At 63.1% G+C, this 44,577-nt stretch carries 33 protein-coding genes and 2 pseudogenes (1 of these 35 only partly in view); 13 read left to right on the top strand and 22 right to left on the bottom strand.

Annotation, left to right across the window (positions count from 1 at the left end; genetic code table 11):
• The 5 genes and pseudogenes from BLV45_RS07145 to BLV45_RS07125 form a co-directional block, all read right to left on the bottom strand.
• Positions 1-158 (bottom strand): annotated as a pseudogene (locus tag BLV45_RS07145) (electron transfer flavoprotein subunit beta/FixA family protein); the annotation flags it as partial.
• On the bottom strand, positions 158-1,030 hold the full coding sequence (locus tag BLV45_RS07140; protein ID WP_176954085.1) for an MBL fold metallo-hydrolase: 873 nt from the start codon (positions 1,028-1,030) through the stop codon (positions 158-160). The gene BLV45_RS07140 and the pseudogene BLV45_RS07145, both read right to left, overlap by 1 nt.
• 53 nt (positions 1,031-1,083) lie before the next feature.
• Positions 1,084-1,857 (bottom strand): SDR family NAD(P)-dependent oxidoreductase, encoded by a 774-nt coding sequence (locus BLV45_RS07135; protein WP_090530864.1) that lies wholly within the window; start codon positions 1,855-1,857, stop codon positions 1,084-1,086.
• An 80-nt stretch (positions 1,858-1,937) separates the two neighbouring features.
• Entirely contained in the window at positions 1,938-2,909 is a 972-nt protein-coding gene (locus tag BLV45_RS07130; RefSeq protein WP_090530860.1) for a shikimate dehydrogenase family protein, read from the bottom strand.
• On the bottom strand, positions 2,906-3,553 hold the full coding sequence (locus tag BLV45_RS07125; protein ID WP_090531248.1) for a glucose-6-phosphate isomerase: 648 nt from the start codon (positions 3,551-3,553) through the stop codon (positions 2,906-2,908). The genes BLV45_RS07130 and BLV45_RS07125 overlap by 4 nt, the downstream gene beginning before the upstream one ends.
• A 243-nt stretch (positions 3,554-3,796) precedes the next feature.
• On the opposite strand from BLV45_RS07125, the gene BLV45_RS07120 reads away from it, so the two are divergent.
• The 5 genes from BLV45_RS07120 (at position 3,797) to BLV45_RS07100 (ending at position 9,854) form a co-directional block, all read left to right on the top strand.
• Positions 3,797-5,233 carry an FAD-binding oxidoreductase gene (locus BLV45_RS07120; protein ID WP_090530857.1) on the top strand — a complete coding sequence of 479 codons (1,437 nt, stop codon included), beginning with the start codon at positions 3,797-3,799 and terminating at the stop codon, positions 5,231-5,233.
• 101 nt (positions 5,234-5,334) lie between these two features.
• Positions 5,335-6,312: a sugar ABC transporter substrate-binding protein gene (locus tag BLV45_RS07115; RefSeq protein ID WP_090530854.1), complete on the top strand. Its 978-nt coding sequence runs from the start codon at positions 5,335-5,337 to the stop codon at positions 6,310-6,312.
• Between the two features lie 64 nt (positions 6,313-6,376).
• Complete coding sequence (locus BLV45_RS07110) at positions 6,377-7,894, top strand: sugar ABC transporter ATP-binding protein (RefSeq protein WP_090530851.1); 1,518 nt, start codon at positions 6,377-6,379, stop codon at positions 7,892-7,894.
• 19 nt (positions 7,895-7,913) lie between these two features.
• Complete coding sequence (locus tag BLV45_RS07105; protein WP_090530849.1) at positions 7,914-8,912, top strand: ABC transporter permease; 999 nt, start codon at positions 7,914-7,916, stop codon at positions 8,910-8,912.
• Between the two features lie 21 nt (positions 8,913-8,933).
• On the top strand, positions 8,934-9,854 hold the full coding sequence (locus tag BLV45_RS07100; RefSeq protein WP_176954084.1) for an SIS domain-containing protein: 921 nt from the start codon (positions 8,934-8,936) through the stop codon (positions 9,852-9,854).
• 463 nt (positions 9,855-10,317) lie between these two features.
• Here BLV45_RS07100 and BLV45_RS07095 read toward each other — a convergent pair whose 3' ends face one another.
• The 13 genes from BLV45_RS07095 to BLV45_RS07035 all read right to left on the bottom strand — a co-directional run bounded on the left by BLV45_RS07095 (position 10,318) and on the right by BLV45_RS07035 (position 27,490).
• Positions 10,318-12,726 carry an efflux RND transporter permease subunit gene (locus BLV45_RS07095; RefSeq protein WP_090530842.1) on the bottom strand — a complete coding sequence of 803 codons (2,409 nt, stop codon included), beginning with the start codon at positions 12,724-12,726 and terminating at the stop codon, positions 10,318-10,320.
• Positions 12,727-12,759: 33 nt separating this feature from the next.
• Entirely contained in the window at positions 12,760-13,899 is a 1,140-nt protein-coding gene (locus BLV45_RS07090; RefSeq protein WP_090530840.1) for a WD40/YVTN/BNR-like repeat-containing protein, read from the bottom strand.
• Between the two features lie 99 nt (positions 13,900-13,998).
• The gene (locus BLV45_RS07085) at positions 13,999-15,369 is read right to left on the bottom strand and encodes a DUF1329 domain-containing protein (protein ID WP_090530837.1); all 1,371 of its coding nucleotides are present in this window, start codon (positions 15,367-15,369) and stop codon (positions 13,999-14,001) included.
• A 30-nt stretch (positions 15,370-15,399) separates the two neighbouring features.
• Entirely contained in the window at positions 15,400-17,067 is a 1,668-nt protein-coding gene (locus BLV45_RS07080; RefSeq protein ID WP_176954083.1) for a DUF1302 domain-containing protein, read from the bottom strand.
• A gap of 789 nt (positions 17,068-17,856) precedes the next feature.
• A complete protein-coding gene (locus BLV45_RS07075) occupies positions 17,857-19,425 on the bottom strand; it encodes a class I adenylate-forming enzyme family protein (RefSeq protein ID WP_090530831.1) in 1,569 nt (522 codons plus the stop codon).
• 219 nt (positions 19,426-19,644) lie between these two features.
• A complete protein-coding gene (locus tag BLV45_RS07070) occupies positions 19,645-20,553 on the bottom strand; it encodes an SDR family NAD(P)-dependent oxidoreductase (protein WP_090530828.1) in 909 nt (302 codons plus the stop codon).
• Positions 20,554-20,812: 259 nt separating this feature from the next.
• Complete coding sequence (locus BLV45_RS07065) at positions 20,813-21,670, bottom strand: enoyl-CoA hydratase/isomerase family protein (protein WP_245753133.1); 858 nt, start codon at positions 21,668-21,670, stop codon at positions 20,813-20,815.
• Positions 21,639-21,830, bottom strand: a complete 192-nt coding sequence (locus tag BLV45_RS07060; protein WP_090530822.1) for a hypothetical protein — start codon at positions 21,828-21,830, stop codon at positions 21,639-21,641. Before BLV45_RS07060 ends, BLV45_RS07065 begins: the two co-directional genes overlap by 32 nt.
• Positions 21,831-21,875: 45 nt before the next feature.
• Positions 21,876-23,072, bottom strand: coding sequence for an acyl-CoA dehydrogenase family protein (locus BLV45_RS07055; protein ID WP_090530819.1), 1,197 nt, complete (start codon positions 23,070-23,072; stop codon positions 21,876-21,878).
• 12 nt (positions 23,073-23,084) lie between these two features.
• Positions 23,085-24,266 carry a lipid-transfer protein gene (locus tag BLV45_RS07050; RefSeq protein ID WP_090530817.1) on the bottom strand — a complete coding sequence of 394 codons (1,182 nt, stop codon included), beginning with the start codon at positions 24,264-24,266 and terminating at the stop codon, positions 23,085-23,087.
• A 55-nt stretch (positions 24,267-24,321) separates the two neighbouring features.
• A complete protein-coding gene (locus BLV45_RS07045) occupies positions 24,322-25,116 on the bottom strand; it encodes an enoyl-CoA hydratase/isomerase family protein (RefSeq protein WP_090530814.1) in 795 nt (264 codons plus the stop codon).
• 291 nt (positions 25,117-25,407) lie between these two features.
• Positions 25,408-26,652: a thiolase family protein gene (locus tag BLV45_RS07040; protein WP_090530811.1), complete on the bottom strand. Its 1,245-nt coding sequence runs from the start codon at positions 26,650-26,652 to the stop codon at positions 25,408-25,410.
• Between the two features lie 61 nt (positions 26,653-26,713).
• On the bottom strand, positions 26,714-27,490 hold the full coding sequence (locus BLV45_RS07035) for an enoyl-CoA hydratase/isomerase family protein (RefSeq protein WP_090530808.1): 777 nt from the start codon (positions 27,488-27,490) through the stop codon (positions 26,714-26,716).
• Between the two features lie 288 nt (positions 27,491-27,778).
• On the opposite strand from BLV45_RS07035, the gene BLV45_RS07030 reads away from it, so the two are divergent.
• Positions 27,779-30,505, top strand: a complete 2,727-nt coding sequence (locus BLV45_RS07030; protein WP_090530805.1) for a LuxR C-terminal-related transcriptional regulator — start codon at positions 27,779-27,781, stop codon at positions 30,503-30,505.
• Positions 30,506-30,599: 94 nt separating this feature from the next.
• Here BLV45_RS07030 and BLV45_RS07025 read toward each other — a convergent pair whose 3' ends face one another.
• The 3 genes from BLV45_RS07025 to BLV45_RS07015 all read right to left on the bottom strand — a co-directional run bounded on the left by BLV45_RS07025 (position 30,600) and on the right by BLV45_RS07015 (position 33,444).
• Positions 30,600-31,736 carry an acyl-CoA dehydrogenase family protein gene (locus tag BLV45_RS07025; RefSeq protein ID WP_218133531.1) on the bottom strand — a complete coding sequence of 379 codons (1,137 nt, stop codon included), beginning with the start codon at positions 31,734-31,736 and terminating at the stop codon, positions 30,600-30,602.
• Between the two features lie 39 nt (positions 31,737-31,775).
• Positions 31,776-32,231 carry a MaoC family dehydratase gene (locus tag BLV45_RS07020; protein ID WP_090530800.1) on the bottom strand — a complete coding sequence of 152 codons (456 nt, stop codon included), beginning with the start codon at positions 32,229-32,231 and terminating at the stop codon, positions 31,776-31,778.
• Between the two features lie 64 nt (positions 32,232-32,295).
• Positions 32,296-33,444: an acyl-CoA dehydrogenase family protein gene (locus tag BLV45_RS07015; protein WP_090530797.1), complete on the bottom strand. Its 1,149-nt coding sequence runs from the start codon at positions 33,442-33,444 to the stop codon at positions 32,296-32,298.
• Positions 33,445-33,725: 281 nt separating this feature from the next.
• Between BLV45_RS07015 and BLV45_RS07010 the strand changes: the two genes are divergently transcribed.
• On the top strand, positions 33,726-35,447 hold the full coding sequence (locus BLV45_RS07010) for a class I adenylate-forming enzyme family protein (RefSeq protein ID WP_245753132.1): 1,722 nt from the start codon (positions 33,726-33,728) through the stop codon (positions 35,445-35,447).
• Positions 35,448-35,516: 69 nt separating this feature from the next.
• Here BLV45_RS07010 and BLV45_RS07005 read toward each other — a convergent pair whose 3' ends face one another.
• Entirely contained in the window at positions 35,517-36,632 is a 1,116-nt protein-coding gene (locus BLV45_RS07005) for a porin (RefSeq protein ID WP_090530791.1), read from the bottom strand.
• 1,066 nt (positions 36,633-37,698) lie between these two features.
• Between BLV45_RS07005 and BLV45_RS06990 the strand changes: the two genes are divergently transcribed.
• The 6 genes and pseudogenes from BLV45_RS06990 to BLV45_RS06965 form a co-directional block, all read left to right on the top strand.
• A complete protein-coding gene (locus BLV45_RS06990) occupies positions 37,699-38,757 on the top strand; it encodes an MBL fold metallo-hydrolase (protein ID WP_090530784.1) in 1,059 nt (352 codons plus the stop codon).
• A 200-nt stretch (positions 38,758-38,957) separates the two neighbouring features.
• Complete coding sequence (locus BLV45_RS06985) at positions 38,958-40,022, top strand: DUF1254 domain-containing protein (protein WP_090530781.1); 1,065 nt, start codon at positions 38,958-38,960, stop codon at positions 40,020-40,022.
• A gap of 66 nt (positions 40,023-40,088) precedes the next feature.
• Positions 40,089-41,531: a DUF1254 domain-containing protein gene (locus tag BLV45_RS06980; RefSeq protein WP_176954082.1), complete on the top strand. Its 1,443-nt coding sequence runs from the start codon at positions 40,089-40,091 to the stop codon at positions 41,529-41,531.
• Positions 41,532-41,544: 13 nt separating this feature from the next.
• Positions 41,545-43,404, top strand: a pseudogene (locus BLV45_RS06975) (acyl-CoA dehydrogenase); the annotation flags it as partial.
• 41 nt (positions 43,405-43,445) lie between these two features.
• Positions 43,446-44,228, top strand: a complete 783-nt coding sequence (locus BLV45_RS06970) for an SDR family oxidoreductase (protein WP_090530775.1) — start codon at positions 43,446-43,448, stop codon at positions 44,226-44,228.
• 310 nt (positions 44,229-44,538) lie between these two features.
• A protein-coding gene (locus tag BLV45_RS06965; protein ID WP_090530772.1) for a DUF1254 domain-containing protein crosses the window boundary here: on the top strand, positions 44,539-44,577 show its 5' end (the start). Its footprint extends 1,356 nt past the window's final position; the window shows 39 of its 1,395 coding nt (coding positions 1-39); it begins with the start codon at positions 44,539-44,541; its stop codon lies beyond the right edge, outside the window.

The following is a 44,577-nucleotide window of genomic DNA, read 5'->3' as shown; positions in this document are numbered from 1 at the left end:
CCCGCCTCGCGCAGACGCACCGCTTCCTCCACCGCGATCTCGTCGAACGGATTCATCGACATCTTCACGTTCGCGATGTCCACACCCGTGCCGTCCGACTTCACACGGACCTTCACGTTGTAATCGACCACTCGTTTGACTGCGACCAATACTTTCATCATGTCCTGTCTGTTTTGACCAGCCGCCACGCCCGCTGCGTCTGTGCCCGAAAGAGTTCGCATGCGCCGCGCTGTTCGGCAACAACGCGCGCGTCAATCTCCCGAGGCGAAATCGTGTTGAAATCAAACAGCCCGTAGTGATGCGCGATCATCGCCGGAACACGCGCTTCCTTTGCCAGCGCAATGGCCTCATCCAGCGTGAAATTGCCAGGCACGCCATTGCCGCTGCGCGCTTCATCGCGACCATTCACCGGCAATAGTGCAACGTCAGGTTCGTGTAACGCGACACGTCTTGCGAGATCCGCGTACGGCACGCAATCGCCTGAGTGATAGAGACGCACACCGTGGACTTCGATCACATAGCCGAGCCACGGATGCCGCCCTGCGTCGTCCACGTCCAGCGTTTCATGCGCCGATGCGACGGGTGAGACGTGGCAGCGTTCGAGCACCTTCACGCAGGTATCCGCATTCACCGGAATCAGCCGGTCCGCGCCCGCGCCGCAGCGCTTCATCGCCTCGTCAATCGACGCCCCCGGCACCACGAAGCGCAGATCGGGAAAGCGCCGTGCCAAAGGCTGCAACGTGCCCGGGTCCATGTGATCCGTATGACGGTGCGTACACAACACCAGATCGAGCCGGTCCAGGTCAGCGGGAACGAGCGGCGCGGGCATCATCCGCCTATGCGGATAGCGCGTGCCGCGATATTTGTCCGCCAGGGAATCCGACAGGTACGGATCAATCAGCATCCGCAAGCCGTCACAGTCGATCACGAAGCCGGCCTGTCCGAGCCAGTACAGCACCACTTCGCCCGGCTGGGGTCGGCTGGCCGGATCCTTGAGTCGGGCGCTCAGCGTGGTATCGAACTCATCCACGCGGATGCGAACCGGCTCACCCTCATGGGCCGCTAACGTTAAGGGCGGCATGTTCACCAGCACACGTAGCCGCCATCCGCGAGCACGATCGAGCCAGTCATCAGGCTCGCCGCCTCGCCCGCGAGAAACAGCACCACCGACGCCACTTCGTCCACGCGACCCAGCCGGTTCATCGGCGTGCCGCCAACCCAGTGTCTGTACATCTCCTTGTCTTCATAGACGTACCTGTTCATTTCAGTGTCGATATAGGTGGGCGCCACCGCGTTCACCCGGACACCCCGCGCGCCCCACTCCGCTGCAAGCGACTTCGTCAGGTGATGCACTGCCGCCTTCGAAGCGTTGTAGTTCGCCTGTTCCTGCGGCCGGTTGACGATAAAACCCGACATGGAGCCCACGTTGACGATGCTGCCCGCGCCGCGCTCCAGCATCCCTTTGCCGAATGCACGGCAACTCCAGAACACGCCATTGAGGTTGACGTCGATCACCTTGTTCCAGACCTCATCGGCCATCGTCTCAGCCGGGTGATTTGAAATCGCAATACCCGCGTTGTTCACGAGCACGTCAACGCGGCCGTGCCGTGCGACGACGGCGTCATTGACGCGTTGCGCGGCCTTCGGATCGGTCACGTCGAGCAGTTCGCCTTCTACGCGCAAGCCTCGTGCGCGCAGCACATCCACTGCCTCGTTGAGCAGCGCCGCGTTCATGTCGGTCAGCACCACGAGCGCGCCCGCTTCGGCCAGTGCCTCAACGGTGGCGAGGCCAATGCCGCGCGCAGCGCCCGTGACGACCGCGACCTTGTCGTCCAGCTTGAATTTGTCCAGATACATCGGTCGATCCTTCGCGTGTCTCAAGTGTCAGTTACAGGAATAAGCCCCGGCGGGCAGTCGCTGCGCACAGCCATTTCTGGTCAGGCAACCGGCCGTGACGGCGCGGGTTTGCCCGCCCCGGCGGCGATCCGGCAAATCTCGTCGAAAGCCGGGCCGCGTGACGGGATCCCGACATCAAACACCTCGGCGATCACCCGTGTCCAGCCATAGATGAAATAGGTCCAGCCGTCTTCGATCTGCAATTGCGCCGATTGCTGCTGAGCGCGCGCCTGATCCAGAAAAATCAGGTCGCCGCGGTAGTTGAGGTCCCACACCACCGCGTGTTGCGGAAACCGCGCGGCATTGCCAAGCGGCGAGCCCGGCGCATCTTTGCCGAGACCCGTGGCATTGATCACCAGCGCACCAGGCGAGAGCCGCGCGAGCACGACGTCGTTATCTTCAGGGCGCGGCGCCTCGACGTACTCGCAGGGCACACCTGAATCCAGCTCGCGATGAATCCGCTCGATTTCCTCGAGCCGCGCCGCCGACCGGTTCGACACGATCACCCTGGAAGGCCGGTTCGCGCCGCGGCTTCGCTGCATCAGATGCCACGTTAGCGCGATCGTCGATCCGCCCGCGCCCATCGAGAAAACCTCAGCGCCGGTCCGGGCGAAATGCTGCTCCGGCAGGAACCCGTCCAGTGCAAAACCGGACGTGATAGGGTCCTTCGCGTGACAGATGAACTTGCCGTTACGTTTGGACAGGCAACTGGTCTCGCCCATCATCAGCGCGTGCGGGTCGATTTCGTCGAACAGATCGCGGCAGGCGGCGTACAGATCGATCTTGTGCGTGGTGACAAGCGCGCCAAGCGACAACGGGTCGTTGCGCAGAAACCCGACCGCCTCGCGATACGCCTGCGGCGACGAATGCGGCTCGAAGTCGATGCCCTTCATTTCCACGTCGCCCAGACCCAGATGCTTCGCCCACGCCGGAAACACCCGCATGATCGAGCTTTGAGCGGTCGTGACGCCAATGAAATAGAACGTTGGCCGCTGTGCCGGTTGATAGATCATGGCGTGACTCCTTCGCTTTTGCTCGCCCGCGCGATCAGTTCATCGACCTCCACATTCGAACGCTCCCGGTACGCCGGGTTTGGCTCGCTGCGCCAACCGCCTTTGCCGTCCCCGACAACCCGTAGCCGCATACCGTTCGACTTTTCGATGATGGCGTAGTCCTGCCCCGAGTCTGCCGGATAGCAGAACAGCATCACGAAGTCGTCCGCGCCCAGATTCACCGAGCGGTGGATCCAGCGCGGCGGCACATAGCACACCGTATTCGCGCGGATTTCGACGATACGCGTTTCACCATCGGGCGACTCCATCAGCATCAGCCCCCTGCCCTTGAGACCGAAATACAGCTCGGGCCGGTCGATGTTCGCGTGGATATGGCCGCGCGTCATGAAGTATTCATTGCCCACCTTGCCGGGACTCATGCGCGTCACGCCGGTGATCAGGTCGCCGGGCTGGTCGCTGGGGCGATGGTCGGTAACGTCGTAGACGATGTCGTTGCCACGTGACGATGCGAGTGCGCTAAACGCTGCTGCATCCGCATATAGACCGTCCAGGTCTGCGAGGCGCTTCTGGTAACGCGTACCCGTGCCTTCCATCAGGCCGGTCTCGAGGTTCACGTCGAATGAGCGCGGTTCAGGCCACTGCATGAATTCCATCTCCCTATGAGTGATTGTTGGCCCGAGTATAACGTTAACTTCAGTAACATTGAAGTTTGATTTTTCTGGTGTTATCGGGGTTTTCCCGGAATATATGGCAGTTTACTCAATTAACTTGATAGTGTTACTATCGTTTTCATTGAGGCAAACTAAAGATTGAAGCCGCGACAAAGCGTGCTTCCCAAAGGTCTTCAGCGACGCCTGCCGCACGACAATCGTCTTCGGAGACATGCAATGCAGGACACAGAAACGCGCGATGCGGCCGCTCCCATTTCCGGGCAAAGCGCCCGGGCGGTCCGCACATTGCACGACGCACTGGGCGCGGACGTGGTGAGCCTGCCGGGCGAATTCGCAGGACGGAAACACGCGGACTGGAGCCGCACGCCTAGCGCCGAGCCCGTCGCGCTGATCCGGCCGCGCACCACGGATCAGGTCGCCACCGTCATGAAGATCTGCCACGAGTACGGCCAGCCGGTCGTGACTCAAGGTGGATTGACGGGACTGGCCGGCGGTGCATGCATGCTCGGCGGCGAAGTCGCGCTCAGCATGGAGCGGATGAGCGGCATTGAGAGCATCGACAGCGTGGGTGCCGCCATGACGGTGTTCGCGGGCACGCCGCTGCAAACTGTCCAGGAAGCAGCCGACGCAGCGGGCTTCATGTTCCCGCTGGATCTCGGCGCGCGCGGCAGTTGCACGATTGGCGGCAACCTCGCCACCAATGCGGGCGGCAACCGCGTGATCAAGTACGGCATGATGCGCGAGCAGGTGCTGGATGTTGAAGCGGTACTCGCGGACGGCAGCATCGTCGGCGGTCTGCGCAAGATGATCAAGAACAACACCGGCTACGACCTGCGTAATCTGCTGATTGGCAGTGAAGGCACGCTCGCGGTCATCACGCGCGCCGTACTGCGGTTGCGCCCAAAACCTCGCGCGGTGTGTACCGCATGGTGCGGGGTGCCCGACTACGACGCGGTGACAACGCTGTTGCGCGCGGCACAGGAACGTCTGCCGGGGGGCGTGTCCGCGTTCGAGGTGATGTGGCCCGGCTACCATGACTTCGTCCTGCAACGGTTGCCTGAGTTGCGAGCGCCGCTGGAAGGCAGACATGCGTACTACGTGCTGCTCGAAAGCAACGGTGCCGATCCTGAGCGACAGGCGGCTGCATTCGAAGAATTCCTCGCCGACATGCTCGAAACCCATGTCATCGCCGACGCCGCGCTCGCCACGTCCGAATCGGATGCCGCGGCTTTCTGGGCGATTCGCGATGCCCCCGGCGAATATCCCCGCCTGATCCCCGGGCGTGTGTCGTTCGACGTGAGCTTTTCGATCGTGGACGTCGGCGAAGCCGCGCGCCGCTGCGAAGCGCGACTGCGGGAACGCTGGCCGAACGCCACGATTCTGATCTACGGCCACCTGGGTGACGGCAATCTGCACATCGTCGTGCAGGAGCCTGACTGGCCGCCCACTACCGCGCCTGAAGTGCAAGAGGTCGTCTATGGCGTGACCGGAGAAATGGGCGGTTCCGTCTCCGCGGAACACGGCATTGGCCTGAAAAAGCTCAAGGTGCTGGCACTGTCGCGCTCACCCGCCGAACTCGCTGCGATGCGCGCGGTGAAAGCCGCTCTTGACCCGCTGAACCTGTTAAATCCCGGCAAGCTGTTGCCGCCGTGACGCCGCCTCTGGCAAGCCGCATAAAAGGCTCTTGAACGAGCCGTGTTTCAAGCCATTTCCATTTCGATCACTCGCGTAACACCCATAACGAAGGAGGAGACATGACGCATTTCGTGAAGCAGGTACTCAGTGGCGTGGCACTGGCCGTTGCGGCCGCAGTCGCGGCCAGCCCCGCCCTGGCCGCCGACAGGATCAAGGTCGGCATTTCGATGAAGGTGCTCAACGCGCCGTACTTTGCCGCGGCGATGGAATCCGCAAAGGCGCGTGCAAAGGAACTCGGCGAAGAGGTCATCGTCGCGGACGCCCAGGGAAAGATGGGCAAGCAGATTTCCGACGTCGAGGATCTCGTGACCCGCGGCATCAAGGTACTGATCATCGACCCGGCTGATCCGAAGGGTCTCGTCAACGCAGTCAACGCGGCCACTGCCGCCGGCGTGAAGGTGGTCGTGATCGATAGCACGCTCGATCCGAAGGCGAATTACCTGACGCTGGTGCAATCGTCCAACCGCGAAAACGGCGCGCTGGTCGGCAAGTGGGTGGTGGACACGATGGGCGACAAACCCCTGAAAATCGCGCTGATTTCGGGCGAGAAAGGTAATCCGGTCGGCAAGGAACGTCGCGACGGTGTACTCGAAGGAATCATGGAGGCGCAGCTCGCAAGAACCGGCAAGGTCAACGTGCAGGTGGTCGGCCAGGGCTGGGGCAACTGGTCCGATGAAGGCGGCCTGAAGGCGATGGAAGATCTGCTCGTCGCCAACAAGGACATCAACATGGTGCTCGGCGAAAACGACAGCATGGTGCTGGGCGCTCGCCGCGCAATCGAAAGCGCGAATCGCCAGGGCATCACGCTCGTGGCCGCGGCCGATGGTCAGAAGGAAGCGCTTGCGTTGATCAAGCAGGGCAAGTACGGCGCCACCGCGCTGAATGACCCGGCACTGGTTGCGCGCACCGCGGTCGATATCGGCGTCAAGGCCGCGCTAGGTCAGGCGGTGAACGTGCCGAAGATTTCGTATACGCCGTCTGCTGTCATCAACAAGAGCAACGTCGACACCTATTACAACCCCAAGGCGATTTTCTGACGCGCCAGATCGTGGCGGCCACGCGCCGGATGTTCCGGCGCGTGCATGCATTGGAGACAGTCATATGAGTCCGTTCATCGCGCTTGCCGGCATCGACAAACGCTTCGGTGGCATTCATGCGATCGAAGGCATCGACTTCGATGTGTTCAGCGGCGAGGTACATGCGCTCGTCGGCGAAAACGGCGCGGGCAAATCGACGCTGATGCGGGTGATGGGCGGCGGTCACCAGCCAGACGCCGGCACCATGCACGTCGAAGGTCGCGAGATGAGCTTTCGCAACCCGCACGCGTCGCTGGCTGAAGGGATCGCGGTGATTCACCAGGAAACCGCACTCGCGCCGGCTCTCTCCGTTGCCGAAAACGTGTTTCTCGGCGCGATGCCGCCGGTGATCGACTGGCGCGCGCTGCGTAAAAAGGCGCGCGACCTGATCGCAAGTCTCGGCTTCGATATCGATCCCGCCGCACTGGTCGAGACGATGTCCGCCGCGCAATGCCAGGTGATCGAAATCGCCAAGGCGTTGAGCGGCACGCTCAAGCTGCTCGTGCTGGACGAACCCACTGCGGCACTCGCGCCGTCGGACACTTACCGTCTGCTCGATATCGTGCGTGATCTGCGCTCGCGCGGCGTAGGCATTGTCTATATTTCGCACAGGCTTGAAGAGGTGTTTGCCATTGCGGACCGCATCACCGTGCTAAAGGATGGCCGACGCGTGGACACGGTAAAGCCGGCCGACATCACGCGCGACGAACTGATCCGCAAAATGGTGGGACGCCCTCTCTCCGTCCTGTTTCCGCAACGTCATGCGACCATCGGCGATGAAGTGTTGAAGGTCACCCACCTCTCGCACGGCAAGATGGTACAGGACGTGTCCTTTGCGCTGAGAGCGGGTGAAGTCGTGGGTCTGGGTGGCCTGATCGGCTCGGGGCGTACCGAAGTCGCCCGGCTCATCTTCGGCGCGGATCAGCGCGAAAGCGGCACGATCGAGCTCAGGCAAAAAAAGCTCAACATCCGCTCGCCGGTCGCCGCCGTGCGCGCCGGTATCGGACTCGTGCCCGAAGACCGCAAGACCCAGGGCGCGGTGCTCTCCATGCCGATCCGGATCAACGCCACCCTCGCCGCGCTGAACACGGTGAGCGGTCCATTTGGCATACTCGCGTTTCGACGCGAACGTGACCATGTAAGGAAGCTGATGGAGGCGCTGCGCATCAAGGCGCGCTCAATGGACGCAGACGTCTCGACGCTTTCTGGCGGCAACCAGCAAAAAGTGGTGCTTGCCAAATGGTTCCACGCGGACGGCGACCTGATCATGCTCGACGAGCCGACGCGCGGCGTCGACGTCGGCGCCAAGGTCGAAATCTACACGCTCATCAACCAGCTCGCGGAGCGCGGCAAAGCCGTACTCGTAATCTCGTCCGATCACCAGGAGCTGATGGGCATCTGCGACCGGATTCTCGTGATGGGCGAAGGCCGCATTCGCGGACAACTCGACCCTGAAGATTACAGCGAGGAACGCATCCTGTCGCTGTCCCTGCAGCGCGGCAAACCGGACGGTCACGCCGGATCCGCTGCACTCTCACATTGAATACCCGGAGATACACATCATGAATCCCAGCGCCGTTACGCCGGAATCGCACGAGTCGAATTCTGGCCGCGCACACGCGAAGCAATGGTGGGCGGTCGCACGCCGCTTCAACACGGTCGCCATTCTCGTCGTGCTCATGATTGCCGCCTCGTTCGTATCCGAAGATTTTCTGTCGGTGCCGAATCTGGCCAACATCTCGCGCCAGGTGGCGGGCGTCGGCATCATGTCGGTCGGGATGCTGCTTGTCGTGCTGACCGGTGGCATCGATCTGTCGGTGGGTTCAATCGCGGCGCTCGGCAGTGTGCTGTCGGCGATGCTCATCCCACAGCACGGTCTGTTTTTTGCACTGTGCGCCTCGCTGTTCGTCGGTGCGTTGTGCGGTTTCGTCTCGGGCGTGCTGGTCGCGTGGTCGCGGCTCACGCCCTTCGTCGTCACGCTGGCCATGATGACCGTTGCGCGCGGCATTGCCATGATCGTGTCGAACGGTTCACCGATTCTTGTCGATGATCCGGGCCAGGCGCTGCTCGACTTTGGCCGTCATGCGTATTTCGGCATTCCGGGGCCGACGTTTGTGATGCTGATCGTATTCATCGCCGGCGGCTTCGCGCTGAACCGGCTGCGTGCCGGACGCATCGTGCGCGCCATTGGCTCCAATGAGGAAGCCGTGCGGCTATCGGGCGTGCCCGTCGCGCGGCATGTACTCGGCACCTATGTGGCTTCCGGCGTGCTGGCGGCACTCGCGGGCATCATCTCTACGTCACGTGCGGGTGTTGGCGCACCGACGGTCGGTGTCGGTGACGAGCTGACCGTGATCGCGGCGGTCGTCATTGGCGGTGCGAGTCTGGCCGGTGGCAAAGGCGGCGCGTTGAATACGCTGATGGGTGTACTGATTCTAGGCGTGATAGGCAACATCATGAACCTCGCCAGCGTGCCGGGATACCATCAGCAGGTTGTGATGGGTGTGATCATTGTCGCCGCCGTTCTGTCGCAGCGCGGCGCGCGTTTGTGGCGCCGCTAGGTCTTCCGATACACTTTGCCAATGAACCCTTCTCGCGGGGCGCCATTCGTGGCGCCCCGCGCTTATCCAGCGAAGGAACGTGCAGTGTCCGATTACAACATCCTCGAACTGATCGACCGCGCCCGGCCCAATCTGAGGCGCGGCAGCCGGCAGGTGGCCGAGTATATCCTCGCCAATCTCAATTCGATTGCCGACATCAGTCTCGCCGAACTCGCCCGCCTCGCCCAGGTCAGCGAGCCGACCGTGCTGCGCTTTTGCACCACCATCGGCTGCAGCGGCTTTCGCGAGTTCAAGATCCGGGTCGTGCAAAGTCTGGCACTGGGCGCGCCCGCGGCACATTCGGTGCTCGCCGGCGGAGACGACCCGGAAACGGTCGCGACCAAGATTTTTGACTATACGATTACAAGTCTCGACTGGGCGCGCAAGAAGCTGGATTTCTCCGCGATTGGCCGCGCCGTCGACATATTGTCGACGGCCAATCGCATCGAGTTTTTCGGCTTTGGAGCGTCAGGCATTGTCGCGCTCGACGCGCAGCAAAAATTCCCGCTGTTCGGCGTGCCGTGTGTTGCGCATCAGGATTCGCATCAACAGTTCATTGCGGCGTCCATGCTAAAGCCTGGCGACGCCGTAGTCGCCATTTCGAACACTGGCGCAACGCGCTCACTGGTTGAAGTGGTACGCACCGCACGGGAACGCGGTGCGAGCGTGGTCGTCATCACCGGTTCGGAGAGTCCCATCACGCGCTATGCGGACGTAGCCGTGATTGCCGAGACGCTGGAAAATACCGACGTCTACACACCTACGACTTCGCGTCTCGCAGCACTCGTCATTGTGGATATTCTTTCCACCAGTGTGGCGCTCCGCAAAGGCGACCAGCACACGCGCGACGTGCTCCACATGAAGAAACGGCTCGCTGAAATCCGTTCGTCTGGAGTGGTTTGAAAGCGGTAAAAAGGCTTCGTTTCATTGGGATTGGAAACCGGCGACAGGCTGAGTTCGGGCCGGTTTTCGCCTGTTAGTAAATTGACGCAGGCGAGGTCCGGCATGGGACGCTTCGGCAAGCGAGCAGGTGCCTTCGATGAATAGCGATCCCGATTACTAACGGATTGAAATCTTTCGATCTTGATGAGAATCCCGAACGCCTCGCAGTCCGGGTCGGGTCCTGCACAGTCATCGGCGCGGCGACCGAACACGTTGCCTCGTCAAGATCGATGTTGCTCGTCAGGATGCGCGCCTTAACATCAGATGGTGCGTGATTGAGGTCACAGGCCGGTGACACCACCGACCCATCGCGCCCCGCCCGCAGGAAGGCATGGTTACGCAGATGGTCATTCGGCGCAGGATGCGCGCATCGCCCGGGGCGGACCCGGGCGACCACCCTGCGCATAATCATCCACCCTTGTCCTTACTCCGCCAGCGCTTCCGGGCATGAGACCGCCCTCTGCCTGCCGCCGTGGAGCAGGAAGTGGGACAGCGCGGGAATCAATACAAGCGCACCGAGCATGTTCCAGAGGAACATGAACGTCAGCAGGACTCCCATGTCAGCCTGGAATTTGATGGGCGACCAGGCCCAGGTGACGACCGACATCGCCAGCGTCACGCCGATCAGCGCAATGACCTTGCCGGTGAACCCGAGTGCTTCGCCGTAGGCCTCTTCGAGCGAGGCGCCCTGGCGCTGCAGCGCTAACTGCACACTGACCAGGTACAGCGCGTAGTCCACGCCAATGCCCACGCCCAGCGCCGTGACGGGTAGCGTAGCGACCTTCACGCCAATGCCGAGCGCCACCATCAGCGCCTCAGAGAGAATGGATGTAAGCCCGAGCGGTACCACTGCAACGACCACCGCGCGCCAGTTCCTGAACGTCACGAAGCAGAGCGCGACGACGGCGGCATAGACGAGCAGCAGCATCGTCCGGTTCGCCTTCTCGACAGCGATGTTCGTCGCCGCCTCGATGCCAGCACTGCCGGCAGCTAGCAGGAACTGGCGATCCGGTGCATCATGCTGCGCCCCGAATGCTTCGACGACCTTGACGACGTGCTCCAGGGTCTTCGCCTTATGATCGGTCAGGAACGCAATGACAGGTGCCACGGAACGCGCGCCATTGACGAGCTCCGGGTTTGCGATATACGTGTCGTTCACTGCGGCCGCCGCAGTGGCGGGATCGCGGCTGATCGTCATCCACCTCGGATCGCCCTCGAAATCCGCCGCGGTAATCCGGCGGCTCACGCCGCTCACGGAAACCGTCGTTTCCACTCCCTCGACCTCGCGCAACGCCTGCTCGAGATTGTCCATTTCCACCAGCGTCTTATAGTCGGCAATGCCACCCGGGGGCGTCTTGACGATCACCGCGAACTGGTCGGTCGACAAGCGGTAGTGGCCTGTAATGTAAGCGTTGTCGCGGTTGTAGCGCGAATCCGCCCGCAGTTCTGGCGCGCCCGCATCGAGATCGCCGATCTTCAGATGTTGACCGACCACGAGGCCACCTGCACACAACGCGCCCGCAAGCAGGATTGCCGCGCATGCCGGACCGCGCCGCGTGAATGGTATGAGCAGCACGGCGAGCGCTTGCCGCTTCTCCGCCCGCAGACTGCGCGCCGCCGCTGTGGCGCTGACGCCGGTATACGAGAGCATGACAGGCAGAAAAACCAGATTCGTGAAGATCAGCACCGCTACCCCGACACTGGCCGCGACCGCCAGCCCGCGAATCACCGGAATGTCGATCAGCATCAGGACTGCGAAGCCCACCGCATCGGCCAGCAGCGCGGTCAGTCCGGCGAGGAAGAGACGCCTGAACGTGTAGCGTGCCGCGACGTATCGGTCGGTTCCGCGTCCGATGTCCTGTGTGATGCCATTCATTTTCTGGGCGCCGTGAGAGACCCCGATTGCGAAGATAAGGAACGGCACCAGGATCGAGTACGGATCGAGATCGATACCCAGCAGCCGAACGATGCCGAGCTGCCAGACGACAGCCACGAGCGAGCAACTGATCACGAGCGCCGTACTGCGCACGCAGCGGGTATAAGCGTAGATCACGGCCGTGGCGATCGCCGCAGCCACGGCAAAATACACGGCGACCTGCAGGAGACCCGCGATCAGGTCGCCGACCAGTTGCGCAAAGCCGATCACGTGGATATCGATCCCGTCATGCGCGTAATCGTGCCGGACCCGCTCGATCGCATCATGCAATGCACGGGCGTCCAGTGGCTTGCCGGTATCCGCGTAGTGATCGAGCAGCGGCACGAAGATCGTGCTGGAATGCAGGTCGTCGGCCACGAGCGAACCCAGGATGCCCGCACGCGCCACATTCTGGCGCAGCTTGCTGATGCTCGCCGCTGATCCGTCATAGTTGTCCGGCATCACCGGACCGCCCTGGAAGCCGTTCTCCGTCACCTCGGTCCAACGCACGACCGGCATCCACAACGATTTCACGAACGCCCGATCGACGCCCGGCAACAAATAGATCCGGTCGTTGATCTCGCGCAGCACCTTCAGATATTCCGGATCGTAGACCGTGCCGTTGCGGTTCTCGATGACGATCCGCACCGAGTTGCCGAGGGAGCGCAACGAATCGACGTTCGCCAGGTAGTTGCGAATGAACGGACTCGACTGCGGCATCATGCGCTCATAGCTCGCGCTGACGTTCGACTTCACTGCCTGAAAACCAAGCAGCATCGTCGCGATGACGCACACGGCCACGATCCACAGCCGATTGTTGAAGATCAGCCGTTCGAGCCGGGATCCCGAGTTCGACTCGAAATCTTCTCTTTTGCGCATGACCGGAGTGGCTTCGGCGCGCTGCGAATTGGGATTCATACCGATACTCTCTCTGTACCTGTTCAACGGTCTTTATCGGGTGGACACGGTAGCGGGGCCATTCAACGAAGCAATTGCAAGCCCGCCATCCTTCAAAGGGAGGACGCCAGTCAGCACCGATGGATGCCGAAGCGTCACCCGCCGGAAGCTTTCGACGCGTTCGTCGTAAACCGCCGCTTCGCCACCGGCGGTAACGAAGATGACTTCGTGACCGGATTCGAACGGCATTGCACTCGTCACGGCACCGTGCAAGGGGCTCGGTGTCGGCGCCCATGTCACGCCGCGATCGAGGCTTCGGTAGATCGTGCCGCGCAGCCCGAAGGCGTACAGCGCGCGTTCGTCACCGGTCATGCCAAAGAAGCTTCCCGCATAGCCGGTCTTGACCGCGAGAAACTTTCCGCTCACCGGATCGAGCCGGAAGATCGTGCCCTTCTCCGCAGCGAGATAGACATCGTTCCCCTGCCCGTACACCGCGTTCAGATGCAAGAAGTCCGGATTGTCGATGCGATCGAGAATGGGACGCCACGTTTTGCCGCCGTCATCGGTCGCGATCGCCATCCCGAACGGTCCCACCGCGATGCCATGCCGCGCGTCGCGGAACCCGACGCTCAACAGCGGCAGCGACGGACCCTGTTTGTAATTCAGTGTCAACTGGTCGAGAAACGGCTGCATCGCCGCATTGCCACCGGCGATCTGCTGCTTGTAGTACGCGACGAGGGTCGTGGCGGCCATGCGGCCATCGAGCTGACGTGTCCACGAATCGCCGCCATCGACGGTGTGCAGAACGACGCCATCGTGACCGACCGCCCAGCCTTCCTGTGGGGTCGGAAAACTGAGCGCGAGCAGGTCGCTGCGTACGGGCACGCCGACCTGCGACCACGTTTTTCCTTCGTCGCCGGAAACGGCGATCAACCCGCGCATCCCCACTGCGACGATGCGCGCGCCGGCGCGCGCCACGGCCATCAAGGGTCGGCCGGCCACTTGCGGATGCATGACCGCAGGCGCATCGAGCGGGTCGACGAAAGGATCTTTCGCCACGCGGCCCACGACGCCTGCGCTCTGCTGCGCCTGACTGCCCTGCTCGTGTGCGTGCGCCGCCGAACCCGCGGCGATGACCGCGATCAATGCGAGGCCGGCGCGCACGCGTCTCCGATAGTATTTGATATGAAGCATTTCTAACCCTCGATCCAGCAGTGCAAACGGGGCGCCCGGTCGTTCGCGGGCGAGGTGCCGCGACGACAGAGGCCCCGATGATGGTATGGAGGACGCGGCTTAACGCAGACCGGTTCCGGGCATGCCCGCGGGCGTGAACAGATTCGGCCTGGTCAGGTGGTCGGACACGCGCAGGAGCGGCGCGCCGTTTTCCCCAGTCGTATAAGTCAGGAAGTAATTGCCTTTCTCGAGGTCATAGAAGCCATACGTGAAGGAGAACACACCGCCTCCGTCGTAAAGGGGAAACAGGTAGTTGAGGCCGACGCGCCAGAGTTTGCCGTCGTGTCCGTAGCCGTCCGCTTCGACGATGTTCCAGCTATCCTCGTCGATGTATAACGTCCGCTTCGAGTAAGCGTGGCGCGCGTCGGCCTTCAGCGTAGCCTCGACGACCCAGACACGATGACGCTCAAAGCGTACGGCCTCCGGCTTGATGTGCTTCGGACCGAATACGTCATCAACCGGCAACTGGGAGAGACGATAGTTGTCGTATGGAACGATCATCTCCTTCTTGCCGATCAGCTTGAAGTCGAAGCGATCCATGCGCCCCTGGAACATGTTGCCTTCGTCCCAGAACAGCACGCCGCCATAACTCGCCGCCGGTGTGTCGTACTTGTAGTCAGGCGCCATACGGGTGCGCCGCTGCGAAGGGAAGTACGCCCAGCTCACCTGATCGGCAACGGAGTAGTTGATCGAGTAATCCAGCAGCGCCGTCTGGCCCGCCAGCGTCGGCGGCGTCAGAATCTGGAGCCAGGCACGATCGTAGGGGCCTGTCAGATTGTCCTTGTACTTCTGGTCGTAGTAGGGCCGATACTCGATGGCATTCAGAACCGGAAGCGCCGTGCGCCCTCCCGAGGAATCGACCAGATGGCCGCCCATGTTGGTGACGGAGAATTCCGTTCGCCGATAGTTGAGGAGCGCGTCCCACACGGCCTCGTAGCCATTCTTCGGAATCGGGAACGGAATGCCGCCGAACGCGCCGGTCACGCCATCGCCCTCGACCTTGCCGACGAGCTTTGCCGTAGTCGCGTTCTTCAACGTGTTTTCCGTCACCCATTGCGGATAGAACACCGACCGATGCGTCTGATAGACGTCGAGACGAAAGTCGGGGAAACGTTTGAGCAGTGCTTGCGTGCCCGGCGTCAACTGATCCGCGTATTGCCCCATGTTCTCAGCCGTCACGCTGAGGAGCGGCTTCTCGCCTTTGTACGGGTCGGGCCACTTGCCGCTATTCGCGACATAGTCCGCCGGCGGGGTCGACAGGCCACCCGTGTAAGCAGGGATGGCACCATCGGCGCTGGCTGCCTTTTCGGCGCCGAATTCGGTCAGGGTCGTGCCGAGCTGTTTCGCTTCGTCGGCCGAAACGGCCGCAAACGCACCGGCTCCACAGAGCGCCAATGTTCCGGCTACGGCGACGTGAATCAAGGTCTTCATGAGTGTCTCCAATATTGCTTCTAACGCACGTCAGAACGACGACTGCAAGGTCAGCGAGACCCACGGCCGGTCGTTGAGGTCGTACACGCCGGATCCGGCGTTGTAGTACTGCAAAGAACCAATCGAGGTGCTCCCATTGGGCTTGGCGTGATATCCGTTGTAGGCGAGCGTCACAGTCGCCTTCTGGCGAATCAGCGCCTGGACGCCGATCGAATAGTTGAAGACGCCCTGTGCACCGCCAGCGGAGCCCGGATTGATCGGATTGACGCCATACAGACCACCCGTGATCGAAGTCGGCATGGAAATGTCCACGCCCGGGAAGACCTGCAGCCACTGCGGCGCGAACAGGACGCCGAAGCCAACGTAGTCGCGCGTCGAACATCCGTTCCACTTGTCACCGTTTGGTCCGCACGCGTAGCCCGAACCGATGCCGTTGTAGATGGAGCCGTTCTGCGTGACGGACAGAAGGTGCGTATAGCTTATTTCGGCCGTGAGCGTCCCGGTGTCCCAAAGAGGCGTGCGCGAGAGCGGCACGATCGCGTTCGTCACGATGTTCATGACGTTACCCGTCGCCCCTTGCGGTGATACCGCGAGCACTGCGGTGTTAAGCGCGGTGTTGTGACGGTACGAGGCTTCGAAACCTGCGCTCACACTGCCAAGCGTCGTATCGAGGCTGTAGCCGATCAGGTCCGCGCCGCGGTTGTACCCAAGGAAGTACTGGCCTTGCCTGTTGGACAGAACCCACGGCTGGGTCTCGTCGAGACGGCGGAAATAAAAGCCCATGCTGCCGTCCATGAAGTGCGGCGTCCAGCCGATCTTCACCCCGAAGTTGTTGTCGACGTTCGGAGGTGTCGCGGCGTCTCCCATGCGAATCCCGCCCGGACCGATCGACGGACCTTGCGCGATGAAGTCCGCTGACTCGAGATACGTGCCGCCGGTCGGCAGGCGGTTATACGTCCAGCCAAGGTAGTAGATGCCGGACACCGACACCTCGGGCGTGACCTGTGCCGTCATGCTGACCTGCGGCCGGGGCAGCAAAAGCTCCTTCGTGGTCGTGCCGGGCGAATTGAGGGCCTTGATGACGTCGGTCGCACCCTGCGCGTACGAAATGCCCTGGCTTGGGGAAAGCAGTGAATTACCCCAATACTCGGTGAATTGCCCCACCTTGAAATAAATAGCGTGGCCCGCAACGTCCGTGTTATAGAACCCGAAGGCGTCGAGCAACTGAGCGCCCTCGACGTAATAGCGGTTCGTGAACGGACTGTAGACACCGTTCGGATACGAGGGTGCGTATGCCTTGGGCGCGATCGTGCTGCCGGCTGGATTCGTCACGTCACCGCTGCCGTAGGCGAAGTCTTTCCATGCGGAACCCGAGAAACGTACACCGACATAGCCTTGATAGGCCGCGGTGAACTCGGAAAGAACGGTAAGCCGGTTAGTGACGATGTCGCCGGCGTGAGCGAACTTGTAATCACCCTCATCGAAGACCGGACTATTGCCGATCATCGGATCGATGCTATGGGCACGCATGCCAACGTTGTAGCTGACTGTGTTGTCCCAGTTGACATCCCAGTCGGATCCTGTGGTGAACCTGAACGCATAGGCATGCAGCGGCATGACCGTGGCGATCACGCTCGCCAATAACGTGAGGCGCGGCAGGCGTGAAGTTGGCCGATCTTTCGAACTGCTGTCAAACATCTCCTGGTCTCCTGTTGTTTTCATCGCCAGCGCTTCGCTGAGCCAGAGCGTCAGACAGGTTGCCGGCGTGCGATCTTCGTCCTGCGACTAACCTGAGCGCGCTCGACGACGAATCGAAAGCGCGCACCGTCGCCTCCCCTGGATTCAGCCACGCGAACTTGCTGAATCGACTACGCGTACCAACCGGATGACGAGCCGTTTTTTTTGACGATCAAACCGACGAACCGTCCACCCCGAAGACACCGCGAAGCCAGGTCCAAGGTACGCGCCACGATTTGTTTCCTCCCCTGTACAAAGAGGGGGGGAGGGGGAGGGAGCGGCCTTCTGTCCGGCCATGGCGGTAGCCGGCATAGCGATCGTGCAGAGTGAATTGCGCTTCCTGTAACGCCATGCAACCGCCCGGTGCTCGCACCCGGTATGCCCCGCTTTGCGGCATGACGTGAGTCACCCCTGCGTATCGATGCGCAGCGATGCGGGATAGTCGGGCAATTGAGCGAAGCGACCGGCGGGGGAAGGCGCGACGGGCATGCCCGTCCTTGAGGAAGGCGTAGCGGGGATGAGAAGGTTCATCCGGGGCGAGACGTCGTGTCGGGGCTGAAGAGTGTGCCCGGAAATGAGAACGGTTGCCTGGCGCCCAGGCCGCCCGCGGCAGGCCTTACCCTTCCCTTATGTTCTCGTTGTTGCAGTGAGGCTGGGGCCGCAACCCGCACACATGAAGGTGCCTTGCAGCCAGGATCACGCCGAACCGGGCAGTCGCGGGCGCACTGCCGCCCTGCCCTGAAGCAGCATTCACGAGACGTGGCGATCCTTGCCTTCCCAGTACTTGGCACGCACCTGACGACGCAACACCTTGCCTACGACACTGATCGGCAACGCATCGACGAACGTGATCGATTTCGGTCCTTTGAATCGTCCAAGCTTTCCTTTGACGAACTCGATCAACGCTTCGGCGCTCACGGACTCGCCTTCCTTGAGTTTCACTTCGGCATGCACGGCCTCGCCCCACTCCTCGTCCGGGATGCCTACCGCCGCCGACATCGACACGGCCGGGTGCGCGCTGAGCGCCGCTTCGACTTCGACCGCGTAGACATTGAAGCCGCCCGTGATGATCATGTCCTTCTTGCGATCCACCAGATAGACGAAGCCACCATCGTCGATGTAACCCAGATCGCCCGACTTCCAGAAACCGTTTTCGAACTCGGCCGCCGTCGCCTCGGGATTCCGGTAGTAGCCGGAAATGACGCCGCGGCTACGCGCCCAGATTTCGCCGACTTCACCGGGCGCCACTTCGTTGCCTTCGCTATCGACGATCATGATCTCGACGCAAGGCTGAATGCGCCCGGCGGAGCCGAGCTGCTTTTCGGTCGCCGTCAGATGATCGGCTTTGCCGAGAATGCCGACGGACTGCAGGCTTTCGGTTGCGCCGTAGAACTGCACGAAGATATTGCCGAAACGCTCCTGCGCCAGTCTCAGCCTGGCGGGGCTCATCGGTGCGCCGCCGTAGGCGATCGTGCACAGTGTCGACAGATCGTAACGGGCGGCCTCCGGCATTTCGAGCAAACGGTAGATCAGCGTCGGCAGCAGCAAGGTCATCGTGATCCGCTCGGCCTCGATGTTTCTGCACATCAGTGCGAGATCCGGAAGATTTTGCGTGACAGTGCAACCGCCGCGAAACAACGTCGCCAGCACACCGAAGCCCGAACCGTGGCTGATCGGCGCCATGTGCAGCATGCGCGTGTCGGGAAGCTGGAACTGGTCCGGCTCCATGAACATGGTGTCGCGGCAGGCGAGCCAGTTATCCATCGTGTACTCGGCGCACTTGCCCGCGCCGGTGGTGCCGCCGGTGAATCGATAGACGAGGATGTCCTTTTGCGTCTCGCTTTCGACGCCGGGATCATGATCCGCAACGCCTTCGAGCAACGCCCAGAACTCGAGCAGGCCGTCGCGCTTCATCGGCGCGGCGTCCATGCAGACGACCGTGGCGCCCAGCGCGCGCAGCATGTCGTAGTAGCGATCGACGAGCGCGGCCTCGATGAAGACGACCTTCGGCCGGATGTACTCGGCCTGGCGGCAATGCTCGTCGAAAGAATCGCGGAAATTCGTGTACGCCGCCGCGGCCTCGCCCTTCAGCGCGGTCCAGAAATGCAGCAACGACATGTTGTCGTTTTCGAGCAGGCAGAGATAGATATCGCCGCGGCGAAGCTGCAGGCGTTCGCGCATCATGTTCACGATGCGATTGGTCAGCGCGTGGAACTCGCGGTATGAATACCGGCGATTGCGCTCGATATTGACCAGGGCCTCCTTGTCTCCGAACCTGCTGACGAGATTCGCGAACAGGCGGGCGAAGTTGGTCTTCATCTTTGTCTCCTGGAATCATGCCTGCCGGTAGGCCCGCTTGCGGGCATTACGGTACATCGCAGACCGGCAGCTCTTCTAGAATTTTGCGCCGGAGAACGGCGAGGCCGGGCCGGCCGTCGCCATCCACGCGTCAGAGCCAATCCTTCGACGCGTGCCTCCGGTGTACCCTGCTCAATGCCATGTCCCGGTCGCGTGTTCTGCTGCGACCGGAAGCCGCGCTTATGCGGGGGCGCCTTGCATGGTGGTCACGAAGGCATGAACCTGCTGGTTGGCGTCGTCGCGATGAACGGACGTGCTCCAGTCGGTGATGCGTTCGAATTGAGCCTGCACAGCGTCGGCCGACAGATCCTCACTCGAAATGTACACCGGCTCCGTTTCGACCAGGCGAATGGCCGAGAACACGCCGCCGCTCGCACCGAGGACCACCTTGTTCGGCGCGTTTTCGCTCACCAGGAAGAGCGCGCCCGGCGTCACCTGCCCGGGGCCCGTCGCCTTGAGGATGGCTTCCGGCAGGATGTCTTCCGTCATGCGGGTCGCCGCCATCGGCGCCAGCGTGTTGATGCGGATGTCGTTCTTCTTGCCTTCGATGGCCAGCATGTTCATCAGGCCGACCACGGCCATCTTGGCCGCGCCGTAGTTCGCCTGGCCGAAATTGCCGAAGAGGCCGGCCGCCGACGTCGTCATCAGGACACGGCCATAGTTCTGCTCGCGCATGGTTTCCCACACTGCCTTGGTGCAGTAGGCCGACCCCATCAGATGCACGTCCACTACCGCGCGGAAGTCCGCCATTTCCATCTTGGCGAAGGTCTTGTCGCGCAGGATGCCGGCATTGTTGATCAGGATGTCGATGCGGCCGAACCCGGCTTTGGCCTGCTCGACCATGGCCGTGACCTGCTCGAAATCGGCGACGTTGGCGCCATTGGCAATCGCCTGGCCGCCGGCCTTGCGGATCTCCTCGACCACGGCCAGCGCGGCGTCCGACGAATTGCCCTTGCCGTCGCGACTGCCGCCAAAATCGTTGACTATCACCTTCGCGCCGAGCTTCGCCAGCTCCAGCGCGTGCACGCGGCCGAGGCCGTTGCCCGCGCCCGTCACAATGGCCACGCGGCCGTCAAATCGAATCGTCATAGTAGTGTCCCCAAGTACTGGATGATGAAAAGCGTGCGTGGGTGGTGAGCCGCCACGCACGACGTGCTGAATTGCCTGAAGAGACCGGACCGGGCACAGTCGAGGATAGAAACGCGCCCGGCAGCCTGATCGCCACGGTACGGCACCCGCGTCCGCTCCTCACCTCCCCTTGTGGACGGGGGCGCCGGCGGGCGGTCCGACGGCTCCGCGCCACGGCTTCCCGGCGGCCCGGCCGATGAATTCGACGCGCCTGCACCGTCTAGAACAGACGTTGCGCCCCGCCATAAAGCGGCGGCTCTTTCGCGAAAAACCGCCGTATCGCCTCGGCGTTGTAGCTGCTGGCCGCGCAGATCCCCTGCACCGCGGTTTCGAGCTGCGCCATCGCATGCCGGTCGGTTTCGAAGGTGTGATTCAGGATGCCCTTCGCCATGCCGAGAACGTGCGTGGGCGCGTCGTCGAAGCGCCGCGCGTAGTCAACGGCAGTCTCGCGCAGGCGCTCGGCCGGCACCACGGCCTGCACCAGGCCGATCGAGAGCGCCTCGTCGGCCAGGATGTCGCGGGCGGAGAAGACGATCTCCCTGGCGCGCACCAGCCCGACGAGGCGCGGCAGGATGTACATCAACCCGAGGTCGGGCGCAAAGCCGATACGCGGAAAGTTGGACGCCAGCCGTGCCCGGTCGCTTGCGACGATGAAGTCCGCGCCCAGCGCGAGCGACAGCCCGGCGCCGACCGCGAATCCATCGATGGCGGAGATCACAGGCTTTTCCAGGTCCATCAGTTCGGCGTGCCAGCGATGGGCGTCGAGCAGCGCGTCGCGCACGAGAAGCGGTATCTCGCCTTCTTTCCCGTCGTCACCGAGGTCCGCGCCCGAGCAGAAGTGACCACCGGCGCCGGTCAGCACCACGGAGGCGATCGAAGCATCTTCCCGTGCCGTCTCGATCGCGGCGGCCAGCAACTGCCTGGACTCCTCATCGAGCGCGTTTCTGCGCTGCGGACGATTCAAGATAATGACGGCCGTCTTGCCGTCCTTCTCGAACAGAATTTTGCTATCACTCATGTCTTTTCTTGCGAACTGGCTACGGCGTTCAGCGCACGCTGCCTGACTTGCCGCCGGCAACGCTCGATCGAGTCTCGCACCAGCCGGCAAGCACGGATTCAGTGTCCTCGCCTCGCAGCGGGACCGCGCCAGGGTGCATGCCTTCGATCGGTGCCGGACCGATGCCGGCGACTTCCAGAATGCGCAGCCCTTGCAGCAGACCGCTTCCGTTTGAGCCCATGTATTGCCTTCCCCCGAATAGGACGCCAGCGGTGCAAGCCGGTGTCTAAAGCTGGAACATCAGCCTGGCAATGATGCCCCGCTGCACTTCACTGGTGCCGCCGTAGATCGTCGACGCGCGGCGCAAGAACATATCGTTGGCAATCCCCCGCGCGAGATCCTGCTGCGGATAGGCCGGCACCGGCGCCGCGTCATGCGGATGCGGGTACGCAACGGCACCGTAGTCGCCCAACGCATCGACCTGGGCTTCCGTGATGCGCTGCTGCAACTCCGTGGCTCGCAGCTTCAGTATCGAACCCAGCACGTGCGAAGCGGGGTGGTGCTGCATTTCGAATTTCGCCACCCGCTGGACCAGCATGCCGATCGCCTCCTGCTCGGCGTCGAGCCGAGCCAGCTTGAGCGCGAACGCCGGGCAATCGATCAACCGTCCGCCGCCCGCCTGCAAGGTCGTCGCAAAGCGGCGCAGTTCGCGCATGTAACGCTTGATGTCGGGCAAATCCGCGGTCGTCGCATGCTCGTTGTTGAGCAGGAACTTGGTGATGCTCCAGCCGGCGCCTTCCGTGCCGATCAGATTCTTCACCGGCACGCGGACGTTGTCGAAGAAGGTTTCGTTCAGGTGATGGGCGTCGTCGATGCTACGGATCGGCCGCACCGTGATGCCTGGCGTCTTCATGTCCACCAGCAGAAAGCTGATGCCGGCCTGCTTCTTGACGCTCGTGTCCGTGCGAACCAGCAGAAAGATCCAGTCCGCGTCGTGCGCGTAGCTGGTCCAGATCTTCTGGCCATTCACGACGTAATGGTCGCCGTCGCGGACGGCGCGGGTCCTGAGCGACGCCAGGTCCGAGCCCGCGCCGGGCTCGGAAAATCCCTGGCACCAGAGCCGCTCGCCGTGAAGCGCGGCCGGCAGGTGCTCCGCCTTCTGTTCCGGCGTGGCAAACGCGTTCAGCACCGGTCCGAGCATTTTCTGGACAAAGCCGTCCTGGGTCGGCGTGCCGGCCGTCACGCATTCCTCGTCGAACACCAGCATCCGGGCCACCGACCAGCCGGTGCCGCCGTGTTCCTTCGGCCAGTAAGGCGCACCCCAGCCATGTTCGTTGAGGAGCTTTTGCCAGCGCAGGATCTGCGCGCGCGGCGAGCGCGTGCAGCGCGGCAGGCCCTTCAGTTCCGGTGACACCTTCTCGCGCAGGAATCGACGGACTTCCTCGCGAAACACGTCCAGCCCAGGATCAGCTTGAAAGTCCATGCCCGGCCCCCGTCAATCTTTGCGGTACATCGTGACGACCGCGGCGCCGCCGATGCCGACGTTGTGCTGCAGCGCGACGCGTGTGCCTTCCACCTGGCGCTGCTCCGCGCGGCCGCGCAGTTGCTGGACCAGTTCCGTGCACTGCGCGAGACCGGTCGCACCAATCGGGTGGCCCTTCGAAAGCAGGCCGCCTGAAGGATTGACCACGTAACGGCCGCCGTACGTGTTGTCGCCGTCGTCGACGAATTTCTCCGCGCCGCCTTCCGGACAGAGCCCGAGCGCCTCATAGGTCAGCAGCTCGTTCTGCGCGAAGCAGTCGTGCAGCTCAACCACGTCGACGTCTTCGGCGCCGATGCCGGCCATTTCATAGACCTTGCTGGCCGCCGCGCGCGACATGCCGAAGCCGGCGAGATGGCGCATATCGCCGGAGTGGAAGGTTTCCGCGCCGTCGGTGGTCAGTGCCTGACCTGCGATCCAGACGCTCGTATCGAGCCCGTGCTTCTTCGCATAGGCTTCACTGCACAGCACCGCCGCCGCCGCGCCGCAGGTGGGCGGGCACGCCATCATGCGCGTCATGACACCGGGCCACATCACCAGGTCGGCCAACACCTCTTCCACGGTGACGACCTTGCGGAATACGGCCAGCGGGTTGTTGGCGGCGTGGCGGCTCGCCTTCGCGCGGATCTTTGCAAACGTCTCGAGCGGCGTGCCGAAACGGTTCATGTGATCCTGGCCGGCCGCGCCGAACAGGCGCAGGGCCGGCGGCACTTCGTCGGGCACCACGTCGGCGCACTGTTGCTGGAACAGTTCCAGCGGGGCGGGCCGGTCGGTGAAGATAGCGCCCAGCGCACCCGGATTCATCTGTTCGAAACCGAAGGCCAGCGCGATGTCCGCCATCCCGCTGGTGACGGCCTGATTCGCGAGGAACAGTGCCGTCGAGCCGCTTGCGCAGTTGTTGTGGACGTTGATGATCGGAATGCCCGTCATGCCCACGTCGTACAGCACGCGCTGGCCAGCGGTCGAATCGCCGAACACGTAGCTGGCGTAGGCCTGCTGGATCGACTCGTAGCCGACACCGGCGTCCGCGAGGGCGAGCCGCACGGCTTGCCCTCCCATCACGGTGTAGGGGGCGCTCTGGCCGGGCTTCTTGAAGGGAATCATGCCCACACCGGCAACGACGACTTTCTGCGTCATGTCTTTCTCCTGGAATGTTTGATCGTGATGGTCAGGTACGGAAACGCGTGGTCCGTCAGAAGAGACGCTGCGTTCCCGGATAAAGCGGCGCTTCCCTGGCGAAGAAGCGCCGCATTGCCTCGGCGTTGTAGCGGCTGGCCGCGCACAGGCCCTGCACCGTGGCTTCGAGTTGCATCAGCGCATGCCGGTCGGTTTCGAAGGTCCGGTTCATGATGCGTTTGGCCATGCCGAGCACATGGGCCGGCGCATGCTCGAAACGCTGCGCGAATTCGATGGCGGCCTCCCGCAGATTTGCGGCCGGCACGACCGTGTCGGCCAGCCCAAGCGCGAGCGCCTCGCGGGCCTGTATCTCGCGTGCGGAGAACACGATCTCCTTGGCGCGCACAAGGCCGACGCGACGCGGCAGGACGTACATCAGCGAGAGGTCGGGAATAAAGCCCACGCGTGCGAAACTCGAGACGAAGCATGCGCGGTCGCTCGCGATAACGAAGTCCGCGGCGAGCGCCACCGACAAGCCGGCCCCCGTCGCGAAACCATCGACGGCGGAAATCACCGGCTTCTCGAGGTCGGCGAGCGCACCGAACCAGCGGTCATGGTCGAGCAACAGATCACGCACGAAGAGCCCGCGCTCGCCGGGAACTTCGTCGCCGAGGTCCGCGCCCGCGCAGAAATTGCCGCCCGCGCCGGTCAGCACGACCGCATGTACGGACGGGTCGTGCCGGATCTCCTCGATGACGGTCGTCATACCCGTCTTGATGGTGTTGTCGAGCGCATTTCTTCGCTGCGGCCGGTTCAGCGTGACAATGGCCGTCCCGCCCACTTTTTCCAGTAGCACCGTGTTATCGGACATGCAGATTTCCCCTCCGTCGTAGCGTCCTGATTCGTACTTGCTGAACCATGGTAGGTAAGCGAGCATCGCGCGCGCCCCCCCCCTTTTTTGCCGTCGGCGGCCCCTCGGGCATGGGATGCCCCTTGGCCTGGGGGGCAACTCCAGGTTCAGGCATGTTGTCCTTCACGCCTCGACGGGCAGACGCCGTACACGCGGCACCGGCACCCCTTCCATCGCGAGAGGGGTCGACCGGATTGCACGCGACAGCGCCGGCGCGTCACGTGCGCGATACCGGGTACGCGCGTCGCGCGCTCAAGCCCGCGCGAAAATGCCGACGTGCTCGGTCGATTCCTCGATGCGCCACAACCCGCCGCCATTGCCCTGTAGCGCGATGCGCGCGCCCTCCACCTGGCGCGGGCCGCAATTGCCGCGTAGCTGCTCGACCAGTTCGAAGATCTGGCCGATGCCGGTCGCGCCGATCGGATGGCCCTTCGATTCAAGGCCGCCCGACGGATTGACCGGCAGCTTGCCGCCCAATGAAGTCTCACCGCGCTCGGCCATCACACCGCTCGTGCCCGGCTCGCACAGACCCAGCGCTTCCATCGACAACAGTTCGCCGATCGCAGTCGCGTCGTGGATCTCGGCGACGTCGACTTCCTGCGGCGAGATGCCGGCCTGCTCGAACGCCGCCTTGCCGGCCAGATGCGTGCAGCCTTTGTTGAACTCGTCCGCGGCGCGCGCCGACGCCGAGCGCACTACGCTCGCCAGCACGCGCACCGCGCGGCTGCGATCAAAGCCATGCTTCTTCAGCGCCGCGCCGGTGCAGACGATAGCCGCAGCCGCGCCGTCGGAGATCGGCGAGCACATCGGCAAGGTGATCGGATAGGTAATCGGCGGTGCTGCCAAAACCTCTTCAATGGTCATCGCGTTGCGGTACTGGGCGCGCTCGTTGTGCACCGAGTGACCGTGGTTCTTCGACGCCACCGCCGCGAGCTGCCGCTGCGTGATGCCGAAGCGCTCCATCAGGCCGCCCCGGCCGAGCGCCGCATACACGTCCATGAACGGGCTGTACGGCTTCGCCGACTGTGAACCCGGCGGCACCTCGACGTTCTTGCCCATCTGCGAGAGGTAGTTCTTGTTATCCTCGAACGTCTCGATGTCCCAGGCCGACTCGAAGGCCGAGAACATCTTGGCCTTGTCGTTGTAGAACATCTTCTCGGCGCCCACGGCGAGGACCACGTCGGCCGCGCCCGCGCGCAGTTGCGTCACGGCGAGATTGAACGCGTGGCTCGACGAGGCGCACGCGCCTTCGAGATTGAAGATCGGAATGCTGTCGAAGCCGAGCGGCAGCAACGCCACCTGGCCGCGGATCATGTGCTGGCCGTCGAAGTGGCCCTGCGTGCAGTTGCCGAAGAAGGCGGCCTGCACCGACTTGCGGTCGCAACCGGCGTCGCTCAGCGCGTCTTCCACGGCCCAGGCGGTGAGCTGCTTGATCGATTTGTCCGTGTGGCGGCCGAACGGCGTCATGCCGACGCCAACGATGTAGATGTCTTCCATGTCGTCTTTCCAGATTCTATGCAATGGCGGGGAGCGCGGATTCGCGGCGCCCGATTTCCAGTCAGTAGCCCTTGAATTCGGGCGTGCGCTTTTCGACGAAGGCTCGCAGGCCTTCGGCGATGTCGTGCGAACGCTGGTGGTTGCGCAACTCCAGCAGCTCGTGGCGCAACGCGTCGGCAATCGATTTGTCCGGGGCTTCGTCGGCGACCTGCTTCATGCGACGCAGCACCAGCGGGCTCTTCTTCGAAAGCCTGTCGCCGATCGCCTGCACGCGGGCCGCCAGTTCGGCGTCGGCCACCACCTCGCTGACGAGGCCACAGGTCCTCATGTCTTCGGCCGGCAGCGAATCACCCGTGAAAAGCAGGTACTTGGCGATGTTGTGCGGCACCTTACGCGGCAGCACGGCCGCGCCGCCACCGCCGGGGAAGACGCCGAAATTCGAGTGGGCGTCACCGAAACGCGCGCTCTGCGCGGCAATCACGAAGTCGCAGGCCAGCACTGTTTCGAGGCCGCCGGCCACGGCCAGACCGTTGACCGCTGCGATCACCGGCTTCGGGAAGGCGCGCAGCAGATCGAAGAACACCACCAGCGTGTCGAGGAAATCCATTTCGCCGGGCTGCGCCGGATTGCTGGCCGTCTTGAGATCGGCGCCGGCGCAAAAAGCCGGACCCGTACCGGTCAGCGCGACCACGCGCACCTGGGCGTCCTCGCGCCAGGCGAGCAGTTGCGCCGTCATCGCGAGCACCATGTCGCGGCTCAGCGCATTTCTCGCCTCCGGGCGTGTCAGGGTGATCCAGCCGACCTGGCCGTTCACCGCGAAAGAAACTGGTTCGCTCATCTCCTCTCCTTGATCCAGAATCGAAACGCCCACAGCGTCTCCGTCCGTTGCAAGGTAAGTCAGGCGAGAGCGTTCACGCACCTCCCCTTGCGGACGTACATGATTTCCCGCGCCCGGCGGCGCAGGCTCGAACAAGTATCGCGCGGCTGTGGCGGTCGCACCGCCGTCAGGCCTTCGTCTTCCAAAGCGGAAGTCGAAAGGCCATAATATGTTGTCAGTCCCCGAACGATGTGGCATTGCGATTGCGCGACGAAATCGCGGGACAAACCAACCAGGCATGCCTAAGCAATGACTTCCGACAATCTCCTCGTGGCAACGAAGTTCTCGCCGCCGCGCCTCGGCCCCCGTCACATTTCCCGTCAGCACCTGCTGGGCCGCCTGGAGGAGACGAAGTACTGCTCCGCCACGCTGATCACGGGCGGCGCCGGCTTTGGCAAGACGATCCTGCTCGCGCAATGGCGCCTCGCGCTGATCAAGACCGGCATCGACGTCGCCTGGCTTTCGTTCAGCCACAGCGACCGGGACTTCTCGACCTTCTGCACCTACCTGCTGGCGGCGTTCCAGCGCCTCGGCATGCCGTCCGACAGCATCGTGCCGTACGCCACCGGCAGCGAACAATCGATCGACGCCGTGGCGGCGGTCGTCACCAGCGCGATGGAGGAGATCGATCGCGAGGTCTATTTGCTGATCGACGACTACCAGCACGTGGAAGCGCCCGCGGCGCACCGGCTGATGCAAAAGCTGCTTGATCACTGTCCTGCCAACCTGCACATCGTCATCGCTTCGCGCACCACGCCGCCGCTGAGCCTCGGGAGGCTGCGCATGCAGGGCCAGTTATCCGAAATCGACTTCGGCGAGTTGCCGTTCGATCTTGACGAGACGCGTGCCTTTTTCGAGCAGAACCTCGGCACGCTGAAGCTGACGGCGGACGAAGTGCGCCTGATCCACGATCTGACAAACGGTTGGCCGGCGAGCCTGCAGCCCATTGCCACCATGTTGCGCATCAGGCCGGCCAAGCGCGCGAATCTGCGCGCGCTGCTGTGGAAGTCGGCTGATCTGCAATCCTATCTCGCAGAGGACGTGGTGGCCTATCTGCCGCCCGAGCTGGTCAGCTTCATGGAAAAGGTATCGCTGTTCCGGCGCTTCAACGCGGAACTGGCCGGCTACGTTACCGAAGATCCCGCTGCGGCCGGGCTGATCAAACGCGCGGAGGATGAGAACCTGCTGATCTATCGCTTCGACTCGGACGACCGTTCGCCGTGGTATCGCTTCCACCCGCTGTTTGGCGAATTCCTTGCCCAGCGGCTTGCACAGCAGGGGCGGGACGTAATCGAAGCGCTGCACCGCCGCGCGAGCCGCTGGTTCGCGGAACAGGACCTGCTGGTCGAATCGGTGCGGCATGCGAGCATGGGTGGCGATCTCGACTTTGCCGCCGCCGCGATGGAGCAGGCCACGGCCAGGTCGACGTGGAACATGACCTACATCAGTCCCATGTTGCAACTGCTGGACCGCCTGCCGCAGGAGACACTGTTTGCTCATCCAGGCCTTTTCTATCTCGGCTGCCTGACCTACGCCCTCACCGGCCGCCCCGACAAGGCCGAACGCTGGCTCGAACAGATCCGTCGCACGGACGCCGCGAAGAACCCGGCGATTTCCTCGAAGTTCTTCATCACGGATTCTTCGATCGCCGTGCAGCGTGACGACATGCAGCGCGTCATCGAACTGCTGGCGCCTGCCTGCAGCTTGCCGATCGAAAACCCGTCGTTGCGCTACATCTGTCTGGCGGGTCTCGCCGCCGCGTATCTCGCGGTCGGACGTCAGGCCGATGTGCACCGGCTCCTCGACGCGAACCCCGTTGCGCCGGAGGACCGTGACAACGACATGGCGATGGTCTTCGAGAGCATTCGCGCGCAGGCGTACCTCATCGCCGGGGAAGCCACGGAAGCCGGGCGACTGGGCGCCGGCATCCTCGCGCGCGCCGAAGCGGCGTTCGGGCGCGGCTCGATAGCGGCCAACCTGTGCGCCGCGACGCTGGCCGACGCCTATTACGAACTGGACCGTGTCGACGACGCGCGCGAGGTGCTCGCCAACCGTACCGGCATCCTGCAATCATCCTGGCCTGACGTGATGACGCGCGCCTCGCTGTGCCGTGCACGTCTGGATTTCCTGCAGGACGCGCCGGAAACGGCGCTCGCCTTCCTCGAAGCACAAGCCTCTCACTTCCACCTTCAGGGGCTCGACCGTGCTGCCGCCCACATGCTGGGCGAACAGGTCAACATGCTGCTCGCCACCGGCGAGCGCCGCCGCGCATCGGAACTGGCCACCCGGCTCGATGGTCTGCACAAGCAATATGCGAACGCAACCGGCGTCTTTGTCGAAATTCCCGCCGTCGCCGCAGCCGCGCGCGCGCAGCTCGCCATGGCGGACAGCAATCCGGGCGAAGCGCTGAATGCGCTGGCCGAGGTGCGTCGCCTCGGAGAATCGCATGGGCAGTACCGGCTACTGGTGCGTGCGAATCTGCTGGCCGCCGTGGCGCACCACGCGCTGCAGCAGGAGGCCGAGACGGTCCGATGCCTCACGGAGGCGGTTAGCCTGGCCGCGAAGCTGGGGCTCATTCGCACGCTGCTCGATCTTAAAGCCCAGATTGGCGATCTGCTGGCGGCGATGCGTGACAACGCGAGCCTGCCGCCGCTGGTGGCTCACTATGTCGACGACCTGCTGACCCGAATGACGCCGGGTGCCGCCGCGGTGCAGGGTACTCAAACGGGCACTGCAGCCAGGCCGGGCGCGGGCATTCGCGCCTACACCGACCCTCAGCGGTTTTCGCTGACGCCGCGCGAACTGGAAATCCTGACGCTGATCTCGGAAGCAATGTCGAACAAACGGATCGCGCTGACGCTGAATATCACCTTCGGCACGGTGAAGTGGAACGTAAAAAACATTCTGGCCAAGATGGGTGTGTCGAGCCGCTATGACGCCATTTCGCTGGCGCGCCAGCGCGGCCTGCTGAAGTAGCTCCGAAAAAGGAAGGGGCCAGCTTACCCACTGGCCCCCTCATGAACCGGACGATCCTGATCAGCGCGCCCCGTCGTCGGCAACCTGCCGCCGCTCAGCGTGAGCCGAGGCTGCGCGCGATGATGACCTTCTGGATGTGGCTCGTACCTTCGTAGATCCTGGTCACGCGCGCATCGCGGTAGAAGCGCTCGACCGGGAAGTCGGTCAGATAGCCGTAGCCGCCATGAATCTGGATCGCGCCGGAACAGACCTTCTCCGCGATTTCGCTGGCAAAGAGCTTCGCCATCGACGCTTCCTTCGCGCAGGGCACACCTGCGGCCTGCAGTCGCGCTGCAAACAGCATGTACTGGAACGCCACGTCGACCTGGGTCGCCATGTCAGCGAGATCGAACGCAACGCCTTGCAGTTTGATGATCGGCGCGCCGTAGGCTTCACGCTCCCTCGCGTACTTCACCGCGGCTTCCAGCGCGGCGCGCGCGACGCCGCAAGCCACCGCGGCGATACCGATGCGCCCTTCGGAGAGCATGCCCATCACGCGCTTGTAGCCGCCCCCTTCCTCGCCCAGCAAGTTTTCCGTCGACACGCGGTGATCGTCGAGCTGGATCGCGGCGACATGAGCGGAGCGCCGGCCCAGTTTCTCCTCGATGCGGGTCACGTTGTATCCCGGCGTGCGCGGATCGACGATGAAGAGGCTCGGCCCCTTCGTGCCTTCGGGCGTCTCGGTGACGGCCGCGAGCGCGAGTCCAACGCCGGCCTCGTTGCCGTTCGAGATGAACTGCTTGCTGCCGTTCAACACGTAGTGGTCGCCTTCGCGGCGCGCCGTCGTGCGGAACGCGGCGGTATCGGAGCCGGCTTGCGGCTCGGTCAGCAGACCCGCGACAATCGTCTTGCCCGAAGCCATGTCCGGCAAGTACTTGCGCTTCTGCGCTTCGTTGCCGCCATGAACCACCGCGCCGGCGAGGCCGTTGTGCACGTGCAGGATCGTTGCGAAGCCGGCATCGGCGGCGGCGAATTCCTCGATGGCGAGGCAATACTCCGGGAAGGTCGCGCCCGAGCCGCCATATTCCTCGGGAACGTGCATGCCGAGAAAGCCCAGTTCGCCCACGGCCTTCAGCTCGCTGGTCGGCCAGGCGCTGGTGCGGTCGCGCGCGGCGGCCGTCGCGGCGACGACTTCCTGCGCTACCTTGCGGGCCGCATCGCGGATCATGACTTCCTGCTCGCTCAGGAGCACGGTGGATGCTTCGCTCATTCTCTTCCTCTCTTGTTTGTTTCAGTCAAATAGACGCACGATCGTCTCGGCCACACAGGCCGGCTTGTCGCCGCCTTCCAGTTCGACCGTCATTTCGTAGGTGAGCTGCGCCCCTCGAGGCGTGATCGGCTCGAAAGCCAGCAGCTTGAAGTGGCCGCGCACGCGGCTGTTCACAGGCACCGGCTTCAGGAAGCGCACGCGGTTCAGTCCGTAGTTCACGCCCATCTTGACGCTGCGGATGGCAAAGGCTTTCTCCAGGAAAACCGGCAGCAAGCTCAGTGTCAGAAAGCCGTGTGCGATGGGTGCACCGAACGGGCCTTTGGCCGCGCGCTCGGGATCGACGTGGATCCACTGGTGATCGCCGGTCGCGTCGGCGAACGTGTTGATGCGTTGCTGTTCGATGAGGGTCCAGTCGCTAATACCGACGACTTCTCCGACCAGCGACTGCATCTCGCTCAAGGTCTCGTAAATTTTCATGTTGTCTCGCTCATCGTAAGGTGGAGGTTGAGCAGGTCACGGGAAACCGCGTGGGCCCTGAGCATCAGTCCGCCCAGGCTTGCGCGGCGGTCTGCAGCGCCTGTGCGCAGGCGGCTTCGCAGCGGTCGCTGCTGCCCAGCAGGAGGTCCGCCACCACGGCGCGCTTGTAGTAATGGCCGACCGCGTACTCCTCGGTCATGCCGATGCCGCCGTGCAACTGGATGCCTTGGCCGCACACGAACTTCGCCGCACGGCCGATCAGCATCTTGGCCGCTGAGATCCGCCGTTTGCGCGTCGGTGCGTCGTCGTTGGCCATTGACGCCAGCGCCACATGCAGCATCGAACGGGCGACCTCCATCTCGGCGGCCATATCGGCCATGCGATGCTGCAAGGCCTGGAAGCTTCCAATCGGCACACCGAACTGCTGGCGGGTCTTCAGATATTCAGCAGTGGTCTCGATCGTCTTTTCCATCACGCCGATCAGTTCCGCACAAAGCGCGACGGTGCCGGCCGCGAGGCCGGATTGCAGTGCGGGCAGCCCTTGACCCGGCTCGCCCATTACCGCGTCTGTATCCACTCGCACGCCGTCGAAGGTCAATTCCTCGACCCAGGTGCCGTCGTGCAGCGGCAAGGGCTGGCGGGTCAAGCCAGGGGCGTTGGCGTCGACGAGCAGCAGCGTGACGCCCTCCGCATCGGGAATTTGCGCGGAAACAATGAAGACCTCTGCCCCGCTCGCGCCTAGCACCAGCGATTTGCGTCCGCTCAGGATGTAACCGGTGCCGCTGCACCCGGCGACGAGGGACACCGGCTCCGGCATGCCTCGTGATGCCGGTTCGCTGCAGGCGAGCGCGATACGCAGGTTCCCGTCGGCAAGCTGTGGAAGCAGGCGTTGCCGCTGTACCTGCGTGCCGCCGGCCACGATCGTCTGCGTCGCGAGGACCGCGCAGCCCAGATAAGGCTCGACCACGAGTCCACGACCCATCTCCTGCGCGATGATCGCGGTGTCCAGCAGTGTGCCGCCGATCCCGCCGTACTCCTCGGGAATGGCCGCCATCAACCAGCCGTTGTCCGCGAACGCCTCCCAGTTGGCTGCGCTGCCGTTTTTTCCATTTTTCAGCAACGTGGCGCGCGCCTCGAAGCTGTACGTCCTGTCGACGAAGCGGCGGACGCTGTCCTGCAACATGCGTTGTTCCGAGGTCAGATCGAAATCCATGCTTTCCTGCTCTCTGATGTGATGCAGCGCCCTCGTCTCGGCGGCGTGCTGTGCTATGCCCGGATTCCGGATTCCTGCTTGCCCGCCAATCTTAGGGAAGCGGGCGTCGTGTCATCCCCTCCCTTTCTTGCAGGGGCCGAGCATCCGGACGGAGCAAAGCTCGCTCGCCGCCTGCCGCGGCCGGTGCAGCCGGAGCCGGCAATGCTCGTTCGCCGGCATGCAGGGCGAGATGGCGTACAAGGTGTCGGCGCCGGCCGGCCAAACACAGCAGCGCGACGCAGGTGCGTCAGGGAGTGAAAAGTGGACCTGCCCTCTCTTCCCGGGAGGGGTCAAGCGAAAGTTCGTGGCACTACATTGCCTTGGCGGCCAACGCCGGCGCACCGCCCGCCTCGGCGGCCCGTCCAGAAAAATGCCATGGAGACACCATGAAGATGGATTTCGCGCGCGTCATGGGCCAGGTTGCGACGCAGTTCGCCAACGAGGAAGCACTGGTCAACATCGAGCGCAACCGGCGCTACACCTTTCGCGAGCTGCACCGTCTGACCAATCGCATCGCCAACATGATGCGAACCCGCTTGAACCTGCGCCGCGGCGACGTCGCCCTCTGTATTCTCGAAAACGATAATCTTTCGCTGCTGCACGCCTGGACGGCCTTCAAGGGCGAAGCTGCCCTGACTCACACCAATATCCGCGATGCATTCGACGAGCACCGCTGGCAAGTCGGGTTCATCCGGCCCAAAGCCGTCTTTATCGAAACAACGCTGCTCGAGCGCTATGGCGACATGCTGCGCGAGCACGGTGCGACGATCGTGTGCATGGATCCGCCACCGGTGCCGCACGAGGGCACCCAATACTTCTGGGATCTGCTGGACGCCGTGTCCGACGCCGATCCTGGCATCCAGAACGACACGCGCTCGGACATGCTGATCTACCGCTTCACCGGCGGCACCACGGGCAAGAGCAAGTGCGCGCAGTACACCATCGACAACTGGCTCGCCGCACGCGACACGATGTACGCCGACGAGCAGCAGAGCGTCGCGCTGAACAGCCGGACGCGTTATCTGCACATCGCGCCCGTCAGCCACGGCTCCGGTCTGTCGTTCCTGCCCACGCTCTTTCGCGGCGGCTGCACGCTGACGCAGAACGCCGCCGATCTCAAGGCCTGGTGCCGCAACGTCGAAGCGGAAAATGTCACGACGACGCTGATGGTGCCGACCCTCGTGAGCTGGCTGCTCGATCTGCCCGAAGCATCGCAGCACGATCTCTCCAGCCTGCGCACGCTCTACTACGGCGCCGCGCCGATGAGCCCCGCCAGGCTGGCGCAGGCGCAACAACGCTTCGGCAACATCTTCTTCCAGCTTTACGGCGCGACCGAATGCGCGCAGGCCGTCTGCACGCTGACGCCGTCCGATCATCTCACCGCCGCGGAAACCGGCCGCCTCGCTTCTGCCGGCCGTCCCACGGCCGGCATCGAAATGCGCATCGTCGATGAAGCTGGCAACGACGCTCCACCCTGCGCCACAGGGGAAATCTGGCTACGCGGCCGCGGCACGATCAGCGGCTACTACAACAACCCGGAAGGCACGGCAGCCGAATTCTCCGATGGCTTCTGGAAGTCCGGCGATCTCGGCTACATCGACGAGGCCGGCTATCTCTTCATCGTCGATCGCAAGAAGGACGTGATCATCACCGGCGGGTTCAATGTCTATGCCGTCGAAGTGGAAGCCTCGTTGAACGCGCATCCGGACGTCGCCCTGTCGGCGGTGGTCGGCGTGCCGCACGACAAATGGGGCGAGGCCGTTCATGCCGAGGTGGTGCTGAAGGCCGGCGCGTCGGTCGCGCCGGACGCGCTAATCGAGCACGTGAAGGAGACACTCGGCCGCTTCAAGGCGCCCAAGACGGTCTCGATCGTCGAGATGCTTCCCGTCAGCGCAGTCGGCAAGGTGCTGCGCAGGCGCGTGCGGGAAAAGTATTGGACAGACCAGCCGAGGCGCGTCTCCTGAGCGACGGGTGGTGCACTCGCATGTCTCTCCCTCGCCAGGAGGGAGACGCTGCCGCGCCCCAAAGTGTGGTCAAAAGCGATGCGTCAGACCCAGCGCCACGAGACGTTGCGAGGACCCCAGTTCGGTCACGGACGCGGCAGGCCAGCTCACTGTCGAACTGCCGTGGTTCTTGATGTAACCGCAACGCGCATAGATCTGCGTGCGCTTCGACATGGTGTGGTCGATGCCAACCTCAATGCCCTCGGCGCTGTCGTGCGCGCCGCGCGCGCTGCGCTCGATACCGGCGATCCCGATAGTGTCCGCCACAGTCGCCTGGATCGTCGCGCCGACCTCTGCGAAGCTATACGGGTGTGAGGCGCCCAGTTGAGCCGCGAGTGAGCCAGCAGCCGCATCTCTCGAGCGATTGTAGGTGTAATTCGCCTGCAGATTCACGATGCCGAGCCGATAGGCGATCGCCCCCGTAAACCGCTCCGTGCCAAGCAGATTCAGCGTGGCAGGCAAGCCTGGCAAAGCCTCCGAACCTGCGTGCTGGTTCTGATAAGCGAGCCCGACGAACAGCGCACCGCCGGTATAGGTCACCGCGACATCGAACAGGTTGCCAACGCTCTGCGCGACGGGCTGGGCGGTTGTCGATTCGAACGCGTACATCGTATAGAGCTTGAACCCGCCCACAACGGGCGACTGATACTCGATCGAGTTGCTGGTTCGGCCAGATGCAGCCTGGGTGGCAAGCGTGCTGCGATCCACGGCGACCGCCGCGGCGGCAACTGGCGACAGTGCTTCGTCCCCCCGAAACGGGTCGGTGTAATAGATGGCCCAGAAGGTCGGTTGATACTGGCGACCGAAGCTCAGCGAGCCGTAGTCTGCATGCGTCAGTCCCGCCCAGGCCTGACGATAGAACAGAGACGAACTATCGACGAAGGACGTCCCGTTGTTGATGTTATATCCGCTCTCGAGTGTGAACTTCGCCTTGAGACCGTTACCCAGATCTTCTTCGCCTTTCAGGCCGAAGCTCGACCCACTGTTGCCGCCGCTTCGCCCGGCAATCGAGTGCGTCGAGCCGTTGCCCTGATATTGCAGGAAAACGTCGGCCACACCGTACAACGTCAGCGTCGATTGAGACCACGCGCTCTGCGTGGCGAGCAACAGAGCTACTCCGCCAATACTATTTATCATGCAACGCATGCCACTCCTCCAGAAACCGCGCGTGACTGCCACGCGGTCTCGAATGCCGATTTGATCGTTTCGTCAAACGACGGAAAACGAAGACCTCATGCAGATACCGCCCGGTTCCGGATAGGTGATCGGCTTGCACTGCGACGCGGGCTCGAGCATCTCGTGATCCGAATGCGGGTGATGCGGCGTCCATGGGACATTGCCGCCCAACAGCGTCTGTTCGATGCGGACCATCAGGGTGCGGAGGTACAGCGCCTCATGATCGGCAAGCGATCTCTGGCGTTCCTCGCAAGAAAGCATACGTGTGAAGCGCGGCGCCCATTACAGGGGTCCGCGGGGCGGGAGGAAATACGCACCACGAACCATCGTCATGGCGAAAGAACACGATGGTTAGCGTGCCGCTCTCGCGAACCGCCTCCACGCATACATGGCGCCGCACCTTGCGGCCGATACGGCTATAACGTGTGACGCGAATATCCTCTGTCCGCTCCGAACCGAGCCACGACTCGACGAGGTTGCGCAGACTTCTCTCCCGGGTGTTCATAAACCTCTCCCACTAACCTGCATTTCCACGCCCAATCAGATTCGCCACGCTCAAACAGCGCCGGCCAACTCCGGCACGACTGAACAAAAACGCCTGTCAAGCCGTAACTGGCGACGTGGTGCCCGCATCGGGGCCGGCATCCATTTCCCGATCAATGCACTGCCTCCTTCCGCGCCGACTGGCTCGAATCCCGTTGTGCGTACCGTGATAACGGCATCCCGACGGCAAAACAGACTTGCGGTGCCCGCTCGTAGGGAAGGCGGCACACATCAAGACTAAGGCAGCGGGTCAAGGAAAGCCCCTCCCCAATTGGGAGGCCTCGAATCTGCATCCTTCCCGCCGCCGACGATGCACTGGCATGCCCCCCATGAATGGAAGAGGAAAACGAGCAGCGCTCACGCCGCCCCATGGACAGGGTGTCGCGAGTGCCGCGCTCGCGTCCCTCCCAAAGCGGCGGGGAGACCGCGTGGAGAAACTGCGATACAAAGTCGAGCATGCGCAATTTCAGCCATTCGAAGAGGAACAGCAGCCATGACTGACGCGAATCCCCAGAACGCTAACGGCAGGCTCACCTACCCTTTCGGCACGCCACCCGCGCGCGGCGAAGCACGAGAAATCGCGCCGGGCGTGCGCTGGATGAGTCTTGCCTTACCTGTTTCGCTCGGACACATCAACGTCTGGGCTGTGGAGGAGGCCGACGGTCACGCGTTGATCGACACCGGCCTTGGCAACGACGACAACGTCGAGGCATGGCGCGCGCTGCTGGAAGGACCACTGGCCAGGGGCGTGACTCGTGTGATCGTCACTCACCTGCATCCGGATCACGTCGGCATGGCGGGCTGGCTCACGCGCAATCAGCGCCGCCGCCTGTGGATGACGCGGACCGAATACCTGCAGTGCCGCATGCTGGCAGCGGACACGGGGCACCCGGCCCCGGACGATGCCATCGCGTTCTACCGTCGCGCCGGCTGGGACGACGCCACGCTCGAAACCTACCGGCGACGCTTCGGCACCTTTGGTCGTCTTATCTACCCACTGCCGGCCAGCTACCGGCGCATCCGCGACCGCGAAGTGATTGAGATCGGCGGGCGCAGCTGGGAAGTGGTCGTCGGCGCGGGACACACGCCCGAGCACGCGTGTCTGTACTGCCCGTCACTCAAACTTTTTGTCTCGGGCGACCAGGTGCTACCGCGCATATCGTCCAATGTTTCCGTGCTGCCCAGCGAGCCCGACGCCGATCCGCTCGCGGAGTGGCTCGCGTCGCTCGACGCGATCGGCAGGCGCGTGCCCGAGGACGTGCTCGTGCTGCCTGCCCACAACGAGCCGTTCGTCGGCCTGCACGTGCGGCTCACCCAACTTGCGGCAAAACAACAGCTCGCGCTCGAACGGTTGCACGTGGCGTTACGCGAACCGCAACGCGCAGTCGATACGTTCAGCACGCTCTTTGGCCGCGCGATCGAATCCAGCGACGCATCCACCTACGGCCTCGCCACGGGGGAAAGCATCGCGCATCTGAACTACCTCGTGAACCGCGGGCTTGCCGAGGTTCACGAGAGCCACGACGGGGTTGCCTGGTATCGGGCGGTATGAGCCTGCCGTGCCGCCTGTGGCCCGCATGGCGAAGCGCCATGCGGGAGTCGCCAGTGATCGCCATCCATCGCGCGTGCCCGGTGATCGGACCAGATAAGGCCCCTACCCACCCGAAAAGACAGGGGCGGCCTGCCAGGGGCACGCTCTAGACTCTTCACCAGACTGTCTTGTTCAACATCAGAGCAAATCTGGGAGAAGCGATGAAACCGTATTTGCGCGTGTTATGCACCGTGGTGTCCGCAGCCGCGGCAGCCGCCTTTCTCCCGTCCACGGTTCAGGCCGACGCACCCGCGCCGCATGGCATTCCGGTTGCGGTTACGGTCGACAATTTCGTGCGCGCCGAATCCGACATGTATTTCTCGGCGCAAGCAGCGCGAGGCGCGTTCGGCAAAATCGTTCACTATCGCGACCTCATGCCGGTCGAGCGGCAAGCCGTCGTGCGGGCGAACCGCGACACCCTGTATTCGGTAGGCATTTTCGATCTCGACGCTGGCCCCGTCACCGTCACCCTGCCCGACGCGGGTGGACGTTTCCGTTCGATTGCCGCCATTAGCGAGGACGAGTACCTGCCGATGGTTGCCTACGGCAACGGACCCTATACGTTCACACGCGAGCAGGTCGGCACGCGCTACGTGATGATTGGTGTGCGCACTCTCGCGAACGTGCAGGACCCGGCCGATATGAAGGCGGCCCACGCGTTGCAGGACGGCATTACATCGCGGCAGGCCTCGCCGGGTAATTTCAAAGTGACGGAATGGGACAAGGTCAGCCAGAAGCGCGTACGCGAGGCGCTCGTCACACTGGGCAAAACGCTTCCCGACCTGAACGGTGCGTTCGGCATGCCTGACACGGTCTCGCCAGTGCGCCACCTGATCGGCGCTGCCATCGCGATGGGCGGCAACCCGCCGCAGGATGCGACGTACCTGAACGTCACGCCACGCCAGAACGACGGCACCACGATCTATCGGCTGAGCGTGGCGAACGTCCCAGTGGACGGTTTCTGGTCGATCAGTGTGTACAACCGGGATGGCTTCTTCGAACCCAACCCGCAAGGCGCCTATACGCTCAACAACATCGTGGCGAAGAAGGACGCTGGCGGTGCTGTGACGGTTCAGTTCGGCGGCTGCGAGGCGAACGTGCCGAATTGCCTGCCGGTCATGCCGGGATGGAACTACATGGTTCGTCTATACCGGCCTCGAGCCCAGGTACTTGACGGCCAGTGGAAATTTCCCGAGGCGCAGCCGCTTCGACAGGCGGCGCAATAAACGACCGTCCGTCAAACAAGCCCGATGGATTTTCAACCCTGTCTGATCCAGATCCCCGAGTCATTCATGTTTCCGACTGTCAAAGCCCTGCATTTTGCCTGCGCGCTCATCGTTGCCAGCCTCACGTTCGAACCCGCTATCGCACAGACCGCCGCCGCGCATGAGTCTGCTGCCGCGCCGGCCGTGTCCGCCGTGGGCGACTTGCGCATGCAGGCGTTCGATGCCGCCGTCTGGGGCATGCCGATCGTCAGCGTCGACGCGATGCGCGAGGCGTACTTTCGCGACGCCGGGGCGCGCTATAACGATATCGTCTACTGGTCACGCCCCGCAGACTGGAAGAACCAGACTACGACGCCCAATTCGACATCGCTTTACGTCTACTTCAACTACAACCTGAAAGACGGCCCCGTGGTCGTGGACATTCCCGCCGAGGACGGCGTCGGCGCGTTCGGCAGCCTGCTGGACGCCTGGCAGGTGCCGTTGGCAGATGTAGGGCATGACGGCGAAGACCACGGCAAGGGCGGACGTTACCTGCTTCTGCCGCCTGGCTTCAACGGCCAGCTGCCCGAAGGCTACATTCCGGTGCGCTCGGCGACCAACAACGGTTACGCGCTGATCAGGGTGACCCCCAGAACGAGATCAGGCGCCGACCTCGACAAGGCCAATGCCTATATCAGGGCGTTGCGGGTGGCCGCCCAGTCCGACGCGACCGGCGCCGCCGGGCAGCGTTTCATCGACATGGAAGGCAAGCTGTTCGACGGCATTGTCCGCTTTGACGATACTTACTTCGCGCGGCTAGCGCGTATGGTGAGCGAGGAGCCGTCGCTGCCGCGCGATGCTGACATGTATGGCAGCCTACGCGCGCTCGGCATCGACGCAGCCAGGCCCTTTGCCCCGGATGCGGCGACGCGCGCATTGCTGCGCGGTGCCGCCGCACAGGCGCACGACAGCTTCCGCAGGACCTTGCTGGCCGGAACGCAATCGTGGTGGCCAGGATCGCAATGGGGCACCAGTGCGCCCGTCAGGCTGGGCGTCAAGACCCACTTTACTTTCGAGGACGGGCAGCACCTCGACACAGGCATGCGCGGCGCGGTCTACTTTCTGGGCTATGCACCGCCGCAAAAATTCGGCAAAGCGTCGTTTTATCTGACAAGCTGGCACGATGGACAAGGCGAACCGCTCGACGGGTCGGCGCACTACCGTCTGCATGTGCCGCCCAACGTCCCTGCGAGAGAGTTCTGGGCTGTCAACGTGTATGACAACGACACGTGCGCGTTCTTCCCGAAGGCTCCTCATGTCGGCATCGATTCCCTCGACAATGCGCTCCAACGCAACGCCGACGGCTCGGTCGATCTCTACTTTGGGCCCACGCCCCCTTCTGGCAAGGCGAGTAACTGGATCTACACCATGCCGGGCAAGCTGTGGTTCACCGGTTTCCGTTTCTATGGACCGGAACCGGCGGTTTTCGACAAGTCGTGGGCACTGCCCGACCTCAGCAAGATGCTTTGAAAAGGACGTTGCCATGTCGTTGATTCTCTCCCGCCGCGACCTGAATTTTCTGCTCTACGAGTGGCTGGACGTGGAGCAACTGACGTCGATTCCGCGCTATGTCGACCATTCACGCGAAACGTTCGACGCCGCGCTCGACACCTGCGAGAAGATCGCCACGGATCTCTTTGCCACGCGCAACAAGAAGAACGATCAAAACGAACCGCACTTCGACGGTGAGACTGTACATGTCATACCCGAAGTGAAGATGGCGCTTGCGGCCTTCAGCGAAGCCGGCCTGATGGCGGCCGGACAGGACTACGAACTTGGCGGCATGCAGTTGCCGATGGTGGTCGAGAAAGCGGGGTTTGCCTACTTCATCGGCGCGAACATCGGCACGGCGGCCTATCCATTCCTCACGATCGGGAATGCCAACCTGCTGCTGACCTACGGCACACCGAGGCAGATCGACACATTCGTGCGGCCCGAACTGGAAGGACGTTACTTCGGCACGATGTGCCTGTCGGAACCACAAGCGGGTTCGTCGCTGTCGGACATCACGACGCGCGCCGAGTACGAGGGCGACTCTCCATTCGGTGCACAGTACCGGTTACGCGGAAACAAGATGTGGATTTCGGGCGGCGAGCATCAGCTGTCCGATAACATCGTGCACCTCGTGCTCGCAAAGATTCCCGGACCGGACGGTAAGCTGACTCCGGGCGTAAAGGGAATTTCGCTTTTCATCGTGCCCAAATATCTGGTCGGCGATGACGGTTCGCAGGGCGAGCATAACGACGTCGTGCTCGCCGGATTGAATCACAAGATGGGCTATCGCGGCACCACGAATTGCCTGCTAAATTTCGGCGAAGGCGTCAAATATCGACCCGGCGACAAGGCAGGTGCAATTGGCTATCTGATCGGCGAGCCTGGCGCGGGGCTCGCCTGCATGTTCCACATGATGAACGAGGCGCGCATCGGTGTCGGGCTCGGCGCGGCGGTGCTCGGCTACACGGGTTATCTGCATGCGCTCGACTATGCACGCAACCGCCGGCAAGGACGAGCGCCGAGAGGCACCGGCAAGAACCCGGCGAACCCGCAGGTCAAGCTCGTCGAACATGCGGACATCCGGCGCATGCTGCTCGCGCAGAAGAGCTACGCGGAAGGCGGCCTCGCACTGAACCTGTACTGCGCGAAGCTGGTAGATGAAGCACGTGCCTCGCAGGCGGCGGACCATTCGCAGACGGCCCAACACCTCTCGCTGCTGCTCGACATCCTGACGCCGGTCGCAAAGAGCTGGCCCTCACAATGGTGCCTCGAAGCGAACAACCTCGCGATCCAGGTTCATGGTGGTTACGGCTACACCCGCGAATACAACGTTGAGCAGTTCTATCGCGACAACCGGCTGAATCCGATTCACGAAGGCACGCACGGCATCCAGGCGCTGGATCTGCTCGGCCGCAAGGTGACGATGGACGACGGCGCCGCGCTACAGGCACTTGTCGACCGAATGAAGGCATGCGCGGCACACGCCGCGGCGACTGGCGATACAGCACTCGTCAGTCATGCCCAGACACTCGATGAAACCGTTGCCCAACTCCTGCACGTGACGCATCTGTTAGGAATGGCACGCGATTCCGCCGCCGCGCTTGCCAACGCGTCGATCTATCTCGAGGCGTTCGGTCACATCGTGATGGCATGGATATGGCTCGAACAGGCGCTGACCGCACATGCCGCGCCTGGCGCCGCGGGCAGCAGCGAAGACGTCGCGTTCTATCGCGGCAAACTCGCCGCTGCCCAATACTTCTACCGCTGGGAGTTGCCGCGCGTCGCGCCGCAACTCAGCCTGCTCGCATCGCTTGACCGGACCACGCTTGACATGCAGGATGCCTGGTTCCAGGCGCACACACCAAACGTTAGCAATCACCACCCATTCCTATGCGAACCACTCAGCAACTCTTCAGCCTCGAAGGCAAGACGGCGCTTGTCACGGGAGGTTCCCGCGGCCTCGGCCTGCAAATCGCAGAGGCGTTGGGCGAACAGGGGGCGCGGTTAATACTGTCCGCGCGCAAATCCGATGAACTGCGGGCCGCGCAGGCCCATCTCCACGCGCGCGGAATCACAGCGGACTGGATCGCAGCAGATGGTGCACGCGAAGACGACATCGAGCGCCTTGCTGACGAGGCCGTCACAAAACTTGGACATGTCGACATTCTCGTGAACAACGCGGGAGCCACGTGGGGCGCGGCTGCCGAGGATTATCCCCTCGCCGCGTGGGACAAGGTCATGAACCTGAATGTTCGCGGACTCTTCCTGCTGACGCAACGCATCGGCAAACACTCGATGATCCCGCGTCGCTATGGTCGAATCCTTAACGTGGCGTCGATCGCAGGCTTGTTCGGCAACGCGCCGGGCACCATGGAGACGATCGCCTACAACACATCGAAGGGCGCGGTCGTCAATTTCACACGCACGCTGGCGGGCGAATGGGGGCGATATGGCATTACTGTCAACGCGCTCGCGCCCGGCTTTTTCCCGTCGAAAATGACCCAGGGGTCGCTCGATCGTATTGGCCTCGACCAGATGTGCTCGGGCGTGCCGCTCGGCAGGCTCGGAGACGATGACGACCTGAAGGGTGCAGCGGTGCTGTTTTCGAGCGATGCCGGCAAACACATCACCGGCCAGGTGCTGGCCGTGGATGGCGGGGTGACTGCTGTGTGAGCACGCAGTATTTCGTGCCCCGCAGGCATCAGCAGGGAGATGGCCGGCACCTGAATACGATTAAAGGAGAACGCGCTGGGCATGGGCTTCGCTTGACTTCGTGGCCCGGTTGCCGGTACGGTCGCTAGCAGCATCTCGAAGGTCGATAGATCGTGTATTTGAAACCCCGGTCAGGACGACCTGGCCTTGCAGCCTCGCTTCAGGCACGGCGACCGGAGTTCACGAGCGGAAACGATGCGTTGGCCCGGCACGGCGGATACCAGCTGTTCCGTTCGCAGTCGCCTGGCCTCGCCTGAAAACGAGGGCGTTGATGAAAAAGTCGATTCTTTTACCACTGCTGCTAACCTGC

The sequence above is a fragment of the Paraburkholderia sartisoli genome (genome assembly GCF_900107685.1).
Lineage (GTDB): Bacteria > Pseudomonadota > Gammaproteobacteria > Burkholderiales > Burkholderiaceae > Paraburkholderia > Paraburkholderia sartisoli.
This window is presented reverse-complemented; position numbering and strand designations above follow the sequence as displayed.

Coding starts and splice junctions, on each gene's coding strand:
- BLV45_RS07135 (WP_090530864.1), bottom strand. CDS start 1,857: ATGTATCTGGACAAATTCAAGCTGGACGACAAGGTCGCGGTCGTCACG.
- BLV45_RS07130 (WP_090530860.1), bottom strand. CDS start 2,909: ATGATCTATCAACCGGCACAGCGGCCAACGTTCTATTTCATTGGCGTC.
- BLV45_RS07125 (WP_090531248.1), bottom strand. CDS start 3,553: ATGCAGTGGCCTGAACCGCGCTCATTCGACGTGAACCTCGAGACCGGC.
- BLV45_RS07120 (WP_090530857.1), top strand. CDS start 3,797: ATGCAGGACACAGAAACGCGCGATGCGGCCGCTCCCATTTCCGGGCAA.
- BLV45_RS07115 (WP_090530854.1), top strand. CDS start 5,335: ATGACGCATTTCGTGAAGCAGGTACTCAGTGGCGTGGCACTGGCCGTT.
- BLV45_RS07110 (WP_090530851.1), top strand. CDS start 6,377: ATGAGTCCGTTCATCGCGCTTGCCGGCATCGACAAACGCTTCGGTGGC.
- BLV45_RS07105 (WP_090530849.1), top strand. CDS start 7,914: ATGAATCCCAGCGCCGTTACGCCGGAATCGCACGAGTCGAATTCTGGC.
- BLV45_RS07100 (WP_176954084.1), top strand. CDS start 8,934: ATGAACCCTTCTCGCGGGGCGCCATTCGTGGCGCCCCGCGCTTATCCA.
- BLV45_RS07095 (WP_090530842.1), bottom strand. CDS start 12,726: ATGAATCCCAATTCGCAGCGCGCCGAAGCCACTCCGGTCATGCGCAAA.
- BLV45_RS07090 (WP_090530840.1), bottom strand. CDS start 13,899: ATGCTTCATATCAAATACTATCGGAGACGCGTGCGCGCCGGCCTCGCA.
- BLV45_RS07085 (WP_090530837.1), bottom strand. CDS start 15,369: ATGAAGACCTTGATTCACGTCGCCGTAGCCGGAACATTGGCGCTCTGT.
- BLV45_RS07080 (WP_176954083.1), bottom strand. CDS start 17,067: ATGTTTGACAGCAGTTCGAAAGATCGGCCAACTTCACGCCTGCCGCGC.
- BLV45_RS07075 (WP_090530831.1), bottom strand. CDS start 19,425: ATGAAGACCAACTTCGCCCGCCTGTTCGCGAATCTCGTCAGCAGGTTC.
- BLV45_RS07070 (WP_090530828.1), bottom strand. CDS start 20,553: ATGACGATTCGATTTGACGGCCGCGTGGCCATTGTGACGGGCGCGGGC.
- BLV45_RS07060 (WP_090530822.1), bottom strand. CDS start 21,830: ATGGGCTCAAACGGAAGCGGTCTGCTGCAAGGGCTGCGCATTCTGGAA.
- BLV45_RS07055 (WP_090530819.1), bottom strand. CDS start 23,072: ATGGACTTTCAAGCTGATCCTGGGCTGGACGTGTTTCGCGAGGAAGTC.
- BLV45_RS07050 (WP_090530817.1), bottom strand. CDS start 24,266: ATGACGCAGAAAGTCGTCGTTGCCGGTGTGGGCATGATTCCCTTCAAG.
- BLV45_RS07045 (WP_090530814.1), bottom strand. CDS start 25,116: ATGTCCGATAACACGGTGCTACTGGAAAAAGTGGGCGGGACGGCCATT.
- BLV45_RS07040 (WP_090530811.1), bottom strand. CDS start 26,652: ATGGAAGACATCTACATCGTTGGCGTCGGCATGACGCCGTTCGGCCGC.
- BLV45_RS07035 (WP_090530808.1), bottom strand. CDS start 27,490: ATGAGCGAACCAGTTTCTTTCGCGGTGAACGGCCAGGTCGGCTGGATC.
- BLV45_RS07030 (WP_090530805.1), top strand. CDS start 27,779: ATGACTTCCGACAATCTCCTCGTGGCAACGAAGTTCTCGCCGCCGCGC.
- BLV45_RS07020 (WP_090530800.1), bottom strand. CDS start 32,231: ATGAAAATTTACGAGACCTTGAGCGAGATGCAGTCGCTGGTCGGAGAA.
- BLV45_RS07015 (WP_090530797.1), bottom strand. CDS start 33,444: ATGGATTTCGATCTGACCTCGGAACAACGCATGTTGCAGGACAGCGTC.
- BLV45_RS07005 (WP_090530791.1), bottom strand. CDS start 36,632: ATGCGTTGCATGATAAATAGTATTGGCGGAGTAGCTCTGTTGCTCGCC.
- BLV45_RS06990 (WP_090530784.1), top strand. CDS start 37,699: ATGACTGACGCGAATCCCCAGAACGCTAACGGCAGGCTCACCTACCCT.
- BLV45_RS06985 (WP_090530781.1), top strand. CDS start 38,958: ATGAAACCGTATTTGCGCGTGTTATGCACCGTGGTGTCCGCAGCCGCG.
- BLV45_RS06980 (WP_176954082.1), top strand. CDS start 40,089: ATGTTTCCGACTGTCAAAGCCCTGCATTTTGCCTGCGCGCTCATCGTT.
- BLV45_RS06970 (WP_090530775.1), top strand. CDS start 43,446: ATGCGAACCACTCAGCAACTCTTCAGCCTCGAAGGCAAGACGGCGCTT.